The 55,697-nt window shown below is 69.8% G+C and carries 49 protein-coding genes and 1 pseudogene (2 of these 50 running past the window's edge); 22 read left to right on the top strand and 28 right to left on the bottom strand.

All coding sequences use genetic code 11. The features are described from left to right. Positions 1-1,194: the 5' portion of an ABC transporter substrate-binding protein gene (locus IAI58_RS05180; RefSeq protein WP_207448612.1), read on the bottom strand. It extends 438 nt beyond the left edge of the window; 1,194 of the gene's 1,632 nt are visible here — the first part of the coding sequence; it begins with the start codon at positions 1,192-1,194; its stop codon lies off the left edge, out of view. A gap of 101 nt (positions 1,195-1,295) precedes the next feature. Between IAI58_RS05180 and IAI58_RS05175 the strand changes: the two genes are divergently transcribed. Both IAI58_RS05175 and IAI58_RS05170 read left to right on the top strand, forming a co-directional pair. After that, on the top strand, positions 1,296-2,285 hold the full coding sequence (locus tag IAI58_RS05175) for a serine hydrolase domain-containing protein (protein WP_207448610.1): 990 nt from the start codon (positions 1,296-1,298) through the stop codon (positions 2,283-2,285). Positions 2,286-2,304: 19 nt separating this feature from the next. Then, positions 2,305-3,798 (top strand): M81 family metallopeptidase, encoded by a 1,494-nt coding sequence (locus IAI58_RS05170; RefSeq protein WP_237182514.1) that lies wholly within the window; start codon positions 2,305-2,307, stop codon positions 3,796-3,798. A 207-nt stretch (positions 3,799-4,005) separates the two neighbouring features. On the opposite strand, the gene leuB is transcribed toward IAI58_RS05170, so the two are convergent. The 8 genes from leuB to ffh all read right to left on the bottom strand — a co-directional run bounded on the left by leuB (position 4,006) and on the right by ffh (position 11,165). After that, the gene (gene leuB / locus IAI58_RS05165) at positions 4,006-5,118 is read right to left on the bottom strand and encodes a 3-isopropylmalate dehydrogenase (RefSeq protein ID WP_207448608.1); all 1,113 of its coding nucleotides are present in this window, start codon (positions 5,116-5,118) and stop codon (positions 4,006-4,008) included. A 16-nt stretch (positions 5,119-5,134) separates the two neighbouring features. Beyond that, positions 5,135-5,746 (bottom strand): 3-isopropylmalate dehydratase small subunit, encoded by a 612-nt coding sequence (gene leuD, locus IAI58_RS05160; RefSeq protein WP_207448606.1) that lies wholly within the window; start codon positions 5,744-5,746, stop codon positions 5,135-5,137. A gap of 3 nt (positions 5,747-5,749) precedes the next feature. Continuing rightward, positions 5,750-7,174: a 3-isopropylmalate dehydratase large subunit gene (gene leuC / locus IAI58_RS05155; RefSeq protein WP_207448604.1), complete on the bottom strand. Its 1,425-nt coding sequence runs from the start codon at positions 7,172-7,174 to the stop codon at positions 5,750-5,752. 457 nt (positions 7,175-7,631) lie between these two features. After that, the gene (gene rplS / locus IAI58_RS05150) at positions 7,632-8,015 is read right to left on the bottom strand and encodes a 50S ribosomal protein L19 (RefSeq protein WP_207448602.1); all 384 of its coding nucleotides are present in this window, start codon (positions 8,013-8,015) and stop codon (positions 7,632-7,634) included. Positions 8,016-8,042: 27 nt separating this feature from the next. Further along, complete coding sequence (gene trmD / locus IAI58_RS05145) at positions 8,043-8,762, bottom strand: tRNA (guanosine(37)-N1)-methyltransferase TrmD (protein WP_207448600.1); 720 nt, start codon at positions 8,760-8,762, stop codon at positions 8,043-8,045. Then, positions 8,759-9,373, bottom strand: a complete 615-nt coding sequence (gene rimM / locus IAI58_RS05140) for a ribosome maturation factor RimM (RefSeq protein WP_207448598.1) — start codon at positions 9,371-9,373, stop codon at positions 8,759-8,761. The genes trmD and rimM overlap by 4 nt, the downstream gene beginning before the upstream one ends. Before the next feature lie 30 nt (positions 9,374-9,403). Then, positions 9,404-9,745, bottom strand: a complete 342-nt coding sequence (gene rpsP / locus IAI58_RS05135; RefSeq protein ID WP_207448596.1) for a 30S ribosomal protein S16 — start codon at positions 9,743-9,745, stop codon at positions 9,404-9,406. A gap of 31 nt (positions 9,746-9,776) precedes the next feature. Beyond that, positions 9,777-11,165 (bottom strand): signal recognition particle protein, encoded by a 1,389-nt coding sequence (ffh, locus tag IAI58_RS05130; RefSeq protein ID WP_207448595.1) that lies wholly within the window; start codon positions 11,163-11,165, stop codon positions 9,777-9,779. 310 nt (positions 11,166-11,475) lie between these two features. On the opposite strand from ffh, the gene IAI58_RS05125 reads away from it, so the two are divergent. Then, positions 11,476-11,658, top strand: a complete 183-nt coding sequence (locus IAI58_RS05125) for a CsbD family protein (RefSeq protein WP_207448593.1) — start codon at positions 11,476-11,478, stop codon at positions 11,656-11,658. A 79-nt stretch (positions 11,659-11,737) separates the two neighbouring features. Here the strand turns inward: IAI58_RS05125 and IAI58_RS05120 are convergent, their stop codons facing one another. Then, entirely contained in the window at positions 11,738-13,642 is a 1,905-nt protein-coding gene (locus tag IAI58_RS05120) for a capsular polysaccharide export protein, LipB/KpsS family (protein WP_207448591.1), read from the bottom strand. 135 nt (positions 13,643-13,777) lie between these two features. On the opposite strand from IAI58_RS05120, the gene IAI58_RS05115 reads away from it, so the two are divergent. Genes IAI58_RS05115 through IAI58_RS05095 form a run of 5 tightly spaced genes read left to right on the top strand, consistent with a single transcriptional unit; the run spans position 13,778 to position 18,590 of the window. After that, positions 13,778-14,188, top strand: coding sequence for a hypothetical protein (locus tag IAI58_RS05115; RefSeq protein ID WP_207448589.1), 411 nt, complete (start codon positions 13,778-13,780; stop codon positions 14,186-14,188). A 13-nt stretch (positions 14,189-14,201) separates the two neighbouring features. Further along, positions 14,202-15,002 carry an ABC transporter permease gene (locus IAI58_RS05110; protein WP_207448587.1) on the top strand — a complete coding sequence of 267 codons (801 nt, stop codon included), beginning with the start codon at positions 14,202-14,204 and terminating at the stop codon, positions 15,000-15,002. A gap of 10 nt (positions 15,003-15,012) precedes the next feature. Further along, entirely contained in the window at positions 15,013-15,666 is a 654-nt protein-coding gene (locus IAI58_RS05105) for an ABC transporter ATP-binding protein (protein WP_207448585.1), read from the top strand. A 7-nt stretch (positions 15,667-15,673) separates the two neighbouring features. After that, positions 15,674-16,810 carry a KpsE/RkpR family capsule polysaccharide export protein gene (locus IAI58_RS05100; protein WP_207448583.1) on the top strand — a complete coding sequence of 379 codons (1,137 nt, stop codon included), beginning with the start codon at positions 15,674-15,676 and terminating at the stop codon, positions 16,808-16,810. After that, positions 16,800-18,590, top strand: a complete 1,791-nt coding sequence (locus tag IAI58_RS05095; RefSeq protein WP_237182513.1) for a polysaccharide biosynthesis/export family protein — start codon at positions 16,800-16,802, stop codon at positions 18,588-18,590. The genes IAI58_RS05100 and IAI58_RS05095 overlap by 11 nt, the downstream gene beginning before the upstream one ends. Positions 18,591-18,798: 208 nt before the next feature. On the opposite strand, the gene IAI58_RS05090 is transcribed toward IAI58_RS05095, so the two are convergent. Then, the gene (locus IAI58_RS05090; RefSeq protein ID WP_207448581.1) at positions 18,799-19,140 is read right to left on the bottom strand and encodes a hypothetical protein; all 342 of its coding nucleotides are present in this window, start codon (positions 19,138-19,140) and stop codon (positions 18,799-18,801) included. Positions 19,141-19,382: 242 nt separating this feature from the next. On the opposite strand from IAI58_RS05090, the gene serA reads away from it, so the two are divergent. Beyond that, entirely contained in the window at positions 19,383-20,666 is a 1,284-nt protein-coding gene (gene serA / locus IAI58_RS05085) for a phosphoglycerate dehydrogenase (RefSeq protein WP_207448579.1), read from the top strand. A 267-nt stretch (positions 20,667-20,933) separates the two neighbouring features. On the opposite strand, the gene cydC is transcribed toward serA, so the two are convergent. Both cydC and cydD read right to left on the bottom strand, forming a co-directional pair. Next, on the bottom strand, positions 20,934-22,589 hold the full coding sequence (gene cydC, locus IAI58_RS05080; RefSeq protein WP_207448577.1) for a thiol reductant ABC exporter subunit CydC: 1,656 nt from the start codon (positions 22,587-22,589) through the stop codon (positions 20,934-20,936). 7 nt (positions 22,590-22,596) lie between these two features. Continuing rightward, positions 22,597-24,291 carry a thiol reductant ABC exporter subunit CydD gene (cydD, locus tag IAI58_RS05075; RefSeq protein ID WP_207448575.1) on the bottom strand — a complete coding sequence of 565 codons (1,695 nt, stop codon included), beginning with the start codon at positions 24,289-24,291 and terminating at the stop codon, positions 22,597-22,599. A gap of 93 nt (positions 24,292-24,384) precedes the next feature. Here cydD and IAI58_RS05070 point away from each other — a divergent pair, with 93 nt between their 5' ends. The 4 genes and pseudogenes from IAI58_RS05070 to xdhB all read left to right on the top strand — a co-directional run bounded on the left by IAI58_RS05070 (position 24,385) and on the right by xdhB (position 29,189). Then, positions 24,385-25,287 (top strand): polysaccharide deacetylase family protein, encoded by a 903-nt coding sequence (locus IAI58_RS05070; RefSeq protein WP_207448573.1) that lies wholly within the window; start codon positions 24,385-24,387, stop codon positions 25,285-25,287. 38 nt (positions 25,288-25,325) lie between these two features. Beyond that, positions 25,326-25,466, top strand: a complete 141-nt coding sequence (locus IAI58_RS05065) for a hypothetical protein (protein WP_207448571.1) — start codon at positions 25,326-25,328, stop codon at positions 25,464-25,466. A gap of 47 nt (positions 25,467-25,513) precedes the next feature. Beyond that, the gene (locus IAI58_RS05060; RefSeq protein ID WP_207448569.1) at positions 25,514-26,938 is read left to right on the top strand and encodes a xanthine dehydrogenase small subunit; all 1,425 of its coding nucleotides are present in this window, start codon (positions 25,514-25,516) and stop codon (positions 26,936-26,938) included. Further along, positions 26,935-29,189: pseudogene (xdhB, locus tag IAI58_RS05055) on the top strand (xanthine dehydrogenase molybdopterin binding subunit). Before IAI58_RS05060 ends, xdhB begins: the two are co-directional and overlap by 4 nt. Positions 29,190-29,204: 15 nt before the next feature. On the opposite strand, the gene IAI58_RS05050 reads toward xdhB, so the two are convergent. The 5 genes from IAI58_RS05050 to lepA all read right to left on the bottom strand — a co-directional run bounded on the left by IAI58_RS05050 (position 29,205) and on the right by lepA (position 36,216). Continuing rightward, positions 29,205-29,576 carry a response regulator gene (locus IAI58_RS05050; protein WP_237182512.1) on the bottom strand — a complete coding sequence of 124 codons (372 nt, stop codon included), beginning with the start codon at positions 29,574-29,576 and terminating at the stop codon, positions 29,205-29,207. 19 nt (positions 29,577-29,595) lie between these two features. Beyond that, a complete protein-coding gene (locus tag IAI58_RS23260) occupies positions 29,596-32,937 on the bottom strand; it encodes a PAS domain S-box protein (protein WP_207448567.1) in 3,342 nt (1,113 codons plus the stop codon). A gap of 173 nt (positions 32,938-33,110) precedes the next feature. Continuing rightward, positions 33,111-34,106: a tripartite tricarboxylate transporter substrate-binding protein gene (locus IAI58_RS05040; protein ID WP_207448565.1), complete on the bottom strand. Its 996-nt coding sequence runs from the start codon at positions 34,104-34,106 to the stop codon at positions 33,111-33,113. Positions 34,107-34,167: 61 nt separating this feature from the next. Next, positions 34,168-34,392, bottom strand: coding sequence for a hypothetical protein (locus IAI58_RS05035; RefSeq protein WP_207448563.1), 225 nt, complete (start codon positions 34,390-34,392; stop codon positions 34,168-34,170). Between the two features lie 18 nt (positions 34,393-34,410). Next, positions 34,411-36,216 (bottom strand): translation elongation factor 4, encoded by a 1,806-nt coding sequence (gene lepA, locus IAI58_RS05030; RefSeq protein ID WP_207448561.1) that lies wholly within the window; start codon positions 36,214-36,216, stop codon positions 34,411-34,413. A gap of 166 nt (positions 36,217-36,382) precedes the next feature. On the opposite strand from lepA, the gene IAI58_RS05025 reads away from it, so the two are divergent. The 3 genes from IAI58_RS05025 (at position 36,383) to IAI58_RS05015 (ending at position 38,240) form a co-directional block, all read left to right on the top strand. After that, the gene (locus tag IAI58_RS05025; protein WP_207448560.1) at positions 36,383-36,814 is read left to right on the top strand and encodes a hypothetical protein; all 432 of its coding nucleotides are present in this window, start codon (positions 36,383-36,385) and stop codon (positions 36,812-36,814) included. Positions 36,815-36,896: 82 nt separating this feature from the next. After that, positions 36,897-37,604 carry an RraA family protein gene (locus IAI58_RS05020; protein WP_207448558.1) on the top strand — a complete coding sequence of 236 codons (708 nt, stop codon included), beginning with the start codon at positions 36,897-36,899 and terminating at the stop codon, positions 37,602-37,604. A gap of 9 nt (positions 37,605-37,613) precedes the next feature. Continuing rightward, on the top strand, positions 37,614-38,240 hold the full coding sequence (locus IAI58_RS05015) for an MrcB family domain-containing protein (protein WP_207448556.1): 627 nt from the start codon (positions 37,614-37,616) through the stop codon (positions 38,238-38,240). A 12-nt stretch (positions 38,241-38,252) separates the two neighbouring features. On the opposite strand, the gene IAI58_RS05010 is transcribed toward IAI58_RS05015, so the two are convergent. Next, entirely contained in the window at positions 38,253-39,068 is an 816-nt protein-coding gene (locus tag IAI58_RS05010) for a tetratricopeptide repeat protein (protein WP_207448554.1), read from the bottom strand. A 61-nt stretch (positions 39,069-39,129) separates the two neighbouring features. Next, a complete protein-coding gene (locus IAI58_RS05005; RefSeq protein ID WP_207448552.1) occupies positions 39,130-39,744 on the bottom strand; it encodes a DUF1194 domain-containing protein in 615 nt (204 codons plus the stop codon). 155 nt (positions 39,745-39,899) lie between these two features. Here IAI58_RS05005 and IAI58_RS05000 point away from each other — a divergent pair, with 155 nt between their 5' ends. Next, entirely contained in the window at positions 39,900-40,562 is a 663-nt protein-coding gene (locus IAI58_RS05000; protein ID WP_207448549.1) for an exopolysaccharide biosynthesis protein, read from the top strand. 3 nt (positions 40,563-40,565) lie between these two features. Here the strand turns inward: IAI58_RS05000 and IAI58_RS04995 are convergent, their stop codons facing one another. From IAI58_RS04995 to IAI58_RS04985, 3 genes are read right to left on the bottom strand one after another with little or no spacing between them, the layout of a single operon-like run. Continuing rightward, complete coding sequence (locus IAI58_RS04995; RefSeq protein ID WP_207448547.1) at positions 40,566-41,123, bottom strand: cob(I)yrinic acid a,c-diamide adenosyltransferase; 558 nt, start codon at positions 41,121-41,123, stop codon at positions 40,566-40,568. Positions 41,124-41,137: 14 nt separating this feature from the next. Beyond that, positions 41,138-41,914, bottom strand: a complete 777-nt coding sequence (locus tag IAI58_RS04990; RefSeq protein ID WP_207448544.1) for an energy transducer TonB — start codon at positions 41,912-41,914, stop codon at positions 41,138-41,140. 8 nt (positions 41,915-41,922) lie between these two features. Then, complete coding sequence (locus tag IAI58_RS04985) at positions 41,923-42,810, bottom strand: cation diffusion facilitator family transporter (protein ID WP_207448542.1); 888 nt, start codon at positions 42,808-42,810, stop codon at positions 41,923-41,925. Positions 42,811-42,998: 188 nt separating this feature from the next. Here IAI58_RS04985 and IAI58_RS04980 point away from each other — a divergent pair, with 188 nt between their 5' ends. Further along, positions 42,999-43,862, top strand: a complete 864-nt coding sequence (locus tag IAI58_RS04980) for a manganese catalase family protein (protein WP_207448540.1) — start codon at positions 42,999-43,001, stop codon at positions 43,860-43,862. A 39-nt stretch (positions 43,863-43,901) separates the two neighbouring features. Here the strand turns inward: IAI58_RS04980 and metH are convergent, their stop codons facing one another. Together metH and IAI58_RS04970 are read right to left on the bottom strand one after the other, a co-directional pair. Further along, the gene (metH, locus tag IAI58_RS04975; protein ID WP_207448538.1) at positions 43,902-47,402 is read right to left on the bottom strand and encodes a methionine synthase; all 3,501 of its coding nucleotides are present in this window, start codon (positions 47,400-47,402) and stop codon (positions 43,902-43,904) included. A 17-nt stretch (positions 47,403-47,419) separates the two neighbouring features. Then, complete coding sequence (locus IAI58_RS04970; RefSeq protein WP_207448536.1) at positions 47,420-48,373, bottom strand: ArsR/SmtB family transcription factor; 954 nt, start codon at positions 48,371-48,373, stop codon at positions 47,420-47,422. A 29-nt stretch (positions 48,374-48,402) separates the two neighbouring features. Between IAI58_RS04970 and IAI58_RS04965 the strand changes: the two genes are divergently transcribed. Next, a complete protein-coding gene (locus tag IAI58_RS04965; protein ID WP_207448534.1) occupies positions 48,403-48,771 on the top strand; it encodes a hypothetical protein in 369 nt (122 codons plus the stop codon). 133 nt (positions 48,772-48,904) lie between these two features. Here the strand turns inward: IAI58_RS04965 and IAI58_RS04960 are convergent, their stop codons facing one another. From IAI58_RS04960 to IAI58_RS04950, 3 genes are all read right to left on the bottom strand, one after another. Beyond that, positions 48,905-49,999: an SMP-30/gluconolactonase/LRE family protein gene (locus IAI58_RS04960; protein ID WP_207448532.1), complete on the bottom strand. Its 1,095-nt coding sequence runs from the start codon at positions 49,997-49,999 to the stop codon at positions 48,905-48,907. Between the two features lie 109 nt (positions 50,000-50,108). After that, a complete protein-coding gene (locus IAI58_RS04955) occupies positions 50,109-50,624 on the bottom strand; it encodes a GNAT family N-acetyltransferase (protein ID WP_207448530.1) in 516 nt (171 codons plus the stop codon). Between the two features lie 136 nt (positions 50,625-50,760). Further along, complete coding sequence (locus IAI58_RS04950) at positions 50,761-52,143, bottom strand: esterase-like activity of phytase family protein (protein WP_207448528.1); 1,383 nt, start codon at positions 52,141-52,143, stop codon at positions 50,761-50,763. A gap of 600 nt (positions 52,144-52,743) precedes the next feature. Here IAI58_RS04950 and IAI58_RS04945 point away from each other — a divergent pair. The 3 genes from IAI58_RS04945 to IAI58_RS04935 form a co-directional block, all read left to right on the top strand. Further along, the gene (locus IAI58_RS04945; protein WP_207448526.1) at positions 52,744-53,874 is read left to right on the top strand and encodes a type III PLP-dependent enzyme; all 1,131 of its coding nucleotides are present in this window, start codon (positions 52,744-52,746) and stop codon (positions 53,872-53,874) included. Positions 53,875-53,963: 89 nt separating this feature from the next. Continuing rightward, positions 53,964-54,428, top strand: a complete 465-nt coding sequence (locus IAI58_RS04940) for an Lrp/AsnC family transcriptional regulator (RefSeq protein WP_207448524.1) — start codon at positions 53,964-53,966, stop codon at positions 54,426-54,428. A 156-nt stretch (positions 54,429-54,584) separates the two neighbouring features. Continuing rightward, positions 54,585-55,697, top strand: partial view of an ABC transporter substrate-binding protein gene (locus IAI58_RS04935; RefSeq protein ID WP_207448522.1) — the 5' portion only. Its footprint extends 489 nt past the window's final position; only the first 1,113 of its 1,602 coding nucleotides appear in the window; the start codon lies at positions 54,585-54,587; its stop codon lies beyond the right edge, outside the window.

Here is a 55,697-nt window from a genome sequence, read left to right as displayed (position 1 = left end):
GATATGCTGCGCGATGGGCGCGGCATACGGCAGCGTGCCGAAGATCATCGTCGTCTCGAAGCCATCCGCGTAGCCGGCCTCGGTCAGCAGCTGCTTCGCGCGTTCGATATCGAGCTTGAAGGGCTGGCCTTCCTTTTCGTCCAGCGCGCCGAAGGCGCCGAGCTGCGCGAAGCTGGCGCGCGGCACGCCGTTATAGGCCATGATCGTCTTGCCGAGGGCGTCGTAGTCGATCAGGTAGCGCATCGCCAGGCGCACCTTCTCATTGGCGAAGATCGGGTTGGCGTTGTTGAAGCCCCAGTAGACCAGCTGCGGCTTCAGCGTGCGGGAGAGCGTCAGACCCTTGATCTTCTCGACCGCCGCCATGTCCTCCGGCGTCAGGTCGCGCGCCACATCGACATCGCCCTTCTCCAGCAGCAGGCGCTGGGTGCCGGCCTCGGCGACGTGGCGGATGATGATGCGGCGCAGCTTCGGTGCCGGGCCCCAGTATTTTTCATTGGCTTCCAGCACCACCGTCTCGCCGGCGTTCCACTGCCGCAGGCGGTAGGGGCCGACGCATTCGGTGCGGGTGGCCAGATACTTGTTGCCGAGATCGCCATTGACCTCATTGGCCATGATGGTCTTGCGGTCCAGCATCGCTGCCACGCGGTTGGCGGCGACGGCCTGCAGGATCAGCCCGATCGGGTAAGGCTTGTCCAGCTTCATCACCAGCGTCCGGTCATCCGGCGCGGTGATCATCTGCTCCACATTCTCCTTGGTGAAGCCGTATTCGGTCAGCGTCGAGGCATTGCCGAAGCCGAGCTTCACCACGCGGTGCAGGGACCAGGCGAGATCCTGCGCCGTTCCCTTGTTGCCTGACGGGAAGACGAGATTATCACGAAGTCGGAACGTGATCTGCTGCCCGTCCTCGGCGACCTTCCAGCTTTCGGCCAGGCCGGGGATGACGTTCTTCTCGTCCTTGGGATCGAAACTCGCCAGCAGGTTGCAGGTGTTCTGCACCAGCTCGTTGGTCACGACCTCGCCGATCTGGGCGGGATCGAAGGTGGAGATGGCATCGATGTTCCAGGCCATCACAAGCGCATTGGCCGGGGTCGCGGCGCGCGCCGCACCGGGAAGGGCGAGCGCGGCCAGGAGGGTCGAGGCCACCAGCAGGTGGCGTGCCCGGGCAGGCGATCTACGGGGGCGGGGCTCGGCCATGATGCTTATCCTTGTCGGTTGGCGCTTGCGATGGGGCGAAAATCAAGCAAACCATGTGCCATGGAGTGCCGAGGCTGGCACATGATGCGAGGGTTCGCGACATGGTTATTGCGCAGAATGAGACGGTTGACGAGGATTGTGGTGATTGGCCAGTTTGGCAAGCGGCGGAAGATGCCGGCTGGTCCAGCACCGGCCTGGCCGCCCTGCGCGCCGAGGCGGAGAAGACCGACACCGCCGCGCTGATGGTCGTGGTGCGCGGCCGCGTGCTGCATGCCCAGGGCCGGGTCGCGACCCGCTTCAACATCCATTCCATCCGCAAGAGCCTGCTCTCCGCCCTGATCGGCATCCATGTCGCCGAGGGACGCATCGACCTCGAGGCGACGCTGGAGCAACTGGGCATCGATGACCGGCAGGGCCTGACGGCGCGGGAGAAGCTGGCCACGGTCCTGGACCTGCTCTGCGCCCGCTCCGGCATCTATCATCCCAGCGGCTATGAATCGCCCTGGATGCTGTCGATCAAGCCGGCGCGGCACAGCGCCGGGCCCGGCACCACCTGGTGCTACAACAACTGGGACTTCAACGCGCTGGGCACGATCTTCCGCCAGTGCACCGATGCCGACATCTTCTCCGATTTCGCGGAGCGGATCGGCCGCCCCTGCGGCATGCGGGACTTCGTCCCGGCACGGGACGGGGAATATGTGGAGCTGCCGGATTCCCAGCACCCCGCCTATCCCTTCCGCATGACGGCGCGGGACCTGGCGCGCTTCGGGCAGATGATGCTGGAAGAAGGCCAGGGCATCGTGCCGCGGGACTGGGCACGACTGAGCGTGCTGCCTATTTCAGAGGCCGGCCACCGTGGCGCCTATGGCTATATGTGGTGGGTCTCGCGTGCCGGCATCATGCTGCCGCAGGTTATCGTTCCCAAAGGCACCTATACCGCCATGGGCGTGGGCGGGCATTATGTCATGGTCATCCCGGCGCTGGATGCCGTGGTGGTGCACCGCGTCGATACGGACCGCCCCGGCACCTCGGTCTCCAAGACCCAGTATGGCCGCCTGATCTCCCTGTTGCTGGCCGCCGCGCCGCGCTGAACCTGAGGCATTCTTGTCCATGACCGCCCCCATTCGCATCGCCGTGATGAAGTTCTCGCACGAGACGGTGACCTTCCTGCCCTCCGACACCACCATCGACGACTTCACCTATCCGGGCTCCCCCGCGCGCGGCGCGGCACTGCTGGCGCATGAGCCGCGCTCCTATGTCGGCGGCTTCGTGAAGGTGGCGCGCGAGTTCCCGGATGTGGAACTGATCGGCATCGAGTCCCCGCTCGATTCCAAGCGCGGCACCGGCTCCGGCTGGATCACGAACGAGGCCTTCGAACATTTCGTCGCGCGGATGGTGGAGGAGTTGCGGGAACAGGGGCCTTTCGACGGCGCCTACCTCTCCCTGCACGGCGCCATGGGCGTGCGCGGCGTGCCGCGTCCGGAAGCCGAGCTCGCCCGCCGCGTGCGGGAGGTGCTCGGCCCCGATGCCCGCATCGCCGCCACCTTCGACCCGCATGGCAACGAGGACGAGGAATTCCTCCGCCACGCCGACATGGCCTTCACGGTCAAGTTCTACCCGCATTACGACAGCTACCTGCAGGGCGAGCGTGCCGCGCGCATGCTGGTCCGCGCCATCCGTGGCGACTACGCGCCGGCGCATGTGACGCTGAAGGTGCCGGTGATCTCGCCCACCGTGCTGCAATGGACCGGTGCCTCCCCCTGGATGGACCTGATCCAGCGCGCCATGGTCTGGGAAGCCCGTGAACCCGACACCTATGTGAATGTCTTCTTCGGCTTTCCCTGGTCGGATGTGCCGGATGTCGGCATCACCATCCAGGTGCTGACCAACGGCAAGCCGGAACTGGCGCAGAGCATCGCCGACGACATGGCGCAATTCGCCTGGCGGCAGCGGGAGGCGCTGCTGAACACCGCCAAGGTCCACCGCATCTCCGAAGGCGTGGCGCTGGCGAGGCAGGCCGTCGCCGATGGCGCCTTCCCCGTCGTGCTGGCCGATCACAGCGACCGCTCCGGCGCCGCGACCTGGCTGCTGCGGGAGATCATCGCCCAGGACTGCGCCGATACGCTGGTGGCGACGGTGATGGACGAGGATGCCGTCAAGGCGCTGCTGGCGAAGGGCGTGAAACCCGGCGATGCCTTCGACATGGCCATCGGCGGCCGCTTCGACGAATCCGCGGGCGAGCCGGTGCGCGTGCAGGGCACGGTGGTCCAGATCAGCGAGGGGCTGCGGCGCGGCGCCGGGCAGAGCTGGATCGCCATCCGCTTCGGCCGGAACAACCTGCTGATACTCAGCCCGCGTCTGGTGCAGATCATCGAACTGTCGGAATTGCGGGAGCGCGGCCTGGAACCTTCGGATTTCAGGATCATCGCCATCAAGTCCCGCGTGCATTTCCGCCGCGGCTTCCATGACACCGGCTTCGCCCCCACCATCCTGCTGGTGGAGCCGGACCAGCCCTTCCTCGGCACGGTGCGGCTGGAGGCGCTGCCCTACGAGCATGTCACGCTGGGGGATTACTACCCCTACGGCAACCCGGACTTCTCCTGACCCGAAGCCCGGAATGCGAAAAGCCCGGCGCGAAGGCCGGGCTTTTCATGAACATCCCTGGAAAATCCAAGAAGGAAATCTGGCGCGCTCGAGAGGATTCGAAGCCCTAACCCCCAGATCCGTAGCCTGGTGCGCTATCCAGTTGAGGCACGAGCACACCGGGGAGGGGCTGATAGCGCGCCCCTCCCTCCCCTTCGCGCAAGGACCTCAGGCGGCCAGCTTGTCCAGCTCGCGCAGCACCGCGTCGCCCATGACGCTGGTGCCGACGCGGGCGGTGCCGGGGCCCATGATGTCGGCGGTGCGGAGGCCGCCGGCCAGCACCTTCTCCACCGCCGCCTCGATTAGCCTGGCATCCTCTTCCATGCCGAAGGACCAGCGCAGCAGCATGGCGAAGGAGAGCATCTGCGCGCAGGGATTGGCGATGCCCTTGCCGGCGATATCCGGCGCCGAGCCATGGATCGGCTCATAGAGCGCATGCCTGCGGCCGGAGGAATCCGGCGCGCCCAGCGTGGCGGAAGGCAGCATGCCGAGCGAGCCCGTCAGCGCCGCCGCGAGGTCGGACAGCAGGTCGCCGAAGAGGTTGCCGGCCAGCACCACGTCGAACTGCTTCGGCCGCGCCGCCAGCTGCATGGCGCAGTTGTCGGCATACATGTGGCTCAGCTCGACATCCGGGAACTCGTCGCGGCCGATCTCGCTGACCACGGCGCGCCAGAGGCGGCCGGTCTGCATGACATTGGCCTTCTCGACGCTGGTCAGCTTGTTGCTGCGCTTGCGCGCCAGGTCGAAGGCCACGCGCGCGACGCGGGCGATCTCCTCCTCGGTATAGACCTCGGTATCGATGCCCCGGCGCTTGCCGTTCGGCAGGGTCTCGATGCCGCGCGGCTCACCGAAATAAATGCCGCCGGTGGATTCGCGCACGATCATCAGGTCCAGCCCGCGCACCACATCGGATTTCAGGCTGGAGGCATCGACCAGCGGCTCCAGCACCAGGGCCGGGCGCAGATTGGCGAAGAGGCCGAGCTCCTTCCGCAGGCGCAGGATGCCCAGTTCCGGCCGCCTCTCGAACGGCAGCGAATCCCACTTGGGGCCACCGACCGAACCGAAGAGCACGGCATCGGCGGCCAGCGCGCGCTCCACCGTCTTGTCCGGGCAGGGCGAGCCCTCGGCATCCAGCGCGGCGCCGCCGACCAGCCCTTCCTCGATCGCGAAGCCCACATGGCGGCGCCGGTCCATCCAGTCGATGACGCGACGCACCTCGCGCATCACCTCCGGCCCGATGCCATCGCCGGGCAGAACCAGCAGCCTCTTATTCGCAGTCATCTCTAGGGACGTTCCTTCAGCGGTAGAGCCAGGGCTGCGCGGATTGCTGCCGCGCCTCGAAACCATCGATGGCGGTGCCGCGCTGCATGGTCTGGCCGATCTCGTCCAGCCCGTTCAGCAGCATGTGCCGGCGCAGCGGATCAACCTCGAAGGGAATTTCCTGCCCGTTCGGCCGCACCACCACCTGCCGTTCCAGATCCACGGTGACGCGCGCATTCTCGCCCATGCGCGCATCCTCCATCAGCTGGTCGCAGATCTCGCGCGGCAGCTTGATGGGCAGGATGCCGTTCTTGAAGCTGTTGCCGTGGAAGATATCGGCGAAATCCGGCGCGATGACGCAGCGGATGCCGAAATCCAGCAGCGCCCAGGGCGCGTGCTCGCGCGAGGAGCCGCAGCCGAAATTCTCATGCGCGATCAGGATCTCGGCCTTGCGGTAAGGCTCCTGGTTCAGCACGAAATCCGGGTTCTCGCTGCCATCCTCCCTGTAGCGGAGATTGGCGAAGGCGGCCTTGCCCAGGCCCGTGCGCTGGATGGTCTTGAGGTAGCGCGCGGGAATGATCTTGTCGGTATCGACATTCGCCATGGGCAGCGGCGCTGCGATCCCGGTCAGGGTGGTGAAGGCGTCCATGGTTCAGGCCATCTCCCGCACATCGGTCAGGTGCCCGGTGATGGCGGCGGCGGCGGCCATCGCGGGGCTCAGCAGGTGGGTTCGGCCGCCGGGACCCTGGCGGCCTTCGAAGTTGCGGTTGGAGGTCGAGGCGCAACGCTGGCCCGGCGTCAGCTTGTCCGGGTTCATGCCCAGGCACATGGAGCAGCCGGCCTCACGCCATTCGAAGCCGGCTTCCTTCAGCACGATATCCAGCCCCTCGGCCTCGGCCGCGTGCTTCACCAGGCCGGAGCCCGGCACCACCATGGCGCGCACGCCCGGGGCGACGGTCTTGCCGCGCACGATCTCGGCCGCCGCCCGGATATCCTCGATGCGGCTGTTGGTGCAGGAGCCGATGAAGACGACATCCACCTTCAGCTCGGTCAGCTTCTGGCCGGGCGTCAGGCCCATATAGTCGACCATGCGCTGCAACTGGGCGCGGCGCGCCTCGTCCGCCGCCTCGGCCGGGTTGGGCACGGTGGCGGTGATGGGCAGCACGTCCTCGGGGCTGGTGCCCCAGGAGACCATGGGCACGATCTCGGAAGCGTCGAGCACCACTTCCTTGTCGAAATGCGCGCCTTCATCGGAAGGCAGGCTCTTCCACCACTGAATGGCACGCTCCAGTGCTTCGCCCTGCGGGGCGAAGGGGCGGCCCTTCACATATTCGAAGGTGGTTTCATCCGGGGCGATCATGCCGGCGCGGGCACCGGCCTCGATCGACATGTTGCAGACGGTGAAGCGCCCGGCCATGTCCAGCGCGCGGATCGCCTCGCCGGCATATTCGATCACATGGCCGGTGCCGCCCGCGGTGCCGATCTTGCCGATGATGGCCAGCACGATGTCCTTGGCGGTGCAGCCGGCGGGCAGCTTGCCGTTCACCGTGACGCGCATGTTCTTGGCACGCTTCTGCAGCAGCGTCTGGGTGGCCAGCACATGTTCGACCTCCGAGGTGCCGATGCCGAAGGCCAGCGCACCCATGGCGCCATGCGTGGAGGTATGGCTGTCGCCGCAGACGATGGTCATGCCCGGCAGGGAAAGCCCCTGCTCCGGCCCCACGATATGCACGATGCCCTGCCGCGCGTCGGTCAGCGGGATATAGGGGACACCGAATTCGGCGACGTTCTTCTCCAGCGTCTCGACCTGCAGCCGGCTCTCGGGGTCCTCGATCTGACCGGTGTAGCGGCTCTCATCGGTGGCGATGTTGTGGTCGATCACCGCGACCGTACCGTCTAGGCGCCGCACCCTGCGGCCCGCCATGCGCAGGCCCTCGAAGGCCTGCGGGCTGGTCACCTCATGCACGAGGTGCCGGTCGATATAAAGAAGCGCGGTGCCGTCCGGGAGGGTTTCGACGACATGCGCGTCCCAGATCTTGTCGAACAGCGTACGCGGCTTCGTGGCCGACATCGGCATTTCCTCAACAGACGAAAGACAGGCACGCCACGGGCAGGCGGCGTGGTGCCAGGGATTCTGCCGCCCCGGACCGATACAGTGAAGCACCGGCGGGCGCTACCGGCCACCATGGCCAGCGCGGCTCTCCCCTGGCTCCAGCACATAACTGTCGCGCAAGCCGCTGGAAAGGGTCTTATTGTTTCGCTCAACCTGCCATGGCGGCAAGGAGCCTAAAGCGGGTGCCTGTCGCCCCGAGCACCGGCCGCCTCGCCGGCCCAGGAACACCCCATATCCGGCAACGCCGGCGCGCCATGGGCCAGAGGCGGGGAATGAGGCGGATGGCCCCGCGGCCACAGACGGCGCAGCAGCCGGGCCGGCCGCGGATATCCCGCGCCATGGCCCGGAAACGCGAACGCCGCCCATGAAGGGCGGCGCCACGGTGGCATGACGGAGGCCGGGTTGCCCCGGCCCGCCGGCGTCAGGCCTGGGTCTTCTCCGCGCGCGCCACCACCTTCTCGGCGATGCGGGCGGACTTACCCGTGCGGCCACGCAGGTAGTACAGCTTCGCGCGGCGCACCTTGCCCCGGCGCAGCACGGCGATCTCGGCCACATTGGGGGAATAGAGCGGGAAGACGCGCTCCACACCCTCACCGTAGGAGAGCTTGCGCACCGTGAAGTTGCTGTGCAGGCCCTTGTTGGAGCGCGCGATCACGACGCCCTCATAGGCCTGGGTACGGGTGCGCTCACCCTCGACCACCTTCACCATCACGCGGACGGTGTCGCCGGCGGCGAAATCGGGCACGGCGCGGGCGGAGAGCAGGCGCTCCTTCTGCTCGGCGTCGAACTGCTGCAGCAGGTTCATGGGGTTCAGTCCCTCGTCAAAAGGCGTTCAATTTGAAAGAGCCCCCGCCGGGGTGCGGCGCGACCAGAGATCCGGCCGCCGCTCGCGCGTCGCCGCCTCCGCCATGCCACGGCGCCAGCGCGCCACCTCGGCGTGGTGGCCGGAGAGCAGGATCTCGGGCACAGCCCGACCCTCCCACTCCGCCGGCCGCGTGTAATGCGGGTATTCCAGCAGGGGCGCCTGGCCTTCGGAGAAGCTCTCCTCCTCCGCGCTCGTCGCCCCACCCATCACACCCGGCAGCAGCCGCACGCAGGCATCCAGCAGCACCAGGGCCGCCGGCTCACCCCCGCTCAGCACATAGTCGCCGACCGAGACCTCACGCATGCCGCGCTTCTCGATCACCCGCTGGTCCAGCCCCTCGTAGCGGCCGCAGACCAGGATCACCCCCGGCCCCGCCACCAGTTCCCGCACCAGAGCCTGGTCCAGCAGGCGCCCGCGCGGGGTGAGATAGACCAGCGGACGCCCGGCGCCCCCGGCCAGGGCGGCCTCGCAGGCGGCATCCATCACGTCCGGCCGCATCACCATCCCGGCGCCACCCCCGAAGGGCGTGTCGTCCACGGTGCGGTGCCTGTCCGTCGCGAAGTCGCGGATCTGGAGGGTATCCAGGCTCCACTTCCCCTCGCGCAGCGCGCGGCCGGCCAGGGAATGCCCCAGCGTGCCCGGGAACATCTCCGGGAAGAGCGTGAGCGCGGTGGCATGCCAGCTCATCCGATGACACCCCCGCGCGGCGGGCGCGGATTGCCCCGGCGCGGCACGTCCTGGCGGCGCGGCAGCGCATGGGCATCGTCCATCGGACTCTGCGCCGGCTCGGCCTCCACGCCTTCCGGCAGGGCACCCTCTCCCGGGGGCACGGCCACCAGCCAGCCCTCGGCCACCCTCACCTCCGGCACGGCGGCGCGGGTGAAAGGCACCAGCACCTCCTTCCCGGCTTCCGTCAGGATGGTCAGGAAGGATCCTGCGCCGAAATCCTCCACCGCCCGCACCTGGCCGATCTCCTGGCCACCCGCGTCGCGGGCGGTCAGGCCGACCAGGTCGGCGAGGTAGAATTCCTCCTCCGCCGGAGGCGGCAGGCGGTCGCGGTCGACATAGAGGCGCGTGCCCGTCAGCTTCGCGGCGGCGTCACGGTCGGTGATGCCGTCGATGCGCGCCAGGCCACCGCTCAGCCATTCCAGCACGAAGCAACGTTCCCCGCTTTCATCGGAAAGCGGGCCATATCCGGCGATCGCCGCCGGCTCGGCGGTGAAGGACTGGACACGGACAAGGCCGCGCACACCGTGCGGCCGTCCGATCTCCCCCACCAGGATGCGCTGCGTGGTCATGGCGTCGGGCTGCTACCGGTTATCCGTGCCTCAGCCGGCCGCGGCGGCGGCCGCGGCGGCGCGCTCCTGCGCCTTCTTCTTCGGTGCGGACTGCTTCGGCTGCTCGCGGAACACCGGCATCGGCGCCAGTTCGGCCTTGCCGAGGAACTTGGCCACGCGGTCGGTCGCCACGGCGCCATGGCTCAGCCAGTGCTTGATGCGCTCTTCGAACAGGCGCACGCGCTCGGCATGGTCGGCCGGCAGCATCGGGTTGTAGCTGCCCAGCTTCTCGATGAAGCGGCCGTCGCGCGGCGAACGGCTGTCGGCCACCACGATGTGGTAGTAGGGGCGCTTCTTGGCACCGGCGCGAGCGAGGCGGATCTTCAGGCCCATATTCGATTCCTACTTATGGTCTATCGGTTGATCAGAAGGGGCGTTTGCCCCCGGCCCCGGGAAGAAGCGCGCCTAAACCGCCGCGCATCAGCCCCTTCTGGCCGAGCTTGTTCATCCGCTTCATCATCGCGGACATATCGTCGAACTGCTTGAGCAGCCGGTTCACGTCCTGAACGGTCGCCCCCGCGCCGGCGGCGATGCGCTTCTTGCGGGAGGCCTTCAGGATGTCGGGATTGCGGCGCTCCTTCACCGTCATGCTGCCGATGATGGCGGCCTGACGCTTGAGGATGCCGTTGTCGAGATTGGCGTTCTCGAGCTGCGCCTTCATCTTGCCGATGCCGGGCAGCATGCCGAGGATGCCGGAGAGCGAGCCCATCTTACCGATCTGCTTGAGCTGCGAAGCATAGTCTTCCAGGTCGAACTGACCCTTCTGCATCTTCGCGGCCAGCTTCTCGGCCTCGGCGCGGTCGATGGTCTCGGCCGCCTTCTCCACCAGGGAGACGATATCGCCCATGCCGAGGATGCGGCTGGCGATACGGTCGGGGTGGAAATCCTCCAGGGCTTCCAGCTTCTCGCCGGCGCCCATCAGCTTGATCGGCGCGCCCGTGATGGCGCGCATGGAGAGCGCGGCACCGCCGCGCGCATCGCCGTCGATGCGCGTCATGACGATGCCGGTGATGCCCACGCGCTCATTGAAGGCGCGCGCCGTCTGCACCGCGTCCTGGCCGGTCATGGCATCGACCACCAGCAGGCTCTCATGCGGCTTGGTGGCGGCCTTGACCTGCGCCACCTCTTCCATCAGCGCCTCGTCGATCGAGAGGCGGCCGGCGGTGTCGAGGATGACGACGTCGTAAAGCTCGTTGCGCGCCACCTGCATGGCGCGGGCGGCGATCTCCAGCGGCGTCTGGCCCTGGATGATCGGAAGGCTGGCGACACCCGCCTGCTTCGCCAGCGTCTCCAGCTGGAGCTGCGCGGCGGGGCGGTGCACGTCGAGGCTGGCCAGCAGGACCTTCTTGCGGTCCCGCGTCCGCAGACGCAGCGCGATCTTGCCGGAGGTCGTGGTCTTGCCCGAGCCCTGGAGGCCGACCATCAGGATCGGCACCGGGGCCGCCGCCGCCAGGCTGATGCCGGGGGCCACGGGCTCCACGCCCTCACCGCCGCCCAGTGCTTCCACCAGGCAGTCGTTGACGATCTTGATGACCTGCTGGGCGGGGGAGACGGATTTGATGACATCCTGGCCCACGGCGCGCTCGCGCACCTTGGCCACGATATCCTTCACCACCGGCAGCGCGACATCGGCTTCCAGCAGGGCGATGCGGACTTCCCGCGACGCCTCGGCCACGTCGGCTTCCGTCAGCGCGCCACGGCGGCGCAGCCGGTCGAAAACCCCGTTCAGCTTGCCGGACAAAGCCTCGAACATCGTGGCCGCCGTTGCCCCTTCATGCGGATGCGCTGGCACCCGCCCAAAACAAAACGCGCCGCTGCGCGAGTCTTCGCGGAGCGACGGAGCCGGGCGCCTCATGCGCTCCGACCAATGAATGCCCACCGGCAGGCCGGAGGGCCGCACTGTTTAGCCGCGCACGCCCCGGCGGGTCAAGGTTGCAGAAGGTAACGCCAAGGCCAGGGCCGCAACCCTGCCCCGCCCCCGCCGTTCTATCCCCAGAGCCGCGCCAAGGCGTGGCCGGATGGCAGTCCCGCCACCCACGAGACATTCGAATGGAGGATCAGCCATGGACAAGAATCGCATCGACGGTGCCGCCAACCAGGTCAAGGGCGCCGTGAAGCAGGCGGCCGGTAAAGTGACCGGCGATACCAGCACCGAGGTCGAGGGCGCCGCGCAGAAGAACGCCGGCAAGGTCCAGAGCACGGTCGGCAAGGCCAAGGATGACGCGCGCGACATAGCCAAGGGCTGAATGCGTCAGTCTTGCGCTGCCCCCGGCGGATAGCCGGGATGGAAGCCGCCCGGAGGGTTCGTCCCTCCGGGCGGTTCTACTATTGGCGCCGCAGCAGCCGGGCCAGCCCGCTCCGCAGCACCCCCTCCAGCCCCCGGTAGAGGCTCAGGCGCGGCAGCTTCCAGGCGGTAGGGTCGTCCAGGCGCTCCAGGATCACCTCGGGCGGGCAGGGAAGTTCCGTCACCGGGTCCACCTGCCGGGGGAAGAGGATCAGCGTCGCGGCCACCAGCGCGTCCAGTTCCAGCCGTCGGCCCCGGCGGGGCGGCGGGTTGCGGTCCTCGGTCAGCCCCCAGCCGGCATAGAAGGGCTGCCCCCAGGTCACCACCGGCACGCCGCGCAGCAGCGCCTCGAAGCCGGAGAGCGAGGTGAGGGTATGCACCGCATCCACCTGCCCCAGCAGCCCGGTCAGAGGCGCGCGGGACACCACCTGGTCCGCCACCCCCGCCAGCACCTCGGCCTGCACATGCCCCTTGCGGAAGCCGGCCTCCAGGTCCGGATGCGGCTTGTAGATGATGTAGGCATCCGGACAGGCCGCCCGGACCTGCCGCAGCAGGGCCAGGTTGCTCTGGATGCCGCCTCCACCCAACCGGACGGAGGCATCGTCCTCCACCTGCCCTGGCACCAGCAGCCGGCGCCGGCCCGGAGGGGCCGCGATGACCGGGGCCTCTCCCCCCAGGTTGTATTTGGTCACGCCGCGCCCGACGATCGCCCGCCGCAGCGCCGCCGCGCGGGCCAGGAGATCCGGCGGGAACTCGGCACTGGCCAGGAGATGCTCCAGCGCGCTGGGGGTGGCGGGGTCGTAATAGGTGCCGAGCCCGTCCACCGCATACGAAGCCCCGGGCAGGAAACGCGCCCCCAGTCCCCGTGAGCGGACGAAGCCATCCTCCACCGTCAGCAGCGTGACGCCGGCGGCGGCGCATTGCTCGCGATAGCCCGGCGGCACGGCGCGGGCCCAGGCGGCGATGGCCGCAGGCCCGCCCTTCGCCCCCCGGGCCTGGCGCAGCGCCGCGGCCGGACTCCGGGCAAAGCCCGGCGCGCCGCCGGCATGGGCGAAAAGGGCGCTGATTCTCTCCCGCTTCCACCAGGACATGCCCAGGCAGACCGCGACAGGCCGGCTCTCCGCCTGGATGCGGCTCCAGGCCGCCAGCTGCTCAAGGGCCTGTTCGAAGCTCCAGGGACGGGCCAGGAAGGGGTCGGCGCAGCGGGTCGCGGCGATCAGCGCCGCGAAGCGGGGGACCGGGTCCAGCCTTTGCCCGGCCACAGGCACCCCCGCCGCCGAGGCCAGCAGCGCCATCTCGGCCGAGGCGCCATAGAGATCGGCGGCCAGGTCCAGCAGGGTCCAGGGCGAGACCCGGGCGCCCAGCAGCCGCGCCCCCTGGGGCGGTGTCAGCACCATTCCCTGGCGGGCCGGCGCCGCGGGGTCTCGGGCCAGCAGCAAGGGCCGCCCCTGAGCCGCGGCACGGGCCTGTGCCAGCACCGCCCGCGCAGCCGCCGCCCGGGCTGGGTCGCAGGGGTCCAGCACCACCACCCATTCGCGCCGGGGCAGGCGCAGGGCGGCGGCGCCGGGGTCGGGCAGGCCGGGCTCACCGCCGATGCGCGCCGCAGCCATCCGGGCGGCGGCGGCCAGGGCACGGGCGGCCGCGGCACCTGCCACCGGCGGCGGCGTCGTCAGGGGCATGGAGTCCAGGCAGGCGGGCAGGCCCTCCGTCAGCAGCAAGGCAACGGGCGCCGCGCGGCGCCCGAAGGCGGGGGAGCGCAGCGGGCCGGAGTCGTAGCGCAGCAATACCTCTGGCGCCCCGCGCGGCGGCATCTGGCCGGCCGGCAGGGCCAGAACCTCCGCACCTTCTTCCACCGCATCGTGATCGGGCCAGAAGGCCGGCAGATGCGGCATCCGCCGAAGGGCGGCAGGCAGAAAGGCCAGGCGGCGGCGCTGCTGGAGAAGCAAGGCGTCACAAATCCCCTATTGGAGGATCGGCGTGGTAACACACCAATCAAGAGCGGGGCTTTGCCACCGGCGGCGCAGTGCGGTAGCTTCCCCGTCCATCAGGATAGCATGTGAGTGGGCGTGAACGGATTTCCCTTGACCACCCAACTGCTTATGGACGCCGAGGCCCTGCCCCGCCCTTTCGCGCCGCGCTTCCGGGCGCTGGCCGTCCTTGGGCTCCTGTTGCTGGGCCTGCCCGCCTGCAGCAGCGTCTCAAGCAGCGGCGCGACGCAGGCCGCCGTCGTCATGGTTCCGGCCGTGCGGCAGGCCGACCCGCTGGCGGATTTCGCGGCCAGGGCACAGCCGGGCCAGCAGGAAACAGTCGGCAGCCCGCCGACGCCCGTCCGGCTAGTGCGTGTCTATAACTCCGGCGCCGGCCGCCAGTGCCGCCAGCTTCTGCTGGGCAGCAGCAGCACCGGGCGCCAGGTTCTGTATTGCGAAGACAGCACCGGCCAGATGACTGCTGTCCGTCCGCTGCTGCGCGGCGGTGGCACAGGCTCGCTGTGAATCGGAGGCGCGCATGAGCGCCCATGTTCCGCGGCGCCGCAGCGTTAACACGCTTGCGGCACAAATCCGCGTGATCCACGCCCTGGTCATCCGCGAGATGCAGCTGCGCTTCGGCCAGTCACGCCTCGGCTATCTGTGGCTCGTCGGCGAGCCGATGATACTCGCGGTCGGCATCTCCACCGTCCACTGGGTCTCCGGCCACGGCCTGCCCAACAATATCCCGATCTTCCTGTTCTACGGCCTGGGCTACGCCCCATTCTTCATGTTCCGCAGCATCATGGCGCGCAACGCCACGGCTGTCGTCGGGAGCAGCAACCTGCTCTTCCACCGCAGCATCAAGCTGCACGACCTCACCATGTCGCGCACGGTGCTGGAGGCGGCGGCCTGTATCCCCGTCATCCTGATCTTCGTGCTTGGCGGCATCATCTTCGCCGGCATCTGGCCCTCGGACCCCGGGCTCTTCGTGCTGAGCCTGATCTTCAGCGCCCTTCTGGGCCATGGCCTTGGCACTCTGACAGCGGCTCTGATCGTCTTCTTCGAGCCGCTGGAACGCGTCGTGCACCCGCTGACCTACCTGATGATGCCGCTCTCCGGCGCCTTCGGCATGCTCGATTCCCTGCCCGAAGGGGCCAGGAACGTCCTGCTCTACAACCCCCTGGCCCATGTGCATGAGGCGCTCCGCTACGCGCAGTGGGGCGACCGGCTCGTGGCCTATTACAGCATCCCCTATATCCTGATCTGCATCCTCGTGCTGAACCTCGTCGCCATCGCGGCTCTGCGCGCGGCACGGCCGCACGTCTCGATCTCGATGTAAGGCGGCCGCCATGATCGAGATGATCGACGTCTGGAAGAGCTTCTACAGCCACAAGACAGGCGGCCAGAATATCGTGCTGCGCGGCGTCCACGGGCGCATCCGCAAGGGCGACCATATCGGCGTCCTCGGGCGGAACGGTTCCGGTAAATCGACGCTGATGCGCCTGTTGAGCGGTGTGGAGAACCCTACCCGCGGCGTGATCCGGCGGGAGATGAGCATCTCCTGGCCGATTGGCGGAGCCTACGGCCTGCAGGTGGTCGCCAGCGGTGCCGCCAATGCGCGCTTCATCGCCCGCCTCTATGGCACGCCCGTGCAGCAGACCCAGGATTTCGTCGAGGAATTCGCGGAACTCGGGCGGTACTATTACGAGCCCGTGCATACCTATTCCTCCGGCATGGTCAGCCGCCTGCTGATGGGCCTGTCCTTCGCGGTGGACTTCGACTGCTACCTGGTGGACGAAGCACTCTCGACCGGCGATGCCCGCTTCGCAGCCAAATGCCGGCACATGCTGGAGGTCCGGCGAGAGAACGCGGCCATGATTCTTGTGTCGCACAACGCCATGCATGTGCGCCAATACTGCGATACGGCCGCCATTCTCCGGAACGGCATGCTGGAATTCTATGAGGATGTCGATGAAGCTATCGCCGCCTACCAGGGTCTCTGACATCCCGATGTCCGCCGGCCGGGGCCGCGCGGCCCCCCGGCGCGGCCTGGCCCAGGCGCTCTGGAAACGCCGGCACTTCCTGCTGCTGGTGGTGCTGCCGACCCTCATCGCCGCCATCTACCTCTATGGCTTCGCCGCCGGCCAGTATGTCTCCGAGGCCCGCTTCGTGGTGCGCGGGCAGCAGGAAGGCCGCGCCTCCGCCTCCCTGGGCCAGGTGCTGGGCGCCGCCGCGGGCTTCAAGCAGGTGCCGGAAGAAGCCATGACGGTGCGCGACTATCTCGGCTCGTACGACGCCATCGCGGCCTTGAAGGAACGGATTGGGCTGCTGGAGATCTACCGCCGCCCCGAGGCCGACTTCCTGGCGCGGCTCTGGGACCCGGATATGCCGGCCGAGTTCCTGCAGATCTACTACAACCACATGAACGATGTGCAGGTGGACAATACCGGCGGCATCACCACCATCCGCGCCCGTGCCTTCCGGCCGGAGGATGCCCAGCGGATCGCGGAGGAGCAGCTCCGCCTCTCCGAGGAATTCGTCAACCAGCTCTCCTCCCGTGCCCGCGAATCCTCCCTCGCCACGGCGCAGAGCGAGCTGGAGCGGGCCGAGCAGCGCGTGGTCGCCGCCCAGGATGCCATCACGGCATGGCGGCAGCGTGAACAGGCGGTGGACCCGGCCACCCTGGCCCAGATCAACCAGGCCGGCTTCGCGGCGCTGGACAAGGAACTGAACACCGCCCGCACCGAGTTGCAGGAGAAACAGGCCTTCATGCGGTCCGACAATCCGCAGATCGCGACGCTGCGCAACCGCATCCAGGCGCTGGAGACCCGCATCCGCGTCGAGCGCGACCGGCTTTCCAATGGCGATGAAGCCCTGCCCGAGCGGATCGCCGTCTTCGAGCGGCTGGCGCAGGAGCGGGAATTCGCCAACCGCCAGCTCGCCTCCGCCACCGCCTCGCTGGAGACGGCGCGGATCGACGCGCAGCGCCAGCAACTCTTCCTCTCCCGCGTGGTGCAGCCGAACCTGGCGGAATATCCGCTCTATCCGCGCTCCTTCATCTTTCTGATCAGCCTCTTCGCCGTGCTGACCATGCTCTACGGGGTCGGCTGGCTTCTCATTGCCGGGGTTCGCGAACATGCGCTTTAAACGCGGTCTTCCCTCCCTCCTGCTGGCCGTCGCGCTGATGCAGGCGGGGCCAATCGCGGGGGCCGCACAGGCGCAGACCGCCCAGCAGATCCAGCAGTTCCAGCAGCAAGGGGGCGGCGACGGTCAGCAGCCGCTGAACGCGCCGACGCCCGGGCTGATGATGCAGCCGGGCGTGCAGGTGCCTTCGCTGCTGCCGCAGGACACGATCGTCAACCGCGCCGGTAGCACCACCGAGGCCGAGGCCGGCGCCACGGCGCAGGGCCCGCTGGCGGAGCCGCAGCGCTTCCCAGGCCCCAGCCGCACCGTCTTCGGCGCCGCGCTCTTCGCCCGCACGGCACCGACGCCTTCCGACACCGGCAACCCGAACTACCGGCTCAACCCCGGCGACCGCGTCAGCGTCCGCGTCTGGGGGCCTGTGGAGTCGGAGGTGATCGGCACGCTGGACACCCAGGGCAACATCTTCCTGCCCTCCGTCGGGCCGCTGCGCCTGGCTGGCACCCGCGCGGGTGACCTGCAGCGCACGGTCGAGGCCGAGGTGCGCCGGGTCTATACCCAGCAGGTGCAGGTCTATGCCGTCCTGCTCTCGGCCAGCCGCCTCGGCGTCTTCGTCACGGGCTATGTCCGCGTCCCCGGCCGGCACATGGGCTCGGCCTCCGACACCGCGCTGGACTTCCTGCTGCGCGCCGGCGGCGTCGATCCCGCCCGCGGCTCCTATCGTGACATCACCGTCAACCGCGGTGGCCGGGTGGTGCAGCGCATCGACCTCTACCCCTTCCTGCTGCGGGGCGTCCTGCCGGATATCTCCCTCCAGGAAGGCGACACCATCGTCGTCGGCAGCCAGGGCGCGACCATCTCGGCCGATGGCGCGGTGCGGAACAACTACCTCTTCGAGGTCAATGGTCGCAGCATGCAGGGGCAGGAGCTGATCGACCTCGCCGGTCCCCTGCCCGCGGCCACCAATGCCGTGGTGCGCGGCACCCGCAACAGCCAGCCCTGGTCCCGCTATGCTACCCTGGCGGATCTGCGCCGGCTGCCGCTGCTGGACCAGGACACCGTCTCCTTCATCACCGACGCCCCGGCGCCCACCGTGCGCGTCTTCGTAGAAGGCAGCCGCATCGGCCCCTCCGTGCTGGTGGCGGACCGCGACGCCAATCTCTGCCAGGTGCTGGATTACGTCGAGGTGAACCCTTCCCTGGCCGATACCAGCTCCGTCTACGTGTTGCGCAAGCGGCTGGCGGCGCAGCAGCAGCGCTCGATCAACGAGGCGCTGGACCGGCTGGAGCGGCAGCTCTTCACCGCCTCCTCCGCCACCACGGGCGTGGCCGAGATCCGCACCCAGGAGGCGCAGCTCGTCTCCAACTACATCCAGCGCGGCCGCCGCATCCAGCCGGAAGGCCGGCTGGTGGCGGTGGACAATGCCGGCCGCTGCGCCAGCATCCGGCTGGAGGACGGCGACACCATCGTCATCCCCGAGCGTTCCGACACCGTCCTGGTGGGCGGCGAGGTGCTGAACCCGCAGGCCGTGGTCTGGCGCCAGGGCATGACCGTTCGCGACTACCTGAAGGCCGCCGGCGGCGTGACGCAGCGCGGCGACGACGGCGCGGTGATGATCCGCCGCGCCAGCGGCCAGGTGATCCTCGACCCGCGGGAGGGCCCGCGCCCCGGCGACGAGCTGATCGCCCTGCCGCAGCTGGGGGCCAAGAGCTTCCAGATCGCGCGCGACCTGCTCTCGCTGATTTACCAGTCGGCGCTCTCGGCCGCCTATATCAACAACCTCTAGCGCAGACCCGGTCAGGTGGCGTCACCTGACCGGGCCAACTTCCCTGCCGGAACGAGGCTGAACGGCTGAGGCGAGCGGAAGCCGCTTCGGGGGCAGCCGGGCAGCAAAAAGGCCACCGCAGGCGGATCTTCCGCCTCCCGGTGGCCTTTTTCATGGGCATGCCCCTGCGGGAGGAGCCGTCAGGGGGCTGCCCGCCCCCAGGGCACAGTCAGGCGGCGCGCTGCGCCGGCCGGGCCAGCAGAATGGCCTCGGCCCAGGCCGGCGCCTCAGCCAGCAGACGATCGATCTGGGCGGGGGTCATCATCTCGGCATGCTCGCGCGCCGTGGTCAGGCTGGGGTCCCAGTCACGGGCCGGGGCGGGCACGTCCAAGCCACCCGGCAGCGCGCCTTCGGCCACCATCTGCCTCACATGGTGGATGGTGCAGAGGGTCCGGGCGGCTGCTTCCAGCCGCAGCCGCTCCGCCAGCCCGCCCTGAGCCAGGCCGGCCAGCGCATCGAGGGTCATCCGCCGGCGAACGGCCGGAGGCAAGGCAAGGGTCTCAAGAGCCATGAGGCAATCTCCAAACTCGTCGGTCCCGCTTCTTGCACGACGGGGTCACGGACGCGGGACATGGCCGCATCGGGCTCTTGGCCGCAACACCCTCATACCCAGGCAAGGCGCATGGGGGCCATGCCGAGCCGAGCCCAATCGCTGGCACGGCGTTTTCCAACGGCCCAGCTCTTCCTCAACGGCACGACACGTACGCAGGTTTCGCACTTCCCGTGCAATGGAATCGGATGCATGGAAGCGCCATGCCGAACCGTACCGACCCGACTGCCGCCAATCCCCTGTCGAACCAGCGAATCTCGCTGCCGAAGGACCGCATCCGGATTCTGCTGCTGGAAGGCGTCTCGGACACCGCCGTCAGCCTGCTGGCCTCCGCCGGCTATACCAATATCCAGCGGGAGACCAAGGCGCTGGAAGGCGAGGCGCTGATCCAGGCGTTGCAGGGCGTGCATCTGCTGGGCATCCGCTCCCGCACCCAGCTGACGGAGGAGGCGCTGCGCGCGGCGGACCGGCTGATCGCGGTGGGCTGCTTCTGCATCGGCACCAACCAGGTGGACCTGGCCGTCGCCAAACAGCTTGGCATCCCGGTCTTCAATGCGCCCTTCAGCAATACCCGCAGCGTGGCGGAACTGACGATGGGCGAGATCGTCATGCTGATGCGCCGCATCCCCGACCGCTCCCGCTCAGCGCATGACGGGGGCTGGGACAAGTCGGCCACCAACAGCAAGGAGGTGCGGGGCAAGACGCTCGGCATCGTCGGCTACGGCAATATCGGCAGCCAGCTCTCGGTGCTGGCCGAGGCCTTCGGCATGCGGGTCATCTACTACGACACCATCCCGAAGCTGGGCCATGGCAATGCGGTTGCCGCCGCCTCCCTGCACGACCTGCTGGCGGCCTCCGACGTCGTCACTCTGCATGTGCCGGAGACGGACCAGACCACCCACCTGCTCGGCGCCGCCGAGATCGCGGCCATGCGCCCCGGCGCGCTGCTGATCAACAACAGCCGCGGCAAGGTGGTGGATCTCGACGCCCTGGCCGCGGCGCTGAAGTCCGGCCATCTGCTGGGCGCCGCCGCCGATGTCTTCCCCGACGAGCCGAAGCGCAATGGCGAGCGCTTCACCTCCCCGCTTCAGGGCCTGCCCAATGTCATCCTGACGCCGCATATCGGCGGCAGCACGGAGGAGGCGCAGGAGCGCATCGGCGAGGAGACCTCCCGCAAGCTCTCCGACTATTCGGATACCGGCGCCACCCTGGGCGCCGTGAACTTCCCTGAAGTGACCCTGCCCGCCACGGCCCGCGGCACCCGCTTCCTGCATGTCCACCACAACGTGCCGGGCGTGCTGGCCGCGCTGAACGAGGCCTTCAGCCGCTACAGCCTGAACATCACCGCCCAGTATCTGCAGACGGACCCGCAGATCGGCTACGTCGTGGTGGATGCCGAGAATGTGGCGGAGCCCGACGCGCTGCTGGCGACGCTGCGGGAAGTGCCGGGCACCATCCGGGCAAGGCTGATCTACGAGCGGCACTGAAGGGACAGGCCAGGGGCGCCGCCCCTGGACCCCGCCGGGGTGGACACTCCACCCCGGACTCCCGTTCGATTTCTTCCCGGGCCTTGAAGGCCGCATCCGGCCGCTGCGCGGAAAATCTCCAAGGCGATGCGGGCTGAACCCGCGGCCGCCGGAGGTCCTGGACCTCCGGCGGAACCACTCCGGCCGCATGTTCCGGACAGATGGCGGAGGCTGGGGCGACCCTGTCGCCCCGGCGGGGCAGGCCTGGAGGGCGGCGCCCCTCCAGGCCTATCCCATGGCCGGAATGGCCCGTCCGGCAATCAGCCGCAGGATGCGCGTCGGCCGCTCCACCCCCATCAGCCGGTGCGCGATCAGGATGACGCTGCGTCCCTCAGTGGCGCTTTCCAGCGTCTCCAGGAAGGCACGCTCGGCCGAGGGGTCCAGCCCTGCCGCAGGCTCATCCAGGATCAGGATGCGCGCGGGGGAGAGCAGCACCCGTGCCAGGGCCAGCCGTCGCCCCTGCCCGCCCGAGAAGCGGAGCCCCCCCTCGCCGCAGCGCGTCTCCAGGCCCTCCGGCAGGGCGCGCACGGTCTCCCCGATGCCGGCGCGGTCCAGCGCCTGCCACAGCGCCTCGTCCGGCGCATCCGGCGCGGCCATGCGCAGATTGGCGGCGATGCTGTCATCGAAGAGCCGGGCATCCTGCGTCAGGCAGGCGATTCGGGCGCGTACCACGTCATGCGGCAGGGCCGCGATCTCCACGCCGCCCAGCAGGATGCGGCCCTGCTGCGGCGCCGCCAGCTTCAGCAGCAGCGCGGCCAGGGTGGATTTGCCGGCGCCCGAAGGGCCCAGCAGCGCCAGCCGCCCGCCCTCCGGCAGCTCCAGGTCCAGTCCGGTGAAAACCGGCTCCCGGTCCTCCGCCCAGGCGAAGTGCACGCCTTCCAGCTTCAGCGCGGAACCTGCGGGCGCGGCGGCGGGGATGGCGGGTTCTGCGACCGGGGCGGGCGTATCGGCGGCCTCGAACAACCGGCGCGCCCCGGCGCCGGCGGCGGCCAGGGCGATGCCGGCACGCGGCAGGGCGGAGAGCGCCTCGGCGGCGGCCAGGGCCAGGAAGAGGCCGACCACCGCCGCCCCTACCGCGCCCGGCCCGCCCGCCAGCCCATAGCCCAGCGCGCCCAGCAGCGCCGCCTGCGCCAGCACCGTGCCGGCGGCGCCGCCCCAGGCGGAGCGGCGGGCAAGCCGCTTCTGGGCGGCGGTCAGTGTCTCGGCGGCGGCGGAAAGGCGGGCGGCGGCACGGGGCTCGGCATTGGCGGCCAGGGTATCCTCGATGCCCAGCAGCGGGTCGATGGCGGCGGCGCGCAGGCCGCCCTGCGCCTCGGCCACGCCCTCGGCCGCGCGGGCGGCACCGGGGGCCAGCAAGGGCGGCAACAGCAGGGCGAAGGCCAGCGGCAGGGCGACGATGGCGGCCAGCGCGGGGTCCAGCGCGCCCAGCAGCGCGGCGGAGGCCAGCACGACGGCCAGTGCCGCCACCGCCGGCACCAGCGCGCGGAGATAGAGCCCGTCCAGCGCCTCGACATCCGAGACGAGGCGGCCCAGCAGGTCGCCGGCCCGGCGCAGGCCGAGCCCGCCCGGCAGCCGCTCCGCCAGCCGGCGGAAGAACCAGATGCGGGTATCGGCCAGGGCGCGGAAGGTGGCGGCATGGGTGACCAGCCGCTCGAGGTACCGCGCAGCCGGCCGCAGCAGGATCAGCGGGCGCAGCAGGATCAGGGAGCCCGCGGCGGCACCGGCCAGCATGCCCGTGCGCAGCCCTTCGGAGACGCCGCGCCCGGCCAGGGCCAGCAGCGCCACCCCCGCCAGAGCCGCCAGCACCGCCATGGCGCCGCCCCAGACCAGCCAGCCCCGGCGGCTGTGCCAGAGGCCAAGGACGCGGATCAGGTCTCGCAGCATGGCGCGCTTACTCCCCGGCCATCCGCGCGCCGGCGGCGGCGCGGCCATGCTCCAGCTCCAGCACCCGCGTGAAGCGGGCACGCAGCGCCGGGGAATGGGTGGCGATGATGGCGGTGCGCCCGGCGCAGAGCCGGCGCAGGCTGTCCAGCACATCCGACTCGGTGCCGGGGTCCAGATGGGCCGTGGGCTCGTCCAGCAGCACCATCGGCGCGTCGCGCAGGAAGGCGCGGGCGATGGCCACCCGCTGCGCCTGCCCGCCGGAAAGGCCGAAGCCGCCCTCACCCACCAGCGTATCCAGGCCCTCGGGCATGTCGGCGGTGAAATCCGTCACCCGCGCAGCCCGGGCGGCGGCCTCTACCTGGGCGGGCGTCGCATCGGGGCGGGCCAGGGCGATGTTCTCGCGGATGGTGGCGCGGAAGAGATGCGCCTTCTGGCCGACATAGGCGGAGAGGCGGCGCAGCTCGGCCGGCGCCAGGGCGGTGGCATCGCGGCCATTGAAGGCGATGCGCCCGGTATCCGGCCGCCGGAAGCCCATCAGCAGGCGCAGGACGGAGGATTTGCCGGAACCGGAGGGGCCGGCCAGCACCAGCGTCTCCCCCGGCATGACGCGGAAGGACAGGTCGGAAAGCGCGGCGCCGCGCGCGGCGTCATAGGTCAGGCCCACGCCCTCGAAGGTCACCACGAGGCTGGGCGGGATTTCCTCCAGCTTCAGGCCGGCCTCGGGCGGCGTCTCCAGCAGCGGCGCCAGGGCGGCGGCGGCGCCATTGGCGGCCATGCGCTCATGATAGGCGGCCGAGAAGGCCCGCAGCGGCGCGAAGAAGGCCGGCACCAGCAGGATGGAGAAGAGCGCCGCCACCGGCGCCGGATGCCCGCCCACCAGCAGGTGGCCATGGCGCCAGGCGAGGCAGCCCAGCACCGCCGCGGCGATGGCCTCCAGCGAGAGGCCGGAGAGGAAGGCGACGCGCAGCACCTTCATGGTGCGGCGGCGCAATTCGGTCGCGGCGCCGGAGAGCGCCTCGGCCTCCGCCTCCTGCCGGCGGAACAGCACCAGCTGCGGCAGGCCGCGCATGCGGTCAAGGAAGCGGCCGGAGAGCGCCTGCAGCGCGTCGAACTGCCGGCGGGAGGCCAGCGCCGCGCCGATTCCCGTGACGGCCATGGCCACCGGCACCAGCGCGCCCGCTACCAGCAGGATCACGCCGCTCACCGGGTCCGCCGCCGCCACCGCCACGGCGATCAGCAGCGGCCCGGCGACCGCCAGGATGGCGGCGGGCAGCCAGCGCGAGAAATAGCCGTCCAGGGCCTCGATCCGGTCCACCACCAGGGCGGCGCGCTCGCCGACCGGGCGCTCATCGGCCGGGCCGGCGGCCAGCAGGGCAGCGAAGGCATGGTTGCGCAGCCTGGCGCGGGCGGCGGCGCCGGCGGCGGCCTGGGCACGCTCCTGCGCCACCGTCAGGGCGGTGGAGAGCAGCGCCAGGGCGGCCGCGGCGGCCAGTTCCGGCCAGCCGGCCTGGCCCCAAGGGGATTCGCCAAGGCCCAGCAGGGTGGCCAGCAGGCGCGCGATGAACCAGGCCTGGGCAATGCCGCAGGTTATCGAGGCAGTGCCGAGCAGGACCGGGCGCGCCAGACGTCCGCGGCTTTCACGTGCCGCGGCCGACAGCAGGGCGCGCGCCCGGGCCATCTCGGCCTTCGGGGGCAGGGACATAAGGGCCTTCTAGAACGGATCGGCGGGCGAGGGTATCGCTGTCGCGTGAATTGCCCGCCATGCCGATCTTCCCCCGTGAAGGAGACCGCATTGATGCTGCCGAGCCACGGCCGCTATGCCTACCACCCCTGGCCGCAGCGGGCGGAATACGACTGGCCGGGCGGGGCGAAGCTGGCCGTGTATCTCGGCCTCAATCTGGAGCACTTCGCCTTCGGTGAGGGCCTGGGCGCCGAGCTTGCCCCCGGCGCCAATGGCGGCGGCGGACCGCAGCCGGATGTGCTGAACTATGCATGGCGGGACTACGGCAACCGCGTCGGCGCCTGGCGGGTGCTGGAGATGCTGGACGAGCTGTCCCTCCCCGCCACCGTATTGCTGAACAGCGCCATGTATGACCATGCGCCGGAACTGGTGGCGGCGCATCGCGCGCGGGGCGACGAGATCGCCGGCCATGGCCGCACCAACAGCGAGCGCCAGAGCACCCTGCCCGAGTCGGATGAGCGTGCCCTGATCGCCGAATCCACGGCGGCCATCGCCCGGGCCGAGGGCGCGCCGCCACGCGGCTGGCTCTCCCCCTGGGTCGCCGAGAGCCGCGTGACGCCCGACCTGCTGGCCGAGGCCGGCTATCGCTACACCCTCAACTGGTGCGCCGACGACCAGCCGATCTGGATGGCGACGCGGGCGGGGCGGCTGCTGGCCATCCCCTATCCGCAGGAGGTCAACGACATCCCCGCCATCGTCGCCCGCAAGGACGGCGCGGCGCAGTTCGCGGAGATGATCCTGGCGGATTTCGAGGAAAGGCTGCGGCAGGTGCGGGATGGCAAGCCGCAGGTGATGGGCATCGCCCTGCATCCCTACCTGATAGGGCAGCCCTACCGGTTGCGGGCGCTGCGGCAGGCCCTCGCCTCCATCGCGGCGGCGCGGGAAGATGTCTGGATCACCACCGCCGGCGCGATCTTCGACCATGTGGCGGCGCTGCCGGAGGGTATGGTGCCCTGACGCCCCCGGATCGGGCGGCGGAAGCGAAAGGAGCGACGATGCGCAGCAATACCCTGGCCCGCCTGCTGGCCGTGGCCCTGATGGCCGGCACGCTGGCCGCCTGCAGCGGCGACTCCGGCGCCCCCCGCGCCAGCACCGGCTTCTACGGCGGAGCCACCTCCGGCATCAATCTGCGCTGAGTAACGTCGCTCTTCCGCAGCGGCGCGGGATTTGCTTCGCTTCCTGCATGACCGGAAGCCTCGAATTCGTCCTGAACGGCGTGGCGCGGCGCCTGCCGCCCGGCACCCTGCCCGGGCAGACGCTGCTGGAGTGGCTGCGCGGGCCGGAGGCCGGGCTGACCGGCACCAAGGAAGGCTGCGCCGAGGGCGATTGCGGCGCCTGCACCGTCGTGATGGAGGAGCCGGACGGCACCCGCACGCCGTTGAACGCCTGCCTGGCGCTGCTGGGGCAGATGCATGGCCGCAGCTTCCGCACCGTGGAGGGGCTGCGCGGCCCGGATGGCGCGCCCCACCCGGTGCAGCATGCCCTGGCGGAGGGCGATGCCACGCAATGCGGCTTCTGCACACCGGGCATCGTCATGTCCGCCTGGGCGTATCCGCGTGCCAGCGAGGGCGCGGAAGGCAGCGTGCATGAGGCGCTGGCCGGCAACCTCTGCCGTTGCACCGGTTACCGGCCGATTCTCGGTGCCTTCGCCAGTATCGCGGAAGCCAGTATCGCGGATGACGGCGCCGCCGCCCCGCCCTCCCTGCCAGCGGCCGGGTATTTCGCCGCCCCAGGGCAGGAATTCCACCTGCCCGCCGAACTGCCCTCCCTGCTCGCCCTGCGCGCCGCCATGCCGCAGGCCTGGCTGCTGGCCGGCGGCACCGATCTCGGCCTGCGCGTCTCCGAGCAGCGGGAGAAGCCGCCCGCCATCCTCTGCCTCTCCGCCGTGCCGGAACTGAAGCGGCTGGAGGCGGGGCCGGAGGGGCTGCGGATCGGCGCTGGCGTCACCTATGGCCGCCTGCTGCGCGCACTGGAGGCGGAGCCGGATCTCGCGCCGCTGGCCCTGCTGCTGCGGCGGCTGGGCTCGCGGCAGATCCGGGGCATGGGCACGCTGGGCGGCAATCTCGGCACCGCCTCGCCCATCGGGGATGCGCTGCCGCCGCTGCTGGCGCTGGGCGCGCGCATCGCCCTGGCCTCGGCGGCGCGGGGGGAGCGGATGGTGGAGGCCGGCGCCTTCTTCACCGGCTACCGCCAGACCCTGCTGGCGCCGGATGAGGTCATCGCCCGCATCGACCTGCCGCGCCCCCTACCGGGCGCCATCTTCGTCTGCGAGAAGCTGTCCAGGCGGCACGACCAGGACATCTCGACCCTCTCCGCCGCCTTCCTGCTGCGGATCGAGGACGGCCATATCGCGGAGGCGCGGCTGGCCTTTGGCGGCATGGCCGCCACCCCCGCCCGCGCGTGCCGGACCGAGGCCGCGCTGGTGGGGGCGCCGCTGGAGGAAGCCAGCTTCGCCACCGCCGCCGAGGCACTCGAACAGGATTTCACGCCGCTCTCCGACTGGCGCGGCAGCGCCGCCTACCGGCTGGCTGGCGCGGCGGGGCTGGTGCGGCGGCTCTACTGGCGCGCCGCCCGGCCCGACCTGCCGCTGGAGGTGCATGCGCTATGAGGACCGGCATGGGCGCGGCGCTGCGCCAGGACAGCGCGCTGAAGCATTGCACCGGGGAAGCCCGCTTCACCGACGACATGCCGGAACCGCCGGGGCTGCTGCATGCGGTGCTGGCGCTCTCGCCCGCCGCGCATGGGGTGCTTGCGCCGCTGGACCTCTCGCCCGCCCGCGCCATGCCGGGGGTGGTGGCGGTGCTGGGACCGCGGGAGGTGCCGGGGCGCAACGACATCTCCCCCAGCGGCAAGGCGGCCGAGAAGCTCTTCGCGGAAGGGCTGGTGGAGCATTGGGGCCAGCCACTGGCGATGGTGGTGGCCCGCACGCGGGACGAGGCCCTGGCCGGTGCCGCCGCCCTTCGCCCGGAGATCACTCCCCTGCCCCCAGTGCTGGAGCTGGAAGAGGCCCTGGCGGCCCGGAGCCTGCTGCTGCCGCCCATGGTGATGCAGCGCGGCGACTGGCAGGCGGCGCTGGACGCGGCGCCCATCGCGCTGGAGGGCGAATTCCGCAGCGGCGGGCAGGAGCATTTCTATCTGGAAGGGCAGATCGCCCTCGCCATTCCCGGCGAGGATGGGGAGCTGGCGCTGCATTCCTCCACCCAGCATCCGACGGAGGTGCAGCATATCGCCGCCCGGCTGCTGGGCTGCGACTACAGCCGCGTCTCCGTCCATTGCCGGCGGATGGGCGGCGGCTTCGGCGGCAAGGAGAGCAATGCCAGCTGGATCGGCGGCGCTGCGGCCCTGGCCGCCCGCGCGACCGGACGGCCGGTGAAGCTGCGGCTGCCGCGCAAGGCGGATATGGCCGCCACCGGCAAGCGCCACCCCTTCCTCTTCCGCTGGCGCGCCGGCTGCGATTCCTCTGGCCGGCTGCTGGCGCTGGACGCGACCCTGGCCGCCGATGGCGGGCATAGCCTGGACCTCTCGACCGGCGTGCTGATGCGCGCGGTGACGCATGCGCTGAATGCCTATGACGTGCCGTCGCTGCGCGTCACCGGCCTGGCCTGCAAGACGAATACCGTCAGCAATACCGCCTTCCGGGGCTTCGGCGGCCCGCAGGGCGTGCTGCTGATGGAGGATGTACTGCAGGCCGCCGCCCGCGCCACCGGGCAGGAGCTGGAGGCGGTGCGGGAGCGGAATTTCGCCGGTGGCCCCAATGGCGGCGAAACACCCTATGGCCAGGCCCTGGAGGGCGACCTGATCCGCCGCGTCTGGGCGGAGGCGAAGGCGCTCTCCGCCTGGGAGGAGCGCCGCACCGGGATCGACGCCTTCAACGCCACGCACCCGACGCTGCGGAAGGGCCTGGGCAGCTTCGTGCTGGCCTTCGGCATTTCCTTCGGCATCGTCGCCCTGAACCAGGCGGGAGCGCTGGTCAGCGTCTATACCGATGGCTCCATCCGCCTGAACCATGGCGGGGGCAGGGCCTCTTCATCAAGGTGGCCCAGGTCGTCGCGGAGGTCTTCGGCGTGGAGGTGGAGCGCATCCGCATCACCGCGACCTCCACGGACGAGGTGCCGAATACCTCGCCCACCGCGGCCTCCACCGGCAGCGACCTGAACGGCTGGGCGGCACATGCCGCCGCCAGCGCCATCCGCGCCCGCATGGCCGCCGCCGCCGCCGCGCTCTGGAGCGTGGCGGAGGATGATCTGCGCTTCACCGAGGGCCGCGCCACCGCCGGCAACCACAGCATGAGCTTCGGCGAGCTGGCGCATCACTGCTGGTCGCAGCGCATCAGCCTTTCCGCCACCGGCTTCTACAGGACACCGGAGCTGAGCTGGGACCCGGTGGCCATGAGGGGCCACCCTTTCTTCTATTTCTCCTACGGCGCCTCGGTGGCCGAGGTGCTGGTGGACCGGCTGACCGGGGAGCACCGCGTGCTGCGCGCCGACATGGTGCAGGATTGCGGCCGCTCCCTGAACCCCGCCATCGACCTCGGCCAGATCGAGGGTGCCTTCGTCCAGGGCATGGGCTGGCTGACCTGCGAGGAATTGTGGTGGGACGGCGCGGGGCGGCTGCGGACCCTCGGCCCCTCCACCTATAAGATACCGGGCTCGCGCGACGTACCGCCGGTCCTCAATGTCCGGCTGCTGGAGGGCGCGCCGGCGCGGGCGGAGACGATCTTCCGCAGCAAGGCGGTGGGCGAGCCGCCCCTGATGCTGGCGACAGCCGTCTGGAACGCCCTGCGCGACGCCGCCGGCCCCGGCCGGCTGGACCTGCCGGCGACGCCGGAGCGCGTGCTGCGGGCGCTGCGCGGCCGCTGAGGCGCGCCTCGCTCCTCAGCCGCGGCAGAGCTTCTCCAGCGCCTCGACCAGCTCGCGCGGGTCGTAGGGCTTGGCCAGGACCGGCACGCCGCGGTGCCGGTCCGGCAGCCCGGCGGCACCATAGCCGGTCGCCACCACGAAGGGCACGCCGCTATCGGCCAGCCGGTCGGCCACAGGGGTGGAGAGCTGGCCGGCCAGGTTGATATCCAGCACCGCCGCCTCCGGCTTGCCGCTCGCGAACAGCGCCAGGGCTTCCTCCACCGTGGCCGCCGGGCCCAGCACATCCGCGCCGGCATCCAGCAGCGCGTCCTCCACCAGCATGGCGATCAGAGCTTCATCCTCGACGATCAGGATGCGCCGCCCGTTCAGTCCCATTGTAAGTCCCATTCCAGGCTCGATCCTCGTATCACGCCCGCTCCTCCTCCACCCTCGGCCCGTTGATCGGACGGAAGCGGATCGTCGCGGAGAAGCCGGCCTCCGCATAGTTCAGCACCACGGCGGAACCAGGCCCCAGCTCCGCCGGCAGGCCCCGCTCCAGCATGCGGGTGCCGAAGCCGCGCCGCTTCGGCGCCTGCACAGGCGGGCCACCCTCCTCCAGCCATCGCAGCTCGACCATGCCGTCATCCTCTTCGTGCCAGGCGACATGGATATGGCCGTCAGGCCGGCTCAATGCGCCATGCTTGGCCGCGTTGGTCGCCAATTCGTGCAGCGCCAGAGCCAGGCCCAGCGCCTGCTTCGGCGCCAGCCAGACCGCCGGCCCGCTCAGCCGCAGGCGTTCCTCCCCTTCCCCATGATCGGGCATGGCATGCCAGGGCGCCAGAGCCGCGCGCGCCGCATCCTCCAGCGTCGCGCCGCGCCAGGTGCGGGCGGTCAGTAGATCATGCCCGCGCGAGAGCGCCATCAGCCGCGCCTGGAAGTCGGACAGGAAGCGTTGCAGGGCTTCCGAATCGACGCCGGTGGTCCGGGCGGTCTGCATGGCCAGGGAATGCACGGTGGCCAGGGTGTTCTTCACCCGATGATTCAACTCGCCCAGCAGCAGCATCTGCCGTGCCTCAGCAGCCTTGGCGGAGGTGATGTCGCGCGCCAGCCCGCCACGCCGGCTGATGGCGCCCTGCGCGTCGAGAATCGGGAATCCGGTGTCACGGATCCAGCGCTGCCCGCCATCGGGCCGCAGGATGCGGTATTCGGCATCGAAATTGCCGCCGTTGCGCGCGGCGTCCCAGGCATCGAGCACCCGTTCCCGGTCACTGGCATGCACAGCCTGCAGCCACAGCTCCGGCTTGGCCATGACGGCTTCCTGGGGCAGGCCCCAGATCCGCTCGAAGGCCGGGCTGACGAATTCGCGCGTGGTGCCGCTGGGATCGGTCATCCACATCACATCGGGGCTGGCTTCGGCAAAGCGGCGGAAGCGGCTCTCGGAGGCCGCCAGCGCCGCCGCCGCCTGCACCGCGGCCTCGCGCGAGGCCGCATGGGCCGCGACCTGCCGCGCCAGGGCCTCCCGCGTCTCCACCATGTCCGTCACATCGGTCACGGTGCCGATCCAGCGGCGGAGCTGGCCGCGCGCCTGGCCCTCGGCCGCGTCGCGTACCGGCAGGGCGCGCGCCACGCACCAGCGCCAGCCGCCATCGGCCCGCCGCAACCGCAGTTCCGCCGAGAAAGACTCGCCCGCATGCAGCGCCCGGCGCCAGGCGCGCTCCGCGCGGCGCTGGTCCTCGGGATGCACGATCTGCGGCAGCATCTTCTGCGCCAGGCTGGCGGAGAGGCCGGTGAAGTCCTGCAGGCGTGGGTTGACGTAATCCACCTGTCCATCCGGCTGGGCGGACCAGACGATCTGCGGGATCGTCTCGGCCAGAGTACGGAAACGCTGCTCGCTCTCGCGCAGTTGCTCGGCGGCGCGCCGCTCGGCATCGATATCCATCAGCGCCGCGACGGCGCTCGTCACCCGCCCCCGCGCATCCCGCACGGCGCTGGCGGAGATCCGCACCCAGCAGAGGGTGCCGTCGCCCCGCCGGGTATGGAACTCGCCCACCGCCGGCATGCCCGTGCTCAGCGTGCGCGCCAGCGGCGCCTCCGACACCTCCACCTTCCGGCCATCGGGATGGTACCATTCCCAGTCGCCGCCATAGGAAGCCGCATCGCGCGAGAGGTTTGGCGGGCGGCGCAGGATCTCCTCCAGCCGCCGGTTGGCCAGGATCACACGGCCGGAATGCGCCTCGGCCACCATCACGCCGACGGGCACATTATCCAGCACCGCCTTCAGCAGGGACTCGTTCTCCCGCAGCGCCACCTCCGCCGCGCGCTCCGCGCTGACGTCGCGGAAGAAGATGGTCAGCCCCTCGGCCGAGGGATAGGCATCGGCGGAGATCCAGCGGCCCAGCACGACATGGAAGGCCGTGACGCGCTGCGGCTTCCGCTCGGTCATGGCGCGGCGATAGGCATGGGCGAAGGCGCCCTGGGCCCAGCCGGGATAGGCATCGGGCAGCACCCGGCCGGTCGCATCCCCCTTCCCGCCCAGTTGCAGGCGGGCACGGCCATTGAGGTAGAGCAGGCGCCAGTCGGGGTCGAGCACCAGCACCCCGTCGGTGGTGCTCTCCAGCACCGTTCGCAGCCGCGCCGCCAGTTCCAGCCGCTCGGCCTCCAGCACCTCCCGGCTGGCGGCGGCGTCGACCAGCGCCTCGCCCACCGCATCGATCTCCCGGACGCCGGAGCGGCGCAGGCCGGGCAGCGGCGCACCCTGGCCATAGGCGGCGGCCAGCCGGCCCATGCGGGCCAGCGGCGAGGCGATGCGCCGGTCCGCCCAGAAGGTCAGCCCCAGGGTGAACAGCAGCAGCAGCCCGCCGCCCAGCACCAGAACCGGCGCCAGCGCGCGGAACAGCACGCCATCCGGCATCGCCGCGGGCAGGCCCACCAGCACCAGCCAGGGCGAGGTGCCGACCCGGTGCCAAGCGGTGTACAAATCCCTCCCGTCGCGCGCCCGCGCGCGGGACCAGCCGAAATAGCGGCCGCTGGCCAGGGCTTGGCGGACGGCGCTCTCGGCCGGCAACTGCCGGCCGAGAGCGCTGGCGTCATAGGGCTCGCGGGCGATGATGCGGCCCTCGGCATCGGCGATCAGCGCCACCCAGCCCGGCGGCAGCGCCGCGCGTTGCAGGGAACCCAGCCAGAGCCGCAGCGGGTCCGTGCCGATGCTGAGGAAAAGAGGCTCCTGCCCCGGGCCGCGCGGCACCTCCAGCGTCAGCGCCACCTGATGCGGCGCGTCCGGGCGTTCGGGCGCCAGCACGCCCGAGAGGGTATCGGAGAGGAGTGTCTCCCGCCGGCGCGGGTCGGCAGGCACATTTTCCTGCGGCAGCGCCTCGCGATAGGGCTGGCTGGTATCCACCAGCACCCGCCCCGCGGCATCCGTCAGGCGGATGCGGCTGCCATCGACGCTTTGCAGCGCCATGGCCTGGTCATGGAAGGTGGCATAATCGCCGGACCGCAGGGCGGGCGAGCTGCCGAGCGCCGTCAGCGCCCCGCGCAGCCCCACCATTTCCCGCTCCAGCACGAAGGCCAGATTGCGGGCGGCGTCACGCGTATCGGTGGCGAAGCTGGCGCGCTGCGCCTCGGCCGCGCGCCAGGCGGTGTAGCCGGCGAGCATCCAGAGCGGCAGCAGCGCCGTCAGCCCGAGAATCAGCAGATGCAGACGTACTGGCAGGCGCCGGCGCCCACGCGTGCCGCCGCCCAGGATAGCGTCGCCTGGCCGCTCCGTCATGCCCGGCCTCTCCGGCCGGGGCGGCGGTTCGCCAAGTATCAAGCTCCCTCGCTCTCCCGCCATCAGCGGACCCGGGGCCAGGCGGCAGGCGCCCCGGTCCTTCAGCGGCGACTCCTATATCAGAGCAGGAAGCGCACGTCTGGCAAGGAAGAGGCGGCCTTTCCGTCCCTCTGTCAGTCGGCGTACTGGCCGGCGGCCTCGATCACGGGGCGCCACTTGAGGATATCGGCCTGCCAGAACTTGCTGGCGGCCTCGGGCGTCGCCCGCTCCTGCGCCACCGGGTCGGTGCCGAGATCCGTGAAGCGCTGCACCAGCTTCTCATCCTTCAGCGCCACCTGCAGCGCACGGGAGAGGCGGTTCACGATAGCCTCTGGCGTGCCCTTGGGGGCGTAGAGCGCGTGCCAGATGGTGACTTCCATCCCCGGCAGCCCGGCCTCCGCCGTGGTCGGCACGTCCGGCAGCGAGGCCAGGCGCTGCGGCGTCGTGACGGCGAAGACCTTCACCGCGCCGGCGCGGATCTGCTCGGTGGTATTGGTTGTCTGGTCGCACATCACATCCACCGTGCCGCCGATCAGGTCGGTCATGGCCGGGGCGGTGCCGCGATAGGGCACGGTGGTCATCGGCGCGTCCATCGCCTTCTGGAACAGCAGGCCGCAGAGATGGCTGGCGGCGCCGATGCCGGCATTGGCGTAGTTCAGCTTCTCCCGCTCCTTGCGGATCAGGACCACCAGCTCCTGCAGGTTGTTCGCCGGGATGTTCTTGCGGGTGATGATGGTCATCGGCACCTCGGTCACCAGACCGACCGGCGCGAAGCCGCCCACGGCGTCATAGGAGAGGCGGCGGTAGAGGCTCGGCGTGGTGCCCATGCCGATATGGTGCAGCAGCAGGGTGTAGCCATCGGGCCGCGCCTGCGCGACGCGCGCGGCGCCCAGCGTGCCGCCGGCGCCGCCGACATTCTCCACCACCACGGACTGGCCGAGGTCGCGGCTCATGGATTCCGCCACCAGGCGCGTCACCGTATCGGTGGGGCCGCCCGCCGCGAAGGGGACGACGATGGTGATGGCGCGGGTCGGGTAATCCGTCTGAGCCTGGGCGGGATTCGCACCGGGAAGCGACAGGGCGGCAAAAAGCGGCAGCGACAGGACCGCCAGCAGACTGCGTCGGAGCATGATTCGTTCTTCCTCCCGAGGGCGCATGTTCCGCTATCAGGACGGAACGTTGCGAGACGCGTCAATAGGGAAGAGCGGCCATGCCGCGCAAGCCGGTGTCGAAGGCCGTCAGCAGAAGCAGCAGGCAGGCCGTGCCCCCGAGCAGCAGCAGCAGGGCACCGGACCAGTGGCGCCGGTGCCGCCCCCCCAGACAGGCCAGCAGCAGGCAGGCCGGCAGGCTGACCGGCCACCATGCCAGGGCCAGCAGCACCGCCGCCTCCCACCAGGCGAGGCCGGAGGCAGCCACCGGGGCCGCCTGCCCTGTTTAGCTGTCCATCTTCAAGGCGGCGATGAAGGCGCTCTGCGGGATCTCGACCTTGCCGAACTGCCGCATGCGCTTCTTGCCTTCCTTCTGCTTCTCCAGAAGCTTGCGCTTGCGGCTGATGTCGCCGCCGTAGCACTTGGCGGTGACGTCCTTCGACATGGCGGAAATCGTCTCACGCGCGATGACGCGGCCGCCGATCGCCGCCTGGATGGGGATCTTGAAGAGCTGGCGGGGGATCAGCTCCTTCAGCTTCTCGCAGATGGCGCGGCCACGGCGGTCGGCCTGCGTCCGGTGCGCCATGAAGGAGAGCGCATCCACCGGCTCGTTGTTCACGAGAATGGAGATCTTCACCAGGTCGCCCTGGTCATAGCCATCCATCTGGTAGTCGAAGCTGGCATAGCCGCGGGAGACGGACTTCAGGCGGTCGTAGAAGTCGAAGACCACCTCGTTCAGCGGCAGGCGATAGACGGCCATGGCACGGTTGCCGACATAGGTCAGCTCCACCTGCTGGCCCCGCCGCTCGGAGCAGAGCGTCAGGATCGCGCCCAGATGCTCGTCCGGGACCATGATGGTGGCCTTGATCCAGGGCTCCTGGATGCTCTCGATCAGCGAGGGGTCCGGCATGTCGGCCGGGTTGTGCAGGTCGATCTCCTCGCCCTTCGTCATCTTCAGCTTGTAGACGACGGAAGGCGCGGTCGCGATCAGGTCAAGGTCGAACTCGCGGCTCAACCGCTCCTGGATGATCTCCAGGTGCAGCAGGCCGAGGAAGCCGCAGCGGAAGCCGAAGCCCAGCGCCGCGGAGCTTTCCGCCTCGAAATGGAAGGAGGCGTCGTTCAGCCGCAGCTTGCCGAGGCTCTCGCGCAGCTTCTCGAAGTCGTCGGCATCGACGGGGTAGAGGCCGCACCAGACCACGGGGATGGAGGGCTTGAAGCCCGGCAGCGGCTCGGCCGCCGGGTTGCGGTCATCGGTGATGGTGTCGCCGACATTGGTCTCGGCGACCGTCTTAATGGCGGCGTTCAGGTAGCCCATCTCGCCCGGGCCAAGGTAGTCGACGGGCACCATCTTGGGCGTGAAGATGCCGACGCTGTCCACCGTCTGGGTCGTGCCCTCCGCCATGAAGCGGATCTTCTGGCCCTTGCGGATGGTGCCGTCCTTCACCCGGATCAGGATGATGACGCCGAGATAGGGGTCGTACCAGCTATCCACCAGCAGCGCCTTCAGCGGCGCATTGATGTCGCCGGTGGGCGCCGGCAGGCGGGTCACGATGGCTTCCAGCACACCCTCGATGTTCAGGCCGGACTTGGCGCTGATCTCCACGGCGTCCGAGGCATCGAGGCCGATCACGTCCTCGATCTGCTGCTTCACCCGCTCCGGCTCGGCGGCGGGGAGGTCGATCTTGTTGAGGACCGGGACGATCTCGTGGTTGGCGTCGATGGCCTGGTAAACATTCGCCAGCGTCTGCGCCTCGACGCCCTGGGAGGCATCGACCACCAGCAGCGAACCCTCACAGGCGGCCAGCGAGCGGGAGACCTCATAGGCGAAGTCGACGTGGCCCGGCGTGTCCATCAGGTTCAGGACGTAGGAATTGCCGTCCTTCGCCTTGTAGTCCAGCCGGACGGAGGCGGCCTTGATGGTGATGCCGCGCTCCTGCTCCAGCTCCATGCTGTCGAGCATCTGCTCCTTCATGTCGCGCAGCGCGACGGAGCCGGTGGCCTGGATCAGCCGGTCGGCCAGCGTGGACTTGCCGTGGTCGATATGGGCGATGATCGAGAAGTTACGGATGCGGGAGATCGGCGTATCGGTCATGGGATTCCGGCGGTGGTACAAGGGACGGCTGGCGCGGCAGCATCCACCGCATATCCGGGCTTCAGATAAGGCAAGCGGCCCAGGGAATCAAAGCATGGTGGCAACTGCACCCCGCCTTCATGCGTCTTCCTACAGAAGCGCAACGATTACCGCGCGGGGAAATGCCATGCGTCGCCGAGACCTGCCGCCCCTGCTGGCCGCCCTCAGCCTGGCCGTCCCCGGCATGGTCCTGGCCCAGACGCCGCAAGAGCTTCTGCACAATTTCCTGGGCAATGCCACCGGCCGGCAGGGGGAGGATGAGCGGCGCCGCGAGGAGGATGCCGCCCGCTGGCGCGACGAGCAGGCCCGCCGCCAATGGGAGGAGCAGAGCCGGCGCGAGCGGGAGGATGCGCGTCGCCAGGGGGATGAGGGGCGCCAGCGGGCAGAGGAAAACCGCCGCCGGCAGGATGAGCGCATCCGGCAGATCGAGGACCGCCAGCGCCAGTCGCGCGAGCTGGATCGTCAGCGGCAGGAGGTGGAGGCCCAGCGCCGGCAGGTGGAGCGCGAGCGCCGGCGAATCGACGAGGAGCGCCGGCGGATCGAGATGCAGCGGCGCTGAAGCGGGTTTGACCGCCCGCGCGGAGAGCGCGATCCTCGCCCTGGCGGCCGGATCAACCGGCCCCGTCAGGCGAGGAAACACCATGGCCAGCTATCCCTTCACCGCGGCCGATCTGGAAGCCCTGCGGGCCTGGGACACGCCCACCATCTGCAATGCGCTGGAACTGGTCGTGCCGGAGCGGCGCGGCCATGGCTTCACCATCCGCCCCATGGTGGCAGCGGATGTGACGCTGAGGCCGATCTGCGGCCTGGCCCGCACCGGCACCCTGCGCGCCGCAGCCCCCTCCGGCCGCCCCGCCGCCGAGGACCATGCCATCCGCACGGGCTGGTATGAATATGTGGCCGACGCCGCCATGCCGACCATCGTGGTGCTGCAGGACCTGGACGATACCCCCGGCACCGGCGCCTTCTGGGGCGAGGTGCATACCGCCGTCCACAAGGCGCTGGGCGCCCAGGGATGCGTCACCAACGGCTCCTTCCGCGACATCGACATGCTGGCGCCGGAATTCCAGATCATCGGAGGCGTGGTGAATCCCAGCCACGCCTATGTCCATATGGTCGCCTACCGGCAGGATGTCTCCATCCACGGCATGGCCTGCGCCCATGACGCGGTGGTGCATGCGGACCGGCATGGCGCCGTCGTCATCCCGCATGAGGCCGTGGCGAAGCTGCCTGCCGCCATCGACCTCGGCGCGCGGCGGGAGAAGGTGATCCTCGACCTCTGTGCCTCGCCCGGTTTCTCGGTGGCGCGGCTGAAGGAGGCGTTGCGGCAGTCCAGCGAGATCCACTGACCCCACGGCATGCTGAGGGACGCCATCGAGACCATCCTGGCGCTGCAGCCTGCCTATAGCCCGGCCAATACGCCGGCCATGCAGCGCCGGGGCCGCTTCATCCGCCAGGTGCTGCCGCATGCCCTGCTGGCGCATCACGCGGCGCTGTCGGCGGCGATGGGTCCCTATGGCTTGGATCTGCGGGTCGAAGGGCGCGACGGGCTGGGGTCCAAGACCGCCACGCCCTGGGTGCGCTTCTTCTCCCGTGCCCGTTCCCCCAAGGCGCGGGATGGATGGTACTGCGTCTATCTCTTCGAGGCCTCGGGCCAGGGGCTGTATCTGTCGCTGGCCCATGGCTCCACCACCTGGGGGCCCGGCGGCTTCCGCCCGCGCCCGCCGGAGGAGATGGCGGGGCTGCGCGGCTGGGGGCGGCATGCGCTGGAAGGCATCCGGGAAACCCGCGGGGTGGAGGCGCTGGTGCTCGGCGGCTCGGCCCTGGCCGCCTCCTATGAACAGGCCTCTGTCCTGGCCATCCGCTACGCGACGGGGGCGATCCCGGAGGATGCGGTGCTGGCGGAGGATGCGCGGCGCTTCGCCGGCCATCTGCGCCGCATCCACGCCGCCGAGGACGCGGCCATCCGCCAGGCCGGCGCATAGGCCATCCGGGGCCTAGGGGGCTTGTCCGCCCTGGCGCCGCTCAGCCCGGCAGTCGCGCCGCGCCGCGACCTCGGCCGCGAGGCCACGCAGGGCGGGCTCGGGGCGGGCGGAGAGGCTGCGGACCAGATGCGCCAGCATATCCGGCGAGCCCGCCCCGGCGGCACGGCGGAACCAGTCCAGCGCCTCCTCCAGCCTCCCGTCCTCGGCCAGCAGCGTGCCCAGGTTGAACTGGGCGCGGAAATCCCCGGCGCGGGCGGCACGGATATAGAGCGCGTAGGCGGCGGCGGGATCGCGCGGCACGCCTTCCCATCCCTCCTCCAGGAAGCGGCCCAGCACGGTCAGGGATTTGGCATGCCCCTGCGCGGCGGCGGCGCGGAAGAGTTCCAGCGCCCGGGCGCGGTCCTCCGGCACCCCGGCGCCACGGGCATGGAGCCCGGCCAGGTTGTATTGCGCCCAGTCATGGCCGCGCTCGGCCGCCTGTGCGTAGAAGACGGCGGCCTGGGCGAAATCGACCGGCGTGCCCCAGCCCAGCTCGTGGCAGCGGCCGAGCATGTTGGTGCCGCGCACATCCCCGGCCTCATGCGCCAGGCGGAACCAGCCGAGGGCGCTGACGCGGTCCTGCCGCACCCCGCGCCCATCGGCCAGGATCTGCCCGTAGAGCAGCATGGCCTCCAGATGCCCGGCGCGGGCGGCGGCGGCGATCCAGCGCGCGGCTTCCTCCGGCGGGCCGGCGAAGGCGGCGGCCAGCTGCTCCGCGCTGGCGGCGCGGATCTCGACGAGGGTGACGGGCGGAAGCGGCGCGGGCGCCGGGGCCTGGCGGTGGAACATAGCCGGCTCGCTTAGCCAGGGCGGCACCGCGCGTCCAGTTTATTGCGAGTCCTTCTCAACATCAGGCCACCATGCCGCCGCGGATCTCGCGGAAGAGCTTGCGCTGGATGGCCTCGGCGAAATCGGCGTAGTCGGCGCAGCTGATCGCGAAGGCAGCGGGGCCGCCGATCACCTCGGCCTCGTAATGCGCCAGCAGCTCCGGCTCCTCGTTCAGCACGGCCAGGCCATTCAGCGTGACCCCGGCATTGACGCCGAGGTCCCGCACCGCCCCCGGCGCCGGACCCTGGTTGTGCCGCCCGTCGCCGGAGACATCGAGCACCATCCGCTCCGCCTCCGCCTCCAGCCCGCCCAGCAGCGCCAACCCGGCCGCCATGCCCAGGCCGAGCGCGGTGGCGCCGGGGGGCGGCAGGCGCGGGCTGGCATCGAGGGCATCGGCCAGGGCATGGGCGGCAGCGGCATCGGCGATGCGCATCCAGGGCACCGCCACCTCCTGCCGCGCGGACCAGAAGAGCACCGAGACCGCGATGGCGCCGCGCGGCCCGGCGGTGGCGGCCTGGATGATCCGCTCCTGCCGGAAGGCCTCGGCCAGCCCGCCCACCATCAGGCCGAATTCGTCGAAGTCCACGCTGGCCGAGACATCCACCGCCAGGCACAGCGCCAGGTCCACCGCCCGCATCCCGCTCTTCCCTCCAGATCCCGCCGCGAAGATGGGACGCGCGCGCCCCGCGTGGGAGGCATGGATTTGCTGCAAAAGATTGCGGGCGGTTCATTGTGAGGGCCGGACCCCCTATCTTCCTCTGATTGCCAGCGCGCCAGAGGATGCCGAGCCTGATGCCCGACCACTTGCCGCCGGCCCCGCCTCCTGCCGCGACGGAGGCTGTGCCGGGGATCGCCCATGACGAAACCGCCCCTATTTCCCGCATCGTGGCGGAGGTGGCCGCCACCTTTCCCGGGGAGCGGATCAGCCTGGGCGACATGGCCGATGCCTTCGGGGAACGCGCCTTCGGCCTGCTGATCCTGCTGCTCTGCCTGCCCAGCCTGCTGCCGGGCATGGCCAGCGTCTTCGGCCTGCCCATGCTGGTGCTGGGGGCGCAGATGGGGCTGGGGCTGCGCAAGCCGCGCCTGCCCGCCATCATGGCGCAGCGGACGGTGCGGCGCTCGGACCTGCTGCGGCTGGCCTCCGCCTCCTCCGGCGGGCTGCGCCGGGTGGAACGCTTCCTGCGGCCGCGCCCGGGCTGGTTCACCAGCCCGCTGGGCGAGCGCCTGGTGGGATGGCTGACCGTCTGGGCCGCGCTGATGCTGATCCTGCCGGGTCCCGGCACCAACGGCCCCCCTGCCTTCGGCACCATCGTCATGGCGCTGGGCGTGGTGGAGCAGGACAGCCGCGTGACCGCCTGGGGCGTCGGCCTGACCATCGCCGGCTGCCTGCTGGCCAGCGCCGTGCTGGCGGTCATCTGCCTCTTCGGGATGGCCGCCTTCACCTGGCTCTTCTGAGCCTCAGCCGCTGGTCTGCCCGGGTACCCAGAGCACATCCGCCCCCGCGTTCAGCCGGCGGCACAGCACGAAGAGGTGGTCGGAAAGCCGGTTGAGGTAGCGGATGGCCACCGGGTTCACCGGCTCCGCCGCGCCCAGCGCCACCACCACCCGCTCCGCCCGGCGCGCGGTGGTGCGGGCCAGATGCGCGAAGGCCGCCGCCGGCGTGCCGCCCGGCAGCACGAAGGAATGCAGCGGCGGCAGGCTGGCATTCATCTCCGCCACCTCCGCCTCCAGCCGGGCGCATTGATGGTCGGTCATGCGGAGGCGCCCATCGCCCCCCTCCCCCGGCATGCAGAGATCGGCGCCGAGGTCGAACAGGTCGTTCTGGATGCGCGCCAGCATCGCATCCTCCGGCTGGCCCAGCGTGTGCAGCCGCAGCAGGCCCAGCGTGGCATTGGCCTCGTCCACCACGCCGATCGCCTCGATCCGCAGGCTTTCCTTGCCCACGCGGCTGCCATCCCCCAGCGAGGTCTGCCCGGCATCGCCGCCGCGGGTGGTGATGATATCCAGACGAACCATGGCAAAGGCTCCCATCAGGGGCGGAAGGTGACGCGCCAGGTCAGGTTGCTCCAGACCGGCACGCCGTCACGGAGCGCCGGGTCGAAGCGGCATCGGCGGACGCTGCGGCTGACGGCCTCATCCAATTGGGGATAGCCGCTGCTCTCCACCACCCTCGCCTCGATCACATGGCCCTTGTCCGTCAGCCGCAGCCGCAGCGCCACATCGCCGCCAATGCCGGCCTGGCGCAGCGCCTCCGGATATTCGGTGGCATCGCTGCAGGCGACGTCGCGGGCGCGGGCGGCCCGTGTCTCCGGCGCGGGCGGCGCCAGGGCCAGCGCCGCGCCGGCACCCAGCCGCACCGGGGGCGTGGCCGGCGGGGGGTCTGCCTGCCGCGCGGGGCGCGCGGGTGAGGCGGGCAAGGATCGGGTTGGCACGGGTGGCGCCGGGGGCATGGGCGGGGCTGGCAGTGGCAGTGGCAGTTCCGCCGCCGCGGCCTGCGGCTGGGGCGGCGCGGCCGGCTCGGGCGCTGCGGGGGGGGCCGGCGCCGTGGCTTCCCCATCCCCGGCAGCGGCGGGCTCGGCCGGCATGGGTTCAGCCTCCGGCCCGGCCCGTGCGGGAAGCGGCGGCGGTGCGCCTTCCTCCTCCTGCCCTCGCAGCACCGCGAAGGTCACCGGCACCGCCTCCACCACCAGGGGCGGCACCCGATCGCGCGGCCAGGGGAAGAGCAGCGCCGCCAGCACCGCGGCATGCAGCGACAGTGCCGCCAGCCAGGCCCAGACCCGCAGCAGGCCCGGCCCTCGCGACGGCACCGGGCGGTTCACAGCACCAGCACGCCCTGGTGCTTGGCCTTCACTTCCGGCTCCACATGGATGGTGATGACGGCGCTGCCGAGCTCGGCCTTTAGCGCCGCCTCGATACGGTCGCAGATCTCATGCGCCACGCTCACCGTCATCTCCCCTGGCACCACCAGATGGAATTCGACGAAGGTGGTGCGGCCGGCATGGCGGGTTCGCAGGTCGTGCATCTCCAGCGCGCCCTCCCCCTCCTGCGACATCAGCGCGCGGATCCGCACCAGCAGGCCGGGCTCCACCGCCTCGTCCATCAGCCCGCCCACACTCTCCCGCAGCAGCCGCCAGCCGGAGAAGAGGATGTTCACCGCCGTCAGCGCCGCCAGCAGCGGGTCCAGCCAGAGGATGCCGGTCAGCGCCACCGCCGCGACGCCGACCACCACGCCGATGGAGGTGACGACATCCGCCATCAGGTGCCGCGCATCCGCCAGCAGCGCCGGCGAGCGCAGCCGCCGCCCATGGCGCCGCAGCACCATGGCCCAGCCGGCATTGCCCAGCGTGGCGACCACCGAGATGGCGAGGCCGAGGGTCGGCACCTCCGGCGTATGCGGCTCGAACCAGGCGCCCCAGGCTTCGTTCAGGATCAGCAGCGCGGCGACGATGATCAGCGCGCCTTCCAGCACCGCCGAGAAATACTCCGCCTTGGCATGGCCATAGGGGTGGTTGGCATCCGGCGGCACGGCGGAGAAGGACACGGCCAGGAGCGCGGCGAGCGCGGCGGCGACATTCACGACGGATTCCAGCGCATCGGCCATCAGCGCGACGCTGCCGGTCACCCACCAGGCACAGGCCTTCAGCGCCAGCACCGCCAGGGCCACAACCACGCTTCCCGTTGCGAGCCTCGCCGCACGGTCCATCTGCTCTTATCCCATGCTGCAGGTCCGGTGCCGCTTCTAAGACCGGAGGGCATGCGGCCGGCAACCGGAAAAATGTCAAGCCTGCCCTGGACAAATCCGTGAGCAGCCATGCGCTTCTGGAACCATCCCAGTCGAGAAGGCTTCTCCACCCCGTTGGTAGCTCAGTGAACAACGGAGGACAGAAAAGCATGTATTTCCACGACAAGCGGCTCCAGTACCCCGTGAGAGTCACGACCCCGGACCCGCTCTTCGCCCGGCAGTTGCAGCAGGCCATCGGCGGCGTGGAGGGCGAGATCCGCGTCTGCCTGCAGTATTTCTTCCAGGCCTGGGGTGCCCGCGGCCCCAATACCAAATACCGCGACATGCTGCTGCATACCGCGACCGAAGAGATCGGCCATATCGAGATGCTGGCCACCGCCGTCGCGCTGAACCTGGAGAATGCGCCCCTGACGCTCCAGGAAACCGCGGCCGCGGCAAGCCCGGTGGTGAATGCCGTGATGGGCGGCGAGCGCCCACGCCATGTGGTGGAAGGCATGTTGCAGCAGCACATCCTCTCCTCCGGCCTCGCGGCGATGCCGGTGAATTCGGATGGCATTCCCTTCGACTGCTCGCATATCTATGCTAGCGGCAATCTGGCCGGCGACATGTTCGCCAATGTCACCGCCGAGGCGACAGGCCGCACCCTGGCCGTGCGCCTCTACAACGCGGCCAAGGACCCCGGGATGAAGGACATGCTGAGCTTCCTGATCGCCCGCGACACCATGCACCAGCAGCAATGGCTGGCCGCGATCGAGGAACTGGGTGGTACGAAGGCCCTGCCGGTGCCGAACAGCTTCGACCAGTCGCTGGAGAAGCAGGAATTCAGCTACGTCTATATGGGCACCCATGTGAATGGCGAGGCGCCGCCGGAGGGGCGCTACACCTCTGGCCCCTCGATGGATGGCAAAGGCCAGTTCAGCGTCATCCAGTCGATGCCGCTGGGCGAGGAGCCGGTGCTGGGTCCGGCCCGCGAAGGGTCCGGCGCGCAGGCCGAGCAGATCGGCAAGATCTGACCGACGGGCCGGGGGAGCGATCCCCCGGCCTTTCTCATCTCAGACCGAGAAGTATTTCGCGCGCGGGTGGTGCAGCACGATGGCACTGGTGGATTGCTCCGGGTGCAGCTGCCACTCGTCGCTGATAGAGACGCCGATGCGGTCGGAACCCAGCAGCTTCAGCAGCGGCGCCTGATCCTCCAGCCGCGGGCAGGCGGGATAGCCGAAGGAATAGCGGCCGCCGCGATAGCTCTGCGCCAGCATCTTCTCCATGTCGCGGTCATCCTCACCGGCATAGCCGAGCTCGGCGCGGATGCGCTTATGGACGTATTCCGCCATGGCCTCCGCCATCTCCACCGAGAGGCCGTGCAGGTAGAGGTAGTCCTGGTAGCGGTTGGCCTCGAACCAGTCGCGCGCCATGTCGCTGGCCTTCTGGCCGACGGTCACGACCTGCAGCCCGATGACGTCGCGATGCTCCGGCCCATCCTCGATATCGCGGATGAAGTCGGCGATGCAGTCGCCATCCTGCTTCGGCTGGCGCGGCAGGGTGAAGCGGCAAGCCTCGGTGATGCCGTCCTCCTCGAAGAGGATGACGTCATTCCCCTGCCCCGCGCATTTCCAGTAGCCGTAGATGGCCTGAGGCTTGAGGATCTGCTCCTGCTCGGACAGGGCCAGCATCCGCTTCAGCACGGGGCGCAGCTCCTGCTTCGCCCAGCCGATGAAGTCCTCCAGGCTGCGGCCCTGTTTCCGGAAGCCCCACTGGAACTGGTAGAGCGAGCGCTCGTTGACGAAGGGCACCACGGCCTTCGGGTCGCTTTGCAGGATGCGGCTGCCCCAGAAGGGCGGCACCGGCACCGGCTCATCGGCCGTCAGGCGGCGGCGGCGTTCCTGGGCGTAGTTCAGGTCCACGGGCGCGAAGCCGCGCGGGTCGGCGGTGCCGAGCACGCGGGTGGTGTTGCGGGACTTGCCGGCGCGCTTCTGCTGCAAGGTGCCAAGATAGCCGTCGAAATCGCTGCCCATCACCCGATCCATCAGGTGCAGGCCGTCGAAGGCATCCCGCGCATAGGCGACACGGCCGGAGGAATAGGCGTTGACGCAGTCATCCTCGACGAAATTGCGCGTCAGCGCGGCGCCGCCCAGCAGCACCGGCACCTCCAGCCCCTGGCGTGACATCTCCTCGAGGTTTTCCTTCATCACCACCGTGGACTTCACCAGCAGGCCGGACATGCCGATGGCATGCGCCTTGTGCTGCTGCACGGCGGCGATCATGTCGTTCAGCGGCACCTTGATGCCGAGATTGACGACCTTGTAGCCGTTGTTGGTGAGGATGATGTCGACGAGGTTCTTGCCGATGTCATGCACGTCGCCGCGCACGGTGGCCAGCACGATGGTGCCTTTCTCCTGGCCTTCCACGCGCTCCATGTGCGGTTCCAGATAAGCGACGGCGGCCTTCATGGTCTCGGCCGATTGCAGCACGAAGGGCAGCTGCATCTTGCCGGCGCCGAACAGCTCGCCCACGACCTTCATGCCTTCCAGCAGAATGCCGTTGATGATGTCGAGCGGTTTTAAGCCCTTGGCCATCGCATCGGCGAGTTCGTCATCCAGGCCCTTGCGGTCGCCATCGACGATGCGGTCCTTCAGGCGGTCCTCGACCGTCTCCGCCTTCACCTTCTTGGCGGAATCCGCCGCCTTGCGGCCGGCGAACATCTCCAGCAGCTTCTGCAAAGGATCGTAGCCTTCGCTGCGGCGATCGAAGATCAGATCCTCCGCCACCTTCACCTCTTCCGGCGGGATGCTGTGCAGCGGCTTGATCTTGGAGACATGCACGATGGCGCCGGTCATGCCCGCCTTCACCGCATGGTCCAGGAAGACGCTGTTCAGCACGTGACGCGAGGCCGGGTTCAGGCCGAAGGAGATATTGGACAGGCCGAGGATGATCTGGATGTCCGGGAACTTCTCCCGGATCATGCGGATGCCTTCCAGCGTCCAGAGGCCGAGCTTGCGGTCGTCCTCGTTGCCGGTGGCGATGGTGAAGGTCAGCGGGTCGATCAGCAGGTCGCTCTGCGGCAATCCGTGCTTGTTGCAGGCGAAATCCACCAGCCGCTCGGCGATGCGGAGCTTGTCCTCCGGCGTCTTCGCCATGCCTACCTCATCAATGGTGAGCGCGATGACGGCGGCGCCGAACTTCTTGGCCAGCTTCAGGCGCTCGGTCGCATGCCCTTCGCCATCCTCGAAGTTGATCGAGTTGATGATGGGCTTGCCGCCATGCAGCTTCAGGGCGGATTCGATGACCGGCGTTTCCGTCGAATCGATCACCAGCGGCGCGTTGACGCTGCCGGTGAAGCGGCGGATCACCTCATTCATCTCGCCCATTTCGTCACGGCCGACAAAGGCGGTGCAGATATCGAGGGAGTTGGAACCCTCGCCCACCTGCTCCCGCCCCATGGCGACGCAGCCGTCCCAGTCATGCGCCGCCTGCCGCTCCCGCCAGGCCTTGGAGCCATTGGCGTTGCAGCGCTCGCCGATGGAGAAGTAGCTGTTCTCCTGCCGCAGCGAGACCTGGCCATAGAGGCTGGCGACCGAGGGCACCCAGAAGGACTTTCGCGCCACCGGCGCCGGGCGCAGCGCCGCGCCGCCGCGCTTGCGCAGCATGGCATCCAGCGCCTGGATATGCGGCGTGGAGGTGCCGCAGCAGCCGCCAATCAGGTTGATGCCGTCCTCACTGATGAAGCGCTCCATCCAGGAGGCCATCTCGGCGGCGCCCAGCGGATAATGCGTCTTGCCATCCACCAGCTCCGGCAACCCGGCATTGGGCTGGCAGGAGAGCAGGCCGGGCCAGTTGGCGGCCAGCCAGCGAACATGCTCCGCCATTTCCTGCGGGCCCGTCGCGCAGTTCAGCCCGATCAGCGGCACGTCCAGCGCATGGATGGCGGTCGCGGCGGCGGCGATATCGGAACCCACCAGCAAAGTGCCCGTGGTCTCCACCGTCACCTGGACAAAAATGGGGATATCGCTGCCGGCCTCGGCCTTGGCGATCTTGGCCGCGTTCACGGCGGCCTTGATGAAGAGCGTGTCCTGGTTGGTCTCGGTCAGCAGCGCATCGGCGCCGCCGGCGATCAGGCCGCGGCATTGCTCGACCAGCGCCGCTTCCAGCGTGTCGTAGTCGATATGGCCCAGGCTCGGCAGCTTGGTGCCCGGCCCGATATCGCCGATCACCCAGCGGTCGCGGCCATCGGCGAAGGTCTCCGCCGCCTCGCGCGCCAGTTCCACCGAGAGCTTGTTGATCTCGAAAGCCCGGCTGCCCAGCTCGAATTCTTCCAGCGTGATGGGCGAGCCGCCGAAGCTGTTGGTCAGCACCATGTCCGACCCGGCCTCGTAATAGCCGCGATGGATTTCCCGCACGAGCTCGGGCCGCGAGAGGTTCAGGACCTCAGTGCAGTTCTCCTTGCCCCAGAAATCCTTCTCGATCTCCAGCGTCAGGGCCTGGACGCGCGAGCCCATGCCACCGTCGCACAGCAGAACACGGTCGCGCAGGGCATCGAGCAGGTGGGGACGGGCCATCAGATCAGGGCCTTCCTTCAGAAGTTCAGGGACGTTTCGGGGAGCGCGGCGACCGGTGCCGCCAGGCGCCGGGCCGGCCAGAGCCGCACGGCCAGGGGCCCCGCGACCTCCACCGGCGGCATCGGCGCGCAGCCGGCGGCACCCAGCCAGCCAGCCAGCGCCGCGTCGTCGAAGCCGGGCCAGCGGTGCGCCAGCCCGGTCAGCAGCTCGCTCCGCTGATGCGGGGCGAGGTCGATCACCACCAGCAGCCCCTCAGGCTTCAGCACGCGCGCGGCCTCGGCCAGGGCGGCCTGGGGGTCCTCGGCGTAGTGCAGCACCATCTGCAGCGTGGCCAGGTCGAAGCCGGCATCGGGCAGCGGCAGGCGGTACATATCGGCCAACCGCACGCTGGCATTGGGCATGTCGCGCTCGGCCAGGCGGGCGCGGGCGAGCGCCAGCATCTCCCGGCTGGCATCCAGGCCCAGCACGGCCTCCGCGCGCGGCGCCAGCACGTCCAGCAGCTTGCCGGTGCCGGTGCCGATATCGACCGCGCGGCCCAACCGCTTCGGCAGCAGCCCGACCAGTGCCGCCTCGATGGCCGGCGACGGCAGGCCCAGGCCACGCATCTCGTCCCAGTCGGCGCCATGGCGGCGGAAGCTCTCGCTGGCCACGCGGGCGCGCTCGGCGGCGATACGGGCGCTGGCACGGCGGTCGGCGGCGATGGTGGCGTCATCCTCCGGGAGACGCGCTAGCAGCTGCCGGGCCAGCCCGCCATCCTGGCCAAGCTGGAAATAGGCATTGGCGCCTTCCTGCAGCCGCTCCAGCAGTCCGGCTTCCACCAGCAGCTTCAGGTGGCGCGACAGGCGCGGCTGCGACTGGCCGAGGATGGCGCAGAACTCACTGACGCAGAAGGCGCCACGCGCGCAGAGGGCCAGCAGGCGCAGGCGCGTCGGTTCGGCAGCGGCACGCAATTGGGTGAGCAGGGGCTCCATGGCCTTGCGGATGACATAAAGACATCTTTATGTCTAGTGTCATGAACTGGTCGCTCGACGCCCGCACTCCTGTCCGCCTGCTGGCGCATGCCGCCGAGGCGCCGCCCGGCGCCGTGGTGCTGGCCGAGGATGGCGCTGCCCTGCCCCCCGGAACGGCGCGGGTGGAACGCTATGCCACCCCGGCGGCCACGGCGCACCCGATCGGCTGCGCCTGCTGCCAGCCACGCAGTCCCGCCGCCATCGCGCTGGACCGGCTCTTCCTGGCCCGCATGCGCGGCGAGACACCCTGGTTCAAGGAGATCGTGGCACTGGCCGTCACGGATGCAGGCCGCCAGGCCGTCCTGGCCGCGCTGCAGCAGGACAACGTGATATCGGCGCGGTTCCGCGCAGAGGGATGAAGGCTGGGGGAATGAGTTCCCCCAGACCCCCTTCTTCTTTTTGCGAGTTTGCCTCCGTCAAAGGCCAGACCTTACCACTGAGCGGCTTTCATGCATGGCGGTTCCACCGCCGCCCCGGCCTTCCGCTGGCCCTTCAGCAGAAATGCGCCCCGCGCGTTTCCACCGGCAGCACGTAGAGCGACTGGCTGGCGCACATGAAGAGCTGGTTGCGCCGCGTGCCACCGAAGCAGAGGTTGGCGCAGATCTCCGGCAACTTGATCAGCCCGATGCGCTGGCCGTCGGGAGCGAAGACATGCACGCCGTCATAGCCATCGCCCACCCAGCCGGCGCCGACCCAGAGGTTACCGGCCTCGTCGCAGCGGATGCCGTCGCCCATTCCGGTCTTGCCGTCCATCTCCATGGAACAGAAGGTGCGTGGATTGGTCAGCTGCTTCCCCTGCACGTCGAAGGCCCAGATGATGCTCTTCGCCTCCGGGTAGTGGCTGATGCCGGTATCGGCGACATAGAGGGTGCGGTAGTCCGGGCTGAAGCAGAGGCCATTGGGCTTGAAGGGCTGGTCCGCCACCTTCTCCACCTGCCCGCTGCCGGGATCGATGCGGTAGACCGCTTCCTTGATCAGCGGGCGCGGTGAATTCGCGGCTTCGGGCAGCCGGTTGCCCTCGTAGTCCATCAGGCCGCCATAGCCGGGGTCGGTGAACCAGATGCCGCCGTCCTCGGGATGCACCACCGCGTCGTTGGGGGCGTTGAAGAGGCCGTCAGGGCCGCGCGCGGCCAACACGGTCACCGTCCCGTCCGGCTCGTAGCGCACCACGTCCCGGTAATAGTGGCGGCAGGCGATCTGCCTTCCCTCCCGGTCGAAGGTATTGCCGTTGGAATAGCCGGAATGGCTTCGGAAGCGGCGGGAGACATGGCGGTCCTCCTCCGTCATCCGCAGGCACTCGTCATTGGGGATGTCGGACCAGATCAGGAAGCGGCCATTGGCGTTCCAGGCAGGACCCTCGGCCCAGCCCAGGCCGGTATAGATCCGCTGGATGCGGCTATTGCCCAGCCTGGCGGCGAAGCGCTTCGGGTCCAGCGCCACCACATCGGCATCGGGGTAGCGGACCGGCGCTCCGCCGGGGCCGTAATCGCGCCCGGCGCCCTGCTGCGCCGCGGCCGGCAGCGCCATGGCCATGAGCGCCGAGGCCCCCAGCATCGCACGGCGTCCCGTCGTCACCTGATGCATCATGTCATTCTCCCTTTTCCCGGCGTCATGGGCGCGCCAGGTGGCGGAAGCTTGGCATGTCAGGCGGCGCCGCTGTGCTACACGCCTTGCGGAGCGCCGCGGCCCGGGGTGATCAGGGCAGCGTGCGGTCCCCGGCGCCCAGCGGCCGCTGCATGTAGACGACATCCAGCCAGCGGCCGAATTTCAGCCCGGCCGAGCGCAGCAGCCCGACCTGCCTGAAGCCCAGCGAGAGATGCAGGCCGATGGAGCCGACATTCTCGGAATCCCCGATCACGGCGAACATCTGCCGGAAGCCCGCCGCCTCCGCCCGCGCGACCAGTGCCGCGACCAGGCTCTTGCCGACGCCCTGACCCCGCACGTCGTCACGGACATAGATCGAATCCTCGGCCGAGAAGCGATAGGCCGAGCGGTCCCGCAAGGCGGCGAAATAGCCATAGCCCTTCACCTCCCCCTCATCCTCGGCCACCAGCCAGGCCCAGCCACTGTCCTGCACGCGGGCCAGGCGCCGGGCCATCTCGTCCTGGTCGGGCGGCGTTTCCTCGAAGGTGCCGGTGCCGGTCAGCACGTGATGGGCATAGATCGCGACGATGGCCGGAAGGTCATCGGCAGTGGCGTCGCGCAGGATCATCCGGGGGTCTCCACCACGCTGGACAGGGAACCGCCCCGAGCCGGGCGGCGCCGGGCCACGAATCGCCGCGGCCCTGCTCCAGGGGTAAGGGTGACGGGCAGCGACCGCAAGGCCCGCCGCCCGTCCAACCCGCGCCTTAGCGGGCCTTCAGCAGCTCCGGCACATGCAGCAGGATGAACTCGTTATCATCCGCGCGGGTCAGGTGGCGGCCGGCGCTGCCCGGCAGGTTGTTGTCATTCGCCACGATGATGTGCTCGGCATCCACCATCGCCACATCCTCGATGGTGAAGAAGGGGAAGCCGAAGCGGTCCTGCGGGACATTGGCGGCACGGTCGCCCCGCTGGCGCGCCAGCCCCTCGGGGTCGCGGATGTCCATCAGGTCGATATGCGCCAGCTTCTTCACGAAGCCCTCGGCATCGGCGGCCCCGAGGTCGATCAGGTAGACGCGCTTGAAGCGGGCGGGGGCGTGGAAGCAGGCAGGCGGCGCCTTGCCGTCGGCGCAGGCCAGGGAGGGATCGCCCTCGCCATTGTCCCGCTCGATCACCAGGGCGCGGCGCTCGTCGATGAAGTTGAAGTCGCCGATGGCGGTGGCGCCCTGTTCCAGGCGGTATTTCAGGCTGCGGCCGGTCCAGGCGGATCTGGCGGTGTCGAATTCGAGCATGCGGATGAACTCGCCTTCCGCCCGGTCCGAACCCGGGGCGAAGAGGGGCTGCTCCAGCAGCGCCCAGAGGCGGCTGCCATCCGGCAGCATGGCCATGCCCTCGTAGCCGCCGGAGCGGCGGACGCGGAAATCGGCGCCGGCGGTGGGCGTCGCGCCGAGGGACAGCGCCGGATGGTCCGGGCCGCGCAGCACCTGGCCGTCCAGTTGGGTTTCCACCACCTGCCGCACCCGCCCCCCGGCATCGACCTGGATCAGGAAGGGGCCGAATTCATCGCCGAGCCAGAAGCCACCGCCCTGGATGGGCTGGATGCTCTCCAGGTCGAAATCCGCCCCGGTCAGGTAGCGCGCCTCGGTGCCCTCGTAACTGAGGCGGAAGGGTATGATGCGCTCGGGGTCGGAGAGGAAGATGGTGCGCTCCACCACGACCTTGCCGCCCTCGGCCCCCGCACGGAAATCCGGGCGGAGCTTATGGATCATCAGCAGCGCATCGCCGCTGTTGCGCTTGTTGCCGAAGCCGTTGTCGGTCAGCACCCAATAGGCGCCGGCCTCGCCCGCCACCGGCTTGATGCCGGAGAAGCCCTGCACCGGCTGGCCGATGAAGGGGGAGGCCAGGCCGGTCGGGCGGCCATTCGGCGCCGGGCCGGTGGCGGAGGGGATGCTGCCGGGGCGGTCGTTTCGCGCGCCTCCCGTGAACTTGCCCGAGACCCGCGCATCGGGCGGCGCGTCGGCGGGCGGGGGCGTCAGCGTCAGGGCGGGCAGGACGGCGTGGCCGGCCAGCCTCGCCTCGACGCGCTGATCGGCGGAGGCCGTGCCGGCACAGGCGATCAGGGCCGTGGCGGCAAGAAGAAGGACGCGCATGCTGCGATCTCCCGGTGGATGGATGCCGGGCAGTTACAGCGGCGGTGTTACCCTCCCCTGACGGAGCGATGACCGAATGGTGTCACCTGGCGCTCGACCCCCCTCTCGGCCATCGGCGGGTGGCGGAATGCCGGGGCCGCCGCCGCACCGCGCCTGGCGGGAGCATCCATCGGACAGACCTTGAGCTGAACGGCCTGGCGGCCCGCCTGCCGATTCGGGCGAGGAGGAATTCTCCTGAAGCCGGGCTTTCACACCCGAGGCGGCCTGTGTCACCGCCGGGCCTAAGGTAAGTTTCCGGCCCCGCAGGGTAGGCATGCGGAAAAAAACCGGCCCCTTGCCCTCAAAAGCTCTTTCGCCCCCCGGACGGGATCTCTATATGCCGCCTCAGACGCAGTACGCACGTGCCTCTAGGCCCCAGGCCGGCAAGACCGGCCAAAGGTTTACGCAACGACGTCAAGCGTTCTGGCAACCCCGGTGACAGGCGCAAGCCCGATCCGGCCTCTCTCTGGTCGCTGGTTCGTTCGACCGTTTCGTCAACTTGGGGCTGTTCCCGATCACACGGGGCCGGTCCTTCACATTCTCTGAAGTGGAGGTGGTGCGATGACCCCGAAGGTCTCTCGCTTCCTGCGCGACGCCATGCCGGCGACGCCCTGCCTGATCGTGGACGTGGACCGCGTCGCGGAGAATTACGGGCGCCTGAAGGCCGCCCTTCCTCTCGCGCGCATCTACTATGCGGTGAAGGCCAATCCCGCCGCCCCGATCCTGGATCGGCTGGTGGAGCTCGACTCGTCCTTCGACGCCGCCTCCTGGGAGGAGGTGCAGGCCTGCCTGCGCGCCGGCGCCCGGCCGGATGCCATCTCCTACGGCAATACGGTGAAGAAGGAGAGCGCCATCAAGGCGGCCTATGAGGCCGGCGTGCGCATGTTCGCCTTCGATTCCGAGGCGGAGCTGCGCAAGCTCGCCCGCTCCGCGCCGGGCGCCAAGGTCTATTGCCGCATCCTCGTCGGCAATGTCGGTGCCGAGTGGCCGCTGTCGAAGAAGTTCGGCTGCGAGGTCGAGATGGCGCAGGAGCTGATGGTGCTGGCGGGCGAGCTGGGCCTGGACCCCTTCGGCATTTCCTTCCATGTCGGCAGCCAGCAGACCCGCACCGAGGCCTATGAGGCCGCGATCGCCAAGGTGGGGCTGCTGTTCACCGACCTGAAGAATGCCGGCGTGAATGTCCGCATGATCAATATCGGCGGCGGCTACCCGGTGCGCTACCGCTCCGAGGTGCCGGAGATCGGCGAGATCGGCGATGCCATCATGGGTGCCATGGTGCAGGCTTTCGGCAACGCGCTGCCGCAGATGGTGGTGGAGCCGGGCCGCTTCATCGTCGGCGACGCGGGGGTGCTCTCCTCCGAGGTCGTGCTGGTGTCGCAGAAGGCCAAGGATGACCCGGTGCGCTGGGTCTATCTGGATATCGGCCGTTTCGGCGGACTGGCGGAGACGGAGGGCGAGGCCATCAAATACGCCTTCCGCACGCCGCATGACGGCGGGCCGGACGGCCCCGTGACCATCGCGGGCCCGACCTGCGACAGCACGGACACGCTGTATGAGAAGTCCAACTACCGCCTGCCGCTGGCGCTCGACAGCGGCGACCGGGTGGAGCTGCTGGCGACCGGAGCCTATGTCTCCACCTATGCCAGCCAGGGCTTCAACGGCTTCGCGCCGCTAGCCGAGCACTACATCTGATCCGTCCGTAAGGATGATCGGGGGCGGAGAGGGAAACCTCTCCGCCCTTTTCTGTTTCAAGCAGCCAGCACGCCGGATAATCTCCCGCCATGGACGAAATCGACCGGAACATCCTCGTTGCATTGCAGGAGGACGGAGCGGCTGGACTGGCTGAGCTGGCGAAGGTCGCCGGCCTTTCGGTTTCCGCCACGGCGGAACGGGTGAAGCGGCTGGAGGAGCGTGGCACGATCCGCGGCTGGCGCGCCGATCTTGACCCCGCGGCCATCGGCTGCCCGATGCTGGCCTTCGTCTTCGTGGACCTGCAACCAGGACGGGAGGAAACCGCCTTCCGCACAGCCATGCGCGCGGCGGAGCCGGTGCTGGAATGCCACCGCATCACCGGCGGCTGGACCTATCTGCTGAAGCTGCGCCTGCCTGATCTGGCGGCAGTGGAGCGCTTCGTGGCCGATACGGTGCGTGGCCATGCGGGCGTGCTGAGGACTGAAACCATCCTCGCCATCGGCTCCGCCAAGGAGACCTCGATCCTGCCCGTCGCCGAGGCGACTGAGGAATAGCCCATTCCGCAGGCGGATCTTCACCGACCTTGCCAAAGGTTTCAGCAGGGAGGAAAAGGTTAAGTCACTTTCTTATAAAATCACGTTGAACTGGCGATGATATTACCCGGCTGCTACAGTATGGCCATAAAAAGGCGGCAGCCTCTGGGGGATAGAATGAAGCATTGCAGCAGGGTGGCCCTTCTGGCCGCCGTTTCGGCGCTGAGCATCGGCTTCTCCGAGCCGGTCCGGGCACAGAATGTCACCATCGCCGTGGGAGCTCAGGTCACCTCGCTCGACCCGCAGTACCATGCGCTGTCACCCAATTACGCCGTTGCAGAAATGCTCTTCGGCGCGCTCACCGGCTTCGATGCGAATGGCCGGCTGCAGCCGGGCCTCGCGGTAAGCTGGAAGCCGATCTCGGACGATACCTGGGAATTCAAGCTGCGGCCGAACGTCAAGTTCCACAACGGCAATGCCTTCACCGCCGAGGATGTGGCCTTCAGCATCGCCCGCCCGGCGACCGTGCCCAACAGCCCTTCCAGCTACGCCATCTACACCCGCGCGGTGAAGGGCGTCGAAATCATCGATCCGCTGACCATCCACCTGAAGACGGATGGCCCCTATCCGCTGCTGCCGACCGACCTGGGCCAGGTCACCATGCTCGACAAGGAGACGCATGAGGGCGCGGCGACCGAGGACTTCAATTCCGGCAAGGTCGCCATCGGCGCCGGCCCCTTCCGCTACGTCTCCTTCCGCTCCGGCGACCGGCTGGAACTGGAACGCAACGAGGATTACTGGGGCCCGAAGCCGGCCTGGAAGACGGTCAGCTACCGCATCATCACCAACAACGGCGCCCGCATGGCGGCGATGCTGGCCGGTGACGTGGACATGATCGACCAGGTGCCGACCAACGACATCGCCCGGCTGCGCCGCGAGAGCCGCGTGAAGCTGAGCGAGAAGGACGGGCTGCGGATCATCTATCTCGGCACCGACCAGTCCCGTGACGGCGAGAGCCCCTATCTCTTCGACAACGACGGCAAGCCGCTGCCGCGCAACCCGCTGCGCGACGTGCGCGTGCGCCGCGCGCTGAACATCGCCATCGACCGCGACGCCATCGTGCAGCGCGTGATGGAAGGCAGCGCCCTCCCCTCCGCCCAGTTCCTGCCGCCCGGCACCTTCGGCTATGTGCCGGATCTCGTGCCCGCCAAGCCCGACGTGAACGTGGCGAAGAAGCTGCTGGCCGATGCCGGCTATCCCAACGGTTTCCGCATCACCCTGGCCGGCCCC

This window comes from Roseomonas marmotae (genome assembly GCF_017654485.1).
Taxonomy (GTDB): domain Bacteria; phylum Pseudomonadota; class Alphaproteobacteria; order Acetobacterales; family Acetobacteraceae; genus Pseudoroseomonas; species Pseudoroseomonas marmotae.
Note: the sequence above shows the minus strand (reverse complement) of the source record. Positions and strands in the feature narration are given on the sequence as shown.

What these genes read in the sequence shown, in the direction of transcription:
- leuB (WP_207448608.1), bottom strand. Translation starts at nt 5,118, where the DNA reads ATGACTGCGAATAAGAGGCTGCTGGTTCTGCCCGGCGATGGCATCGGG.
- IAI58_RS05060 (WP_207448569.1), top strand. Translation starts at nt 25,514, where the DNA reads ATGACCGGAAGCCTCGAATTCGTCCTGAACGGCGTGGCGCGGCGCCTG.
- IAI58_RS04945 (WP_207448526.1), top strand. Translation starts at nt 52,744, where the DNA reads ATGACCCCGAAGGTCTCTCGCTTCCTGCGCGACGCCATGCCGGCGACG.
- ffh (WP_207448595.1), bottom strand. Translation starts at nt 11,165, where the DNA reads ATGTTCGAGGCTTTGTCCGGCAAGCTGAACGGGGTTTTCGACCGGCTG.
- rplS (WP_207448602.1), bottom strand. Translation starts at nt 8,015, where the DNA reads ATGAACCTGCTGCAGCAGTTCGACGCCGAGCAGAAGGAGCGCCTGCTC.
- serA (WP_207448579.1), top strand. Translation starts at nt 19,383, where the DNA reads ATGCCGAACCGTACCGACCCGACTGCCGCCAATCCCCTGTCGAACCAG.
- IAI58_RS05005 (WP_207448552.1), bottom strand. Translation starts at nt 39,744, where the DNA reads ATGCGGGCGGTGGACCTGGCGCTGTGCCTGGCGGTGGATGTCTCGGCC.
- IAI58_RS05020 (WP_207448558.1), top strand. Translation starts at nt 36,897, where the DNA reads ATGGCCAGCTATCCCTTCACCGCGGCCGATCTGGAAGCCCTGCGGGCC.
- IAI58_RS05095 (WP_237182513.1), top strand. Translation starts at nt 16,800, where the DNA reads ATGCGCTTTAAACGCGGTCTTCCCTCCCTCCTGCTGGCCGTCGCGCTG.
- lepA (WP_207448561.1), bottom strand. Translation starts at nt 36,216, where the DNA reads ATGACCGATACGCCGATCTCCCGCATCCGTAACTTCTCGATCATCGCC.
- rpsP (WP_207448596.1), bottom strand. Translation starts at nt 9,745, where the DNA reads ATGGGCCTGAAGATCCGCCTCGCTCGCGCCGGTGCCAAGAAGCGCCCC.
- IAI58_RS05025 (WP_207448560.1), top strand. Translation starts at nt 36,383, where the DNA reads ATGCGTCGCCGAGACCTGCCGCCCCTGCTGGCCGCCCTCAGCCTGGCC.
- IAI58_RS23260 (WP_207448567.1), bottom strand. Translation starts at nt 32,937, where the DNA reads ATGACGGAGCGGCCAGGCGACGCTATCCTGGGCGGCGGCACGCGTGGG.
- IAI58_RS05040 (WP_207448565.1), bottom strand. Translation starts at nt 34,106, where the DNA reads ATGCTCCGACGCAGTCTGCTGGCGGTCCTGTCGCTGCCGCTTTTTGCC.
- IAI58_RS04985 (WP_207448542.1), bottom strand. Translation starts at nt 42,810, where the DNA reads ATGGACCGTGCGGCGAGGCTCGCAACGGGAAGCGTGGTTGTGGCCCTG.
- IAI58_RS04980 (WP_207448540.1), top strand. Translation starts at nt 42,999, where the DNA reads ATGTATTTCCACGACAAGCGGCTCCAGTACCCCGTGAGAGTCACGACC.
- leuC (WP_207448604.1), bottom strand. Translation starts at nt 7,174, where the DNA reads ATGCCGATGTCGGCCACGAAGCCGCGTACGCTGTTCGACAAGATCTGG.
- IAI58_RS05100 (WP_207448583.1), top strand. Translation starts at nt 15,674, where the DNA reads ATGTCCGCCGGCCGGGGCCGCGCGGCCCCCCGGCGCGGCCTGGCCCAG.
- IAI58_RS05175 (WP_207448610.1), top strand. Translation starts at nt 1,296, where the DNA reads ATGGTTATTGCGCAGAATGAGACGGTTGACGAGGATTGTGGTGATTGG.
- IAI58_RS05065 (WP_207448571.1), top strand. Translation starts at nt 25,326, where the DNA reads ATGCGCAGCAATACCCTGGCCCGCCTGCTGGCCGTGGCCCTGATGGCC.
- IAI58_RS05050 (WP_237182512.1), bottom strand. Translation starts at nt 29,576, where the DNA reads ATGGGACTTACAATGGGACTGAACGGGCGGCGCATCCTGATCGTCGAG.
- IAI58_RS05070 (WP_207448573.1), top strand. Translation starts at nt 24,385, where the DNA reads ATGCTGCCGAGCCACGGCCGCTATGCCTACCACCCCTGGCCGCAGCGG.
- rimM (WP_207448598.1), bottom strand. Translation starts at nt 9,373, where the DNA reads ATGACCACGCAGCGCATCCTGGTGGGGGAGATCGGACGGCCGCACGGT.
- IAI58_RS05000 (WP_207448549.1), top strand. Translation starts at nt 39,900, where the DNA reads ATGCCCGACCACTTGCCGCCGGCCCCGCCTCCTGCCGCGACGGAGGCT.
- IAI58_RS05015 (WP_207448556.1), top strand. Translation starts at nt 37,614, where the DNA reads ATGCTGAGGGACGCCATCGAGACCATCCTGGCGCTGCAGCCTGCCTAT.
- cydC (WP_207448577.1), bottom strand. Translation starts at nt 22,589, where the DNA reads ATGCTGCGAGACCTGATCCGCGTCCTTGGCCTCTGGCACAGCCGCCGG.
- trmD (WP_207448600.1), bottom strand. Translation starts at nt 8,762, where the DNA reads ATGAGCTGGCATGCCACCGCGCTCACGCTCTTCCCGGAGATGTTCCCG.
- IAI58_RS05105 (WP_207448585.1), top strand. Translation starts at nt 15,013, where the DNA reads ATGATCGAGATGATCGACGTCTGGAAGAGCTTCTACAGCCACAAGACA.
- cydD (WP_207448575.1), bottom strand. Translation starts at nt 24,291, where the DNA reads ATGTCCCTGCCCCCGAAGGCCGAGATGGCCCGGGCGCGCGCCCTGCTG.
- IAI58_RS04970 (WP_207448536.1), bottom strand. Translation starts at nt 48,373, where the DNA reads ATGGAGCCCCTGCTCACCCAATTGCGTGCCGCTGCCGAACCGACGCGC.
- IAI58_RS04960 (WP_207448532.1), bottom strand. Translation starts at nt 49,999, where the DNA reads ATGATGCATCAGGTGACGACGGGACGCCGTGCGATGCTGGGGGCCTCG.
- IAI58_RS04955 (WP_207448530.1), bottom strand. Translation starts at nt 50,624, where the DNA reads ATGATCCTGCGCGACGCCACTGCCGATGACCTTCCGGCCATCGTCGCG.
- IAI58_RS05170 (WP_237182514.1), top strand. Translation starts at nt 2,305, where the DNA reads ATGACCGCCCCCATTCGCATCGCCGTGATGAAGTTCTCGCACGAGACG.
- IAI58_RS05125 (WP_207448593.1), top strand. Translation starts at nt 11,476, where the DNA reads ATGGACAAGAATCGCATCGACGGTGCCGCCAACCAGGTCAAGGGCGCC.
- IAI58_RS04995 (WP_207448547.1), bottom strand. Translation starts at nt 41,123, where the DNA reads ATGGTTCGTCTGGATATCATCACCACCCGCGGCGGCGATGCCGGGCAG.
- leuD (WP_207448606.1), bottom strand. Translation starts at nt 5,746, where the DNA reads ATGGACGCCTTCACCACCCTGACCGGGATCGCAGCGCCGCTGCCCATG.
- IAI58_RS04940 (WP_207448524.1), top strand. Translation starts at nt 53,964, where the DNA reads ATGGACGAAATCGACCGGAACATCCTCGTTGCATTGCAGGAGGACGGA.
- metH (WP_207448538.1), bottom strand. Translation starts at nt 47,402, where the DNA reads ATGGCCCGTCCCCACCTGCTCGATGCCCTGCGCGACCGTGTTCTGCTG.
- IAI58_RS05110 (WP_207448587.1), top strand. Translation starts at nt 14,202, where the DNA reads ATGAGCGCCCATGTTCCGCGGCGCCGCAGCGTTAACACGCTTGCGGCA.
- IAI58_RS05010 (WP_207448554.1), bottom strand. Translation starts at nt 39,068, where the DNA reads ATGTTCCACCGCCAGGCCCCGGCGCCCGCGCCGCTTCCGCCCGTCACC.
- IAI58_RS04965 (WP_207448534.1), top strand. Translation starts at nt 48,403, where the DNA reads ATGTCTAGTGTCATGAACTGGTCGCTCGACGCCCGCACTCCTGTCCGC.
- IAI58_RS05090 (WP_207448581.1), bottom strand. Translation starts at nt 19,140, where the DNA reads ATGGCTCTTGAGACCCTTGCCTTGCCTCCGGCCGTTCGCCGGCGGATG.
- IAI58_RS04950 (WP_207448528.1), bottom strand. Translation starts at nt 52,143, where the DNA reads ATGCGCGTCCTTCTTCTTGCCGCCACGGCCCTGATCGCCTGTGCCGGC.